Annotated in this window: 29 protein-coding genes (1 of these 29 only partly in view); 13 read left to right on the top strand and 16 right to left on the bottom strand. The window is 75.6% G+C overall.

Annotated elements, in window-relative coordinates; genetic code table 11:
* The 4 genes from AC07BF_RS01220 to AC07BF_RS01205 all read left to right on the top strand — a co-directional run.
* Positions 1-8,374, top strand: the final stretch of a protein-coding gene (locus AC07BF_RS01220) for a non-ribosomal peptide synthetase (protein ID WP_478332721.1). Its footprint begins 10,676 nt before the window's first position; 8,374 of the gene's 19,050 nt are visible here — the last part of the coding sequence; its start codon lies off the left edge, out of view; its stop codon occupies positions 8,372-8,374.
* Between the two features lie 23 nt (positions 8,375-8,397).
* Entirely contained in the window at positions 8,398-28,533 is a 20,136-nt protein-coding gene (locus tag AC07BF_RS01215) for a non-ribosomal peptide synthase/polyketide synthase (RefSeq protein ID WP_478332720.1), read from the top strand.
* Between the two features lie 130 nt (positions 28,534-28,663).
* Positions 28,664-28,867, top strand: coding sequence for an MbtH family protein (locus AC07BF_RS01210; protein ID WP_363586612.1), 204 nt, complete (start codon positions 28,664-28,666; stop codon positions 28,865-28,867).
* A gap of 45 nt (positions 28,868-28,912) precedes the next feature.
* Positions 28,913-29,425: a GNAT family N-acetyltransferase gene (locus AC07BF_RS01205; protein WP_363586611.1), complete on the top strand. Its 513-nt coding sequence runs from the start codon at positions 28,913-28,915 to the stop codon at positions 29,423-29,425.
* 73 nt (positions 29,426-29,498) lie between these two features.
* Here the strand turns inward: AC07BF_RS01205 and AC07BF_RS01200 are convergent, their stop codons facing one another.
* Positions 29,499-31,004 (bottom strand): FAD/NAD(P)-binding protein, encoded by a 1,506-nt coding sequence (locus AC07BF_RS01200; protein WP_478332719.1) that lies wholly within the window; start codon positions 31,002-31,004, stop codon positions 29,499-29,501.
* A gap of 358 nt (positions 31,005-31,362) precedes the next feature.
* Between AC07BF_RS01200 and AC07BF_RS01195 the strand changes: the two genes are divergently transcribed.
* A complete protein-coding gene (locus tag AC07BF_RS01195; protein WP_478332718.1) occupies positions 31,363-32,016 on the top strand; it encodes an SRPBCC family protein in 654 nt (217 codons plus the stop codon).
* Positions 32,017-32,076: 60 nt separating this feature from the next.
* Here AC07BF_RS01195 and AC07BF_RS01190 read toward each other — a convergent pair whose 3' ends face one another.
* The 11 genes from AC07BF_RS01190 to AC07BF_RS01140 form a co-directional block, all read right to left on the bottom strand.
* A complete protein-coding gene (locus tag AC07BF_RS01190; RefSeq protein ID WP_478332717.1) occupies positions 32,077-33,660 on the bottom strand; it encodes a phytoene desaturase family protein in 1,584 nt (527 codons plus the stop codon).
* Positions 33,661-33,776: 116 nt separating this feature from the next.
* Positions 33,777-36,437, bottom strand: coding sequence for a glycoside hydrolase family 31 protein (locus tag AC07BF_RS01185; RefSeq protein WP_478332716.1), 2,661 nt, complete (start codon positions 36,435-36,437; stop codon positions 33,777-33,779).
* A 146-nt stretch (positions 36,438-36,583) separates the two neighbouring features.
* Positions 36,584-37,375: a carbohydrate ABC transporter permease gene (locus tag AC07BF_RS01180; RefSeq protein WP_363630614.1), complete on the bottom strand. Its 792-nt coding sequence runs from the start codon at positions 37,373-37,375 to the stop codon at positions 36,584-36,586.
* Between the two features lie 44 nt (positions 37,376-37,419).
* The gene (locus tag AC07BF_RS01175; protein WP_350883856.1) at positions 37,420-38,349 is read right to left on the bottom strand and encodes a carbohydrate ABC transporter permease; all 930 of its coding nucleotides are present in this window, start codon (positions 38,347-38,349) and stop codon (positions 37,420-37,422) included.
* Between the two features lie 43 nt (positions 38,350-38,392).
* On the bottom strand, positions 38,393-39,664 hold the full coding sequence (locus tag AC07BF_RS01170) for an extracellular solute-binding protein (protein ID WP_363630597.1): 1,272 nt from the start codon (positions 39,662-39,664) through the stop codon (positions 38,393-38,395).
* Between the two features lie 217 nt (positions 39,665-39,881).
* Entirely contained in the window at positions 39,882-40,640 is a 759-nt protein-coding gene (locus AC07BF_RS01165; protein ID WP_363586604.1) for a DeoR/GlpR family DNA-binding transcription regulator, read from the bottom strand.
* A gap of 116 nt (positions 40,641-40,756) precedes the next feature.
* Positions 40,757-41,644 (bottom strand): SAM-dependent methyltransferase, encoded by an 888-nt coding sequence (locus AC07BF_RS01160; RefSeq protein WP_363586603.1) that lies wholly within the window; start codon positions 41,642-41,644, stop codon positions 40,757-40,759.
* A gap of 210 nt (positions 41,645-41,854) precedes the next feature.
* Complete coding sequence (locus AC07BF_RS01155) at positions 41,855-42,388, bottom strand: EF-hand domain-containing protein (RefSeq protein WP_363586602.1); 534 nt, start codon at positions 42,386-42,388, stop codon at positions 41,855-41,857.
* Positions 42,389-42,544: 156 nt separating this feature from the next.
* Entirely contained in the window at positions 42,545-43,342 is a 798-nt protein-coding gene (locus AC07BF_RS01150; protein WP_478332726.1) for an FAD:protein FMN transferase, read from the bottom strand.
* A 30-nt stretch (positions 43,343-43,372) separates the two neighbouring features.
* A complete protein-coding gene (locus tag AC07BF_RS01145; RefSeq protein WP_478332715.1) occupies positions 43,373-43,921 on the bottom strand; it encodes an FMN-binding protein in 549 nt (182 codons plus the stop codon).
* Positions 43,922-43,999: 78 nt separating this feature from the next.
* Entirely contained in the window at positions 44,000-45,355 is a 1,356-nt protein-coding gene (locus AC07BF_RS01140; RefSeq protein ID WP_478332714.1) for a ferredoxin reductase family protein, read from the bottom strand.
* 230 nt (positions 45,356-45,585) lie between these two features.
* Here AC07BF_RS01140 and AC07BF_RS01135 point away from each other — a divergent pair, with 230 nt between their 5' ends.
* Positions 45,586-46,314 (top strand): response regulator transcription factor, encoded by a 729-nt coding sequence (locus AC07BF_RS01135; protein WP_363586599.1) that lies wholly within the window; start codon positions 45,586-45,588, stop codon positions 46,312-46,314.
* A 41-nt stretch (positions 46,315-46,355) separates the two neighbouring features.
* On the top strand, positions 46,356-47,828 hold the full coding sequence (locus AC07BF_RS01130; protein WP_363630611.1) for a sensor histidine kinase: 1,473 nt from the start codon (positions 46,356-46,358) through the stop codon (positions 47,826-47,828).
* On the opposite strand, the gene AC07BF_RS01125 is transcribed toward AC07BF_RS01130, so the two are convergent.
* Positions 47,806-48,840, bottom strand: coding sequence for a GlxA family transcriptional regulator (locus tag AC07BF_RS01125; protein ID WP_363630594.1), 1,035 nt, complete (start codon positions 48,838-48,840; stop codon positions 47,806-47,808). The two genes, AC07BF_RS01130 and AC07BF_RS01125, sit on opposite strands and share 23 nt — an antisense overlap.
* Before the next feature lie 165 nt (positions 48,841-49,005).
* Here AC07BF_RS01125 and AC07BF_RS01120 point away from each other — a divergent pair, with 165 nt between their 5' ends.
* A complete protein-coding gene (locus AC07BF_RS01120; protein WP_063350466.1) occupies positions 49,006-49,596 on the top strand; it encodes an isochorismatase family protein in 591 nt (196 codons plus the stop codon).
* A gap of 51 nt (positions 49,597-49,647) precedes the next feature.
* Here the strand turns inward: AC07BF_RS01120 and AC07BF_RS01115 are convergent, their stop codons facing one another.
* Complete coding sequence (locus AC07BF_RS01115; protein WP_478332713.1) at positions 49,648-51,600, bottom strand: glycoside hydrolase family 5 protein; 1,953 nt, start codon at positions 51,598-51,600, stop codon at positions 49,648-49,650.
* A 145-nt stretch (positions 51,601-51,745) separates the two neighbouring features.
* Here AC07BF_RS01115 and AC07BF_RS01110 point away from each other — a divergent pair, with 145 nt between their 5' ends.
* Genes AC07BF_RS01110 through AC07BF_RS01100 form a run of 3 tightly spaced genes read left to right on the top strand, consistent with a single transcriptional unit; the run spans position 51,746 to position 53,989 of the window.
* The gene (locus AC07BF_RS01110; RefSeq protein ID WP_478317564.1) at positions 51,746-52,270 is read left to right on the top strand and encodes a MarR family winged helix-turn-helix transcriptional regulator; all 525 of its coding nucleotides are present in this window, start codon (positions 51,746-51,748) and stop codon (positions 52,268-52,270) included.
* Positions 52,267-53,136 (top strand): ABC transporter ATP-binding protein, encoded by an 870-nt coding sequence (locus AC07BF_RS01105; protein WP_363630592.1) that lies wholly within the window; start codon positions 52,267-52,269, stop codon positions 53,134-53,136. Before AC07BF_RS01110 ends, AC07BF_RS01105 begins: the two co-directional genes overlap by 4 nt.
* Entirely contained in the window at positions 53,096-53,989 is an 894-nt protein-coding gene (locus tag AC07BF_RS01100) for an ABC transporter permease (protein ID WP_478332712.1), read from the top strand. Before AC07BF_RS01105 ends, AC07BF_RS01100 begins: the two co-directional genes overlap by 41 nt.
* 36 nt (positions 53,990-54,025) lie before the next feature.
* Here the strand turns inward: AC07BF_RS01100 and AC07BF_RS01095 are convergent, their stop codons facing one another.
* Positions 54,026-54,784, bottom strand: a complete 759-nt coding sequence (locus AC07BF_RS01095; protein WP_363617573.1) for an alpha/beta hydrolase — start codon at positions 54,782-54,784, stop codon at positions 54,026-54,028.
* 200 nt (positions 54,785-54,984) lie between these two features.
* Here AC07BF_RS01095 and AC07BF_RS01090 point away from each other — a divergent pair, with 200 nt between their 5' ends.
* On the top strand, positions 54,985-55,806 hold the full coding sequence (locus AC07BF_RS01090) for a mechanosensitive ion channel family protein (RefSeq protein WP_478332711.1): 822 nt from the start codon (positions 54,985-54,987) through the stop codon (positions 55,804-55,806).
* Between the two features lie 184 nt (positions 55,807-55,990).
* Here the strand turns inward: AC07BF_RS01090 and AC07BF_RS01085 are convergent, their stop codons facing one another.
* A complete protein-coding gene (locus AC07BF_RS01085; RefSeq protein WP_363588504.1) occupies positions 55,991-56,344 on the bottom strand; it encodes a DUF6401 family natural product biosynthesis protein in 354 nt (117 codons plus the stop codon).
* Positions 56,345-56,486: 142 nt separating this feature from the next.
* Here AC07BF_RS01085 and AC07BF_RS01080 point away from each other — a divergent pair, with 142 nt between their 5' ends.
* On the top strand, positions 56,487-57,413 hold the full coding sequence (locus AC07BF_RS01080; protein ID WP_363588502.1) for an LLM class F420-dependent oxidoreductase: 927 nt from the start codon (positions 56,487-56,489) through the stop codon (positions 57,411-57,413).
* The last annotated feature ends 258 nt before the right edge of the window (positions 57,414-57,671 follow it).

The raw sequence follows: 57,671 nt of genomic DNA, 5'->3' as shown, positions 1-57,671 counted from the left end.
CCGCACCCGGATCGACGACGTCCTGCTCACCGCCCTGGGCCGGGTGCTCGCCGAGTGGACCGGACGGCGCACCGTCGCGATCGGCCTGGAGGGGCACGGCCGCGAGGACCAGCTGTTCGAGGACATCGACCTGTCCCGCACGGTCGGCTGGTTCACCTCGCTCTTCCCCGTCGCCCTCGACGTCCCGGACGGGGACTGGGGCACCGCGCTGAAGGCCGTCAAGGAGCAGCTGCGGGCGGTGCCGGAGCGCGGCCTCGGCTACGGCGCGCTGCGCCACCTCGCCCGGGACGAGCAGCTCGCCGACGCCCCGGCCCCCGGGATCAGCTTCAACTACCTGGGCCGCTTCGACTGGTCCGCCGACGGCGCCGCCCTGGTCCGCGCCGTCCCCGGCGGCCTCGGCGGCGCGGAGGCGCCCGGCACCGAGCGCCCGCACCTGCTGGACGTCGTCGCCCGGGTCGAGGACGACCGGCTGGAGATCGGCTGGTACTACAGCGCGGGCCGGCACCACGAACGGACCGTCACCGCGCTCGCGGACGCCATGCTGCGCGCCCTGAAGGACCTCGTCGCCCACTGCGCCGAGCCCGGCGCCGGCGGCCGCACCCCCGCCGACTTCCCGCTGGCCCGGCTGGACCAGGCGGCGGTGGACCGGATCGCCGGGGACGGCCGCCGCGTCGCGGACGTGTACCCGCTGACGGCGATGCAGGCGGGCATGCTCTTCCACAGCCTGCTGGACCCGGACGCCCACACCTACGTCAACCAGGTCCAGCTGGTCCTCTCCGGGGTCACCGACCCGCACGCCCTGGCCGCCGCCTGGCAGCAGACCGTGGACGCCAACGCGGTGCTGCGCACCCGGCTCGCCTGGCAGGACACCGCCGAACCGCTCCAGGTCGTCCAGCACCGGGCCGCCGTCCCGGTGACCCACCACGACTGGACCGGCCGGCCGGCCGACCGGATCGAGCGGGACACCGCCCGGCTGCTCGCCGAGGACCGGGCGGCCGGCCTCGACCTGGCCGCCGCACCGCTGATGCGGCTGACCCTGGTCCGGCTGTCGCCGACCCGGGTGCGGGTGGTGTGGACCTTCCACCACGTCCTGCTCGACGGGTGGAGCGCGGCCCAGGTCTTCGACGAGGTGTGCGAGCGGTACGCCGCCCTGGCCGCCGGGCGCCGGCCGAACCCGGTCGCGCGCGCCCCCTTCGCCGACTACCTGCGCTGGCTGTCCGGGCAGGACCCGGCGCGGGTCGAGCGGTACTGGCGCGACACGCTGGCCGGGTTCCCCGCCCCCACCGAACTGCCCCGCGACCGGCGCCCGGCCGAGGCGCACCGCGCGTCGTCCTCGGCATCGGTGCGGGTGACCCTCGACAACGACCTGTCGGAGCGGCTGCGGACCACCGCCCGGCAGGCCGGGCTGACCGTCAACACCGTGCTCCAGGGCGCCTGGGCGCTGCTGCTCTCCCGCTACGGCGGTGGGGACGACGTGGTCTTCGGCACGATCGTCTCCGGCCGGCCCGCCGAACTCCCGGGCGTCACCTCGATGGTCGGGCTGTTCATCAACGCGCTGCCCACCCGGGTGCGGATCGACGCCGGCCGCTCGCTGCTGGAGTGGCTGCGGGAGCTCCAGGACGCCCAGTCGGAGGCCCGCCGCTACGACGCCGTCTCCCTGGCGCAGCTCCAGAACTGGAGCGAACTGCCGGGCGGCACGGCCCTGTTCGACAGCATCGTGGTCTTCGAGAACTACCCGTTCGACGCGCAGGCGCTGACCCGGCACGGCCTGGGCGTCGAGACCGAGCACGTCCTGGAGCCGACCAACTACCCGCTCGGCGTGGTGGTCGCCCCCGGCGACGCCATCGCGGTCAGCCTCGACCACGACCCGGCCGTCTTCGACACCGCCACCGTCGAGGCGCTCGGGGCGGGCCTGTGCACCCTGCTGACGGCGATGGCGGACGGCCTCGACCGGCCGGCGGCGCACCTGCCGCTGCTCGACCCGCCGCGGGGGCGCGAACTCGTCGACCGCTTCGGCGGGGCGGCGGTCGAGGCACCGCAGGACACCGTGCCCGAGGCCTTCGCCCGGCAGGCCGCCCGCACGCCCGACGCCCCGGCCGTCCGCTGCGGCGACGTGCAGCTGACCTACCGGGAGCTCGACGAACGGGCCAACCGGCTGGCCCGGCTGCTGATCGCGGCCGGCGCCGGGCCCGAGCGGTTCGTCGCGCTCGCGCTGCCCCGCACCGCCGACCTGGCCGTGGCGCTGCTGGCGGTGCTCAAGAGCGGCGCCGCCTACCTGCCGGTCGACCCCGGGTACCCGGCCGAGCGGATCGCGTTCCTCTTCGCGGACGTCCGGCCCGACGCCGTGGTCACCGACGCGGAGACCGGAGGGCGGCTGCCGGCGGGCCCGTTCACCCGGATCGTGCTCGACGACCCCGGGTGCGCCGAACGGCTCGCCGCCGCCCGCCCCGACGCCGTGCGCGACGACGAACGGCTCGGCGCCCTGCTGCCGCAGCACCCCGCGTACGTCATCCACACCTCCGGCTCGACCGGCCGCCCCAAGGGCGTCGTGGTCGCCCACGCCTCGGTCCTGGCCCTGACCGACTGGGCCGCCGCCGAGTTCGCCGACCACGGCCTGGCCCACGTGGTGGCCGCCACCTCGCTCAACTTCGACGTGTCGGTGTTCGAGATCTTCTCGCCCCTGCTCGCCGGCGGCTGCGTGGAACTCGTTCGGGACCTGCTGGCCCTGGCCGAGCGCCCCGGGCCGTGGCGGGCCGGCCTGCTCAGCGCGGTGCCCTCCGCCCTGGGCGGCCTCCTCGCGGAGGACGCCGTGCACCTCGGCGCGGACACCGTCGTCCTGGCCGGCGAGGCCCTGCCCGCCCGCACCGTGCGCCGGCTGCGCGAGGCCGTCCCCGGCTGCCGGGTGCTGAACATCTACGGCCCCACCGAGGCCACCGTCTACGCCACCGCCTTCGCCTGCGACCCCGCCGACCCCGACCGCGACCCGCCGATCGGCCGCCCGGTCGGCGGCGCCCGGGCCTACGTCCTGGACGACCGGCTGCGCCCGGTGCCCGTCGGCGCGCCGGGGGAGCTGTACCTGGCCGGCACCGGCGTCGCCCGCGGCTACCTGCGCCGCCCGGGCCTGACCGCCGCCCGGTTCCTGCCCGACCCCTTCGGCCCGCCCGGGCGCCGGATGTACCGCACCGGGGACCTGGTGCGCTGGACGGCCGACGGCGACCTCTGCTACCTCGGCCGCGCGGACGACCAGGTCAAGGTGCGCGGCTTCCGGATCGAACTCGGCGAGGTCGAGGCCGCGATGGCCCGCCACCCGCAGGTGTCGGCCGCCGCCGCCCGGGTCGTCGACCACGACGGCCACCGGCGCCTGGTGGGCTACGCGGTGGCCCGCGACGGCGGGCTGCCGAGCCCCGCCGAGTGGCGCGCCTTCCTCGGGCGCACCCTCCCCGACCACCTGGTGCCCGCACTGGTGGTGCCGCTGGACCGGCTGCCGCTCGGCGCCACCGGCAAACTCGACCGCCGCGCGCTGCCCGCCCCGGTGTGGGCCGCCCCGGCCGCAATCGGCGCCCGGCCTCCGCGCACCGAGGCCGAACGCACCCTCGCCGCGATCTGGCGCGAGGTGCTCGGCGTGCCCGACGTGGGCGCGGACGACAACTACTTCGCGCTCGGCGGCGACTCGATCCTGGGCATCCAGATCGTCTCGGCGGCCCGCCGGGCCGGCCTCGCGCTCACCCCCCGGCACCTGTTCGCCCACCAGACCCTGGCCGAACTCGCCCTCGCCGCCGAGGAGTCGCCGAGCCCGGCGGTCGCCGCCGAGCAGGGCGCCGTGGTCGGCGACGCCCCGCTCACCCCCGTCCAGCACTGGCTGCTGGACACCCTCGGCGGGGACACCGCCCAGTTCACCCAGTCGGTCTCCTTCGCCCTCGCCCCCGGAACCGAGGAGCCCCTGCTGCGGGCCGCGCTCGCCGCCGTCCTGGACCACCACGACGCGCTGCGCCTGCGGTTCGAGCCGCTCGGCGACGGGCGGTGGCGCCAGCACGGCACCGCGCCCGGCGACCTGCCGGAGCTGCGCACCCACGAGCTGCCCGCCGCACCGGCGCAGGAGCGCGAGGCGACGCTGCGCGAGCTGGCCGAGCGCCTGGCCGCGGGCTTCGACCTGGCCGAAGGGCCGCTGCTGCGGGCCGCGCTGTGCCGCTTCGACGGCGAACGGCACCCCGTCCTGCTGCTGGCCGCGCACCACCTGGTGGTCGACGCGGTGTCCTGGCGCGTGCTCCTGGAGGACCTGGACACCGCCCACCGTGCGCTGCGGGCGGGCGAACGCCCCGACCTCGGCCCCAAGAGCACCTCCTTCCGGGCCTGGGCCGAACGGCTCGCCGAGCACACCGCGGCCGGCGGCTTCGACGACGAGCACGCCCACTGGTACGGGCTGGAGCACGGCGCCGCGACCGCCCTGCCGACCGACCTGGACGGCGCCAACACGGCCGCCACCGAGGAGTCGCTGGACCTCGCCCTGGACGCCGAGGACACCCGCCGGCTGCTCCAGGACGTCCCGGAGGTCTACCGCACCCGGGTCAACGACGTCCTGCTCTGCGCCCTGGGCCGGGTGCTGGCCCGCTGGACCGGCCGGGACCGGGTGACGGTCGCCCTGGAGGGCCACGGCCGCGAGGAGCTGTTCGACGGGGTCGACCTCTCCCGGACCGTCGGCTGGTTCACCACGCTGTACCCCGTGGCCCTGGACATGCCCCGGGACGCCGACACCGGCACCGCCCTGAAGACCGTCAAGGAGAACCTGCGCGCCGTACCGCGCGGCGGGCTCGGCTACGGTGCCCTGCGCCACCTGCGGCCCGCCGCCACTGTCGAGCCCCGGCTGCCCGACCTGCCGCAGATCGGCTTCAACTACCTGGGCCGGCAGGACTGGACCCCCGCCCCCGGCGGCCTGCTGCACGCCCCGTCCGGCCCGCTCACCGGCGGCATGGACCGGGCGGCGGCCCGGCCGCACCTGCTGGACGTGCTCGGCCGGGTGAGCGACGGGAGGCTGGCGTTCACCTGGTCGTACTCCCGCGCGGTGCACCACCGCGCGACCGTCGCCCGGCTCGCCGTCGAACTGCTGGACGAGCTGCGGGAGATCGTCCGCCACTGCGCCGAACCCGGCGCGGGCGGCCGCACCCCCGCCGACTACCCGCTGGCCCCCCTGGACCAGGCCGCCGTCGACCGACTGGCCGGCACCGGACGGGACGTGACGGAGATCCAGCCGCTCACCCCCACCCAGACCGGCATGGTGCTGCACGGCCTGGACGAGGCCGAACACGGCCTGTACGTCGAGCAGATCACCTTCGTGCTGGACGGCGCCCGCGACCTGCGGCCGCTGGCCGCCGCCTGGCAGCACGTCGTCGACCGCACCCCCGTGCTGCGTACCGCCGTCGTCCTGCGCGACGTGCCCGTACCCCTCCAGGTGGTCCACCGGGACGTGACGCTGCCGGTCACCGAACACGACTGGAGCGCACTGCCGCAAGCCGAGCGCGAAGCCCGCCTGGAGCGGCTGCTCGCCGACCAGCGGGCCCGCCCGCTGGCCCTGGACCGGGCCCCGCTGCTGCGGCTCGACCTGATCCGGCTCGGGCCGGACGCGGCGCGCGTGGTGTGGACCTTCCACCACGTGCTGCTCGACGGGTGGAGCGTCTTCCACGTCCTGTCCGACGTCCTGGCCGCCCACGCCGCGCTCGCCTGCGGCGACCGGCCGGGCCTGCCCGAGCGCCGGCCCTTCGCGGACTACGTCGGCTGGCTCGCCGCCCGCGACACCGCCGCCGCCACGGAGCACTGGCGCGGCGTCCTGGCCGACCTCACCACCACGGCGCTGCCCTACGACCGCAAGCCCGCCCAGGGCGACACGGCCCGCTCCGGGGCCTGGCTCTCGCACCGCCTGGCCGAGGCCGAGACGGAGCGGCTCCAGGAGTTCGCCCGCCGGCACCGCCTCACCCTCAACACCCTGGTGCAGGGCGCCTGGGCGCTGCTGCTGTCGCGGTGGAGCGGGGAGCGGCGGGTGTGCTTCGGCACCACCGTCTCCGGGCGCCCGGCCGACCTGGCCGGATCCGACGCCATCGTCGGCCTGTTCATCACCACCCTGCCCGCCCGCGTCACCGTCGACGGCTCACAGCCCTGTGCCGCCTGGCTGCGCGCGCTCCAGGAGGAGCAGGCCGAGGACCGCCGCTTCGACCACCTGCCGCTGGCCGCGATGCACGGTCTGAGCGGGCTGGCGCCCGGGACGGCGCTGTTCGACAGCCTGGTGGTCTTCGAGAACTACCCGGTCGGCGACGCGACGGCCGGCGCCCACGGCCTGCTGATCCGCGAACTGGACGCCAGGGAGGCCACCAACTACCCGCTCACCGTGGTCGTCTCGCCCGGCGACCGGCTCGCCGTCGAACTCGGCCACGACCCCCGGTACATCGACCGGGCCACCGCCGAGAAAATGGCCGCCCAACTGCTGCACACCCTCGCCGCGCTGGCCGGCTCGGACGGCACCGCCCGCCTGGACGACCTCGACCTGCTGCCGCCCGGGGAACGCGAGCGGCTGCTGCGCGGCCCGGCCCGCCCGGCGGGCGGCCCGGTGCCCCCGGCGGCCCTGCCCGCCCTGGTCGAGGCCGCCGTGGACCGCCGGCCGCACGCCCCGGCGCTGAGCGCCCCCGGGCTGGAGCTGACCTTCGCCGAGGCCGAGGCGCACGCCAACCGCCTCGCGCACCGGCTCATCGCGCGCGGTGCCGGCCCCGGCGAGGTGGTCGCCCTCCTGCTGCCGCGCTCGGCGGACATGGTGCTCGCCCAGCTGGCGGTGGCGAAGACCGGCGCCGCGTTCCTGCCGGTCGACCCCCACTACCCCGACGAGCGCGTCGAGTTCATGCTGCGCGACGCGGCGCCCGCACTCACCCTGGACGCCAAGGAGGTCGCGGCGCTGCTGGCCGCACCGCCGGACGGCGCCCCCGACCACCGCCCCGCCGACCCCGACCGGATCCGCCCGCTCGACCTGGACGACCCCGCCTACGTCATCTACACCTCCGGCTCCACCGGCACCCCGAAGGGCGTCGTCCTCACCCACCGCGGGCTGGCCGCCTTCGCCGCCGCCGAGGCCGAGCACTACCAAGTCGTGCCGGGTGACCGGGTGTTGGCCTTCGCCACCCCCAGCTTCGACGCCTCCGTGCTCGAACTGTGCATGTCCCTGCCGCACGGCGCCCGGCTGGTGGTGCCCGCGCCCGGACCGCTGCTCGGCGCCCAACTGGCCGAGGTGCTCCGGGCGGAGGCGATCACCCACACCCTGCTTCCGCCGGCCGCCCTCGCCACCCTGCCCGCCGACACCCCCGGCACGCTGCCCGCGCTCAGGACCCTGGTGGTCGGCGCCGAAGCGTGCGGCGCCGACCTGGTGGCCCGCTGGGCCCCGCACCACCGCATGGTCAACTCCTACGGCCCCACCGAGGCCACCGTGGTCGCCGCCTGGTCCGCGCCGCTGGCCCCGGACGGCGCCGCGCCGCCGATCGGCCGCCCGCTGCCCGGCACCGGCGCCTACGTCCTCGACGCCCGGCTCCGGCCGGTGCCCGACGGCGCCACCGGCGAACTGTGGCTGAGCGGACCGGCCCTGGCCCGCGGCTACCTCGGCCGGCCGGGCCTGACCGCCGCCCGCTTCACCGCCGACCCGTACGGGCCGCCCGGCACCCGGATGTACCGCACCGGGGACCTGGTGCGCCGCGACCACCGGGGCGAACTGCACTACCTGGGCCGCACCGACCACCAGCTCAAGCTGCGCGGCCACCGCGTCGAGGCGGGCGAGGTCGAGGCCGTCCTGGCGCGCCACCCGGCCGTGCTGGACGCCGTGGTGACGGTGCGGGAGGACGATCCCGGGCTGCCCCGCCTGGTCGCGCACCTGCTCGCGGCCCCCGGCGCCGAACCGCCGACCGGCGCCGAACTGCGCGCCCTGGCCGCCCGCTCCCTGCCCGGCCACCTCGTCCCCTCGGCCTTCGCGGTCCTCGACCGCTTCCCGCTCACCGCGAGCGGCAAGACCGACCGCGCCGCCCTGCCCGCCCCCGCACCGGAGGAGGAGGAGCAGCGGCCCGGCCGGCTGGCGCCCCGCACGCCCACCGAGGAGGCCGTGGCCGAGATCTGGGCCGAGACCCTGCGGACGGCCGTGGGCGTGACGGACGACTTCTTCCAGCTGGGCGGCGACTCCATGCGGGCCCTGCTGATCGCCTCCCGCGCCAACGATGCCTTCGGCGTCACGCTCACCCCCCGCGACGTCCTGGTCTCCCGCACCGTGGCCGCCCTGGCGGAACTGGTGGAGGACCAGGTGCTGAGCGAACTCGAAGACGCCGCGTCCGGCGGCCCCGACGATGACGAACGATGACGAACGGTGAGGATCCGACGACCATGACGCCTTCGAAGCGAGACCGCGCCGAGGCCCTGCCCGCCGACCTGCGCGAAGCGCTGCGCCTGCGGCTGGCCGGGCGCTCCGGCGGCGCCCGGGCCGCCGCCGACCGGTCCATCCCGCAAGCCGACCGCAGCCGACCGCTGCCGCCCTCCTTCGTCCAGCAGCGCCTGTGGTTCCTGGACCGGCTGCGCCCCGGCGACCCCCGCTACAACAGCGCGGTCGCCGTACGGTTCACCGGCCCGCTGGACCGCGCGGCGCTCGCCGGGGCGCTGGCGGCCGTCGTGGCCCGCCACGAGGGGCTGCGGACCACCTTCGACGAGGCCGACGGCCGCCCGGTGCAGACCGTGCGGCCGGCCGGGCCGGTGCCGCTGCCCGTCCGGGAGCCGGCCGACGGGGAGACCCTCGACGCGATCCTGCTCCAGGAGTACTCCCGCCCCTTCGACCTCCGGCAGGGGCCGCTGCTGCGCGCCCTGCTGGTGCGCGAGTCGGACCGCTCGCACGTCCTGCAACTGACGGCGCACCACATCGTCACCGACGGCTGGTCGATGGGCGTCGTCCTGGACGAACTGTGCACCGGCTACGAGGCCCTGGCCCGCGGCGCCGCCCCGGACCTGCCCCCGGTGGCGGTCCAGTACCCGGACTTCGCGGTGTGGCAGCGCGAACAGCTCTCCGGCGCCCGGCTGGAGGGCCAACTGGCCCACTGGAAGGCGAAACTGGCCGGTGCGGTGCCGCCGGAGCTGCCGCTGGACCACCCGCGGCGCGGCGAGGAGGCCGGCCCCGGCGCCGTCCACGCCTTCACCGTCCCCGCGCCGCTCACCGCCCGGCTGCGCGAGCTCGCGGCCGAGCGGCACGGCACCCTGCACACCGCCCTGGTCGCCGCCACCCAGGCGCTGCTGGCCCGCTGGTCCGGCCAGCAGGACGTCACCGTCGGCTCCCTGACGCCCGGGCGCTCCCGCACCGAGCTGGAACGGGCCGTCGGCTGCTTCGTCAACACCGTCGTCCTGCGCACCCGGGTGGAGCCAGCCGGATCCTTCCGCGACCTGCTCGCGGCCGCCACCGAGACCGGCAACGACGCGCTCGCGCACGGCGACACGCCCTTCGAACGGCTCGTCGAGGCGGTCGGCGCACCCCGCCAGGCGGGCCGCAACCCGCTGTTCGACGTGCTGGTCCTGCTGCACCCCGCGCCGCCCGAGGCCACCACCCCGCTGGGGTCGGCGCTCACCCCGGTCGTCGTGCCCCGGCAGGCCGCCACCTTCGACCTCAGCGTCGAGTTCGTCCCGGACGGCGAGGCGCTCACCGGCCTGCTGGAGTACCGCGCCGACCTCTTCGACGCGCCCACCGCACGCCGGATGGCCGACCAGCTCCTGCTGCTGCTGGACGGCGCCGCCGCCGAGCCCGACCGACCGCTCGGCACCCTGCCGCTGCTCTCGCCCCGGGAGACCCGGCAGGTCACCCGGGACTGGAACGCCACCGCGCTGCCCGTCGAGGACACCAGCTACCCCGAGCTGTTCCGGCGCAGGGCCGCCCTGACCCCGCACGCCCCGGCCCTGGTCGCCGGAGCCGAGCGGCTCGACTACGCGACGCTCGACACCCGCGCCAACCGGCTCGCCCACCAGCTCATCGCCCGCGGCGCCGGCCCCGAACGGCTGGTCGCGCTGCGGCTGCCGCGCACCGCCGACATGATCGTGGCGATCCTCGCCGTCTGGAAGGCCGGCGCCGGCTACCTGCCCCTGGACCCGGCCCTGCCGGCCGAGCGCCTGCGCTACCTGCTCGACGACGCCCGCCCCGCCCTGGTCCTGGACGAACAGGCGCTCCGGGCGCTGCCCGGCACCGGCCCGGACACCGACCCCGGTGACGCCGACCGGACCGCCCCGCTGCACCCCTCCAACACCGCGTACGTGCTCTACACCTCCGGCTCCACCGGCCGCCCCAAGGGCGTCGCCGTCCCGCACCGCGCGGTGGTGAACCTGCTCGCCGCCCACCGGGCGGGCTTCGTCGCCGACGCGGGCGGCGGGCCGCTGCGCGTGGCGCTGACCGCCTCGTTCTCCTTCGACACCTCCCTGGAGGGCGTGCTGCTGATGGCCGACGGCCACCCGCTGCACCTGGTCGACGAGACGACCCGGATGGACCCGGCCGCCCTGGTCGAGTACGTCGTGCGCCACCGCGTCGACTTCCTCGACCTGACCCCCTCCTACCTGCGCCAGCTGCTGCCCGCCGGGCTGCTCGACGACCCGCGCCACCGCCCCCGGGTGCTGATGCTCGGCGGTGAGGCCGTCGGGCCCCGGCTCTGGCGCGAACTCGCCGGGCACCCGGACGTCGCCGCCTACAACTACTACGGCCCCACCGAGTGCACGGTCGACGCGCTCGCCTGCCGCATCGCGGGCGGTGACCGGCCGCTGGTGGGCCGCCCGCTGCCCAACCTGCGCGCCTACGTCCTCGACGACCGGCTCCAGCCGGTGCCGCCCGGGGTGAGCGGCGAACTCCACCTCGCCGGCGAGCAGGTCGCCCGCGGCTACGCCGGCCGGCCGGGGCTGACCGCCGCCCGCTTCACCGCCGACCCGTACGGGCCGCCCGGCGCCCGGATGTACCGCACCGGCGACCTGGCCCGCTGGACGGCCGACGGGAGCCTGGAGTACCTCGGACGCGCCGACGACCAGGTCAAGGTGCGCGGCCACCGGATCGAACCCGGCGAGATCGAGGCGGCGCTGCTCGACCTGCCGCAGGTCGCCGCGGCCGCCGTCGCCGCCGTGCCCGACGCGCGCGGCCACACCCGGCTGGCGGCCTACCTGGTCTTCGCCGACGGCGCGGCCCGCCCGTCCGCCGACCTGCGCGCCGCCCTGCGGCGGGTGCTGCCCGACCACCTGGTGCCGTCCTCGTTCACCGCGCTCGACACCCTGCCGCTCACCACCAGCGGGAAGCTGGACCGCCGAGCGCTGCCCGCCCCCGACCTCGAAGGCGAAGGAAGGGAAGGGGAGTTCGTGGCCCCGCGCACCCCCGAGGAGGAGACCCTCGCCGGGATCTGGGCCGAGGTGCTGGGCGTGGCGCGGGTCGGCGTCACCGACAACTTCTTCGAGCTCGGCGGCGACTCGATCCTGAGCATCCAGGCCGTCTCCCGGGCCCGCGCCGCCGGCCTGCGGATCGGCTCCCAGGACGTCTTCCGCCACCAGACCGTCGCCGACCTGGTCGCCGCCGCCCGCCCGGCCGCCGCCCCGGCCCCCCGGCCGCGCCGCGCGGACGGACCGGCCCCGCTCACCCCCGTCCAGGAGTGGTTCTTCGCCGCCCACGGCCCGCTGCGCCACTTCACCATGTCGATGCTGCTCGACCTGCCGCGCGACCTCGACGAGCCGGCCCTGGACCAGGCGCTGCGGGCGGTCCTGGCGGCCCACCCGGCGCTGCGCACCCGCTTCACCCGCGCCGGGGGCACCTGGCGCCAGGAGCCGGTCGCGGACCCGGGCACCGGGCTGCTGACCAGACTCGACCCGCCCGCCCCCGGCGCCGGCCCCGGCCCTGAAGCCGCCCGGGTCGAGGCCGCCGAGGCCGCCCGCGCCGCCCTGGACCCGGCCACCGGCACCCTGCTGCGCGCCGTCCTGTTCCGGGCCCGCGGCGACGCCCGGCCCCAACTCGTCCTGACCGCCCACCACCTGGCCGTCGACGGCGTCTCCTGGCGGGTGCTGCTCGCCGACCTGGAACAGGCCTACCGGCAGGCGGCGGCCGGGGACGCCCCGCACCTGGAGCCCGAGCCCACCCCGTTCACCGACTGGGCCCACCACCTCGCCGAACGGGTCCGGGCCGGAGGCCTCGACGACGACCTGCCCTACTGGAGCGCCGAGACCAGGGCCCCGGCGGCCCCGCTGCCCGTCGACCACCCCGGCACGCCCACGGCCGCCTCCGTGCGCACCCTGCGCACCCGGCTCGACCGCGCCACCACCGAGGCCCTGCTGCGCAGAGTCCCCGAGGCCTACCGGACCCAGGTCAACGACGTGCTGCTCAGCGCGCTGGGCCGGGCCCTCGCCGACTGGACGGGCACCGAACGGGTGACCATCGCCCTGGAGGGCCACGGCCGCGAGGAACTCTTCGACGGCGTCGACCTCTCCCGGACGGTCGGCTGGTTCACCACCCGGTACCCCGTCACCCTCGCCCCGGCCGGCCCGGCCGGCGCCCCCGACTGGGCCGCCACCCTCAAGCAGGTCAAGGAGCGGCTGCGCGCCGTACCCCGCCGGGGCCTGAGCTACGAGGCCCTGGCCCGGCTCGGCCCGCCCGCCGCCGACGCCCTGAGGGACCGTCCGCTGCCGCAGGTCTGCTTCACCTACCACGGGCAGTGGACCGCCCCCGGGACCGGCGACTTCGCGCCCGCCGGCCAGGCGCCGGGCCGGGAGCTCGCCCCCGACGAACCCCTGGACCACCTGCTCGACGTCTCCGCGGTCGTCGCCGACGGCGAACTGGAACTCACCTGGCACTACAGCGACCAGGCGCACGAGGCGGCCACCGTCCGCGCGCTGGCGCAGGCCACGGCCGCGGCGCTGACCGGCATCGTCGAGCACTGCGCCCGCCCCGACGCCGGCGGCCGCACCCCCTCCGACTACCCGCTGGCCGGACTGGACCAGGCCGGGGTGGACCGGATCGCCGGCGACGGGCGGGACGTCGAGGACCTGCTGCCGCTCACCCCGCTCCAGGAGGGCATGCTCTTCCACCGCTTGGTCGGCGGCCCCGACGACGTCTACGTGGACCAGGCCGGCCTGCTGCTGGAGGGCGTGGGCGACCCGTACGCCTTCGCCCTGGCCTGGCAGCGGGTCGCCGACCGCACGCCCGCGCTGCGCACCTCGGTGGTGTGGGAGGGCGTCCCCGCCCCCCTCCAGGTCGTGCGCCGCGGCGTCCGGCTGCCGGTGACCCACCTGGACCTGCGGGCGGTCGACCCGGGCGAGCGCGCCGACCGGCTGGCCCGGCTGCGCGCGGACGACCTCGCCCACGGGCTGGACCTCGCCACGGCGCCGCTCACCCGGCTCACCCTGGTCCGGCTGCCCGAGGCCCGCCTGCACCTGCTGTGGACCTCCCACCACCTGATCCTGGACGGCTGGAGCCTGGCCCAGGTGCTCACCGACGTGTTCGAGGAGTACGCGGCCCTCACCACCGGGGGCGTGCCGACACCGGCGGTGCGCCGGCCCTTCGCCGACTACGTGCACTGGCTGGCCGGGCAGGACACCGCGGCCGCCCGCGCGCACTGGCGGGGCGTCCTGGACGGCTTCGCCACCGCCACCCCGCTGCCCGCCGACCGCGTCCGGCGCGAGGCCCACCGGGCCCGCTCGGCGCTCGCGCACACCGCCGGCCTGTCGCCGGAGGCCTCCGAGCGGCTGGCCCGCGCCGCCCGGCAGGCCGGGCTCACCCTCGGCACCGTGGTGCAGGGCGCCTGGGCCCTGCTGCTCTCCCGGTACAGCGGCGAGCCGGACGTGCTGTTCGGGACGACCGTCTCCGGACGCCCCGACGAACTGCCCGGCGTCGAGTCGATGATCGGCATGTTCATCAACACCCTGCCCACCAGGGTCCTGGTCGACGGCGACCGCACCGCCGCCGACTGGCTGCGCGACCTCCAGGAGGCCCAGGCCGAGGCCCGGCGCCACGCCGCGGTGTCCCTCGCCGAACTCACCGCCTTCAGCGGCGTGCCGTCCGGCGGCACGCTGTTCGACAGCATCGTCGCCTTCGAGAACTACCCCTTCGACGACGCCCGCACGGCCGGCAGCGGGGTGCGCCTGGTGGAGGTCACCTCCCGGGACGCCACCAACTACCCGCTCGTCCTGCGCGCCTACCAGGGCGGGCACTTCGGCTTCGACCTCGCCTACGACCCGGGGCTGTTCGACGCCGCGACGGTCCGCGCCCTCGCCGAGCGGCTCTGCCTGCTGCTCACCGGACTGGCCGCCGGACTGGACCGGCCGCTGCGCGCCCTGGAGTGGACGACCGCGCAGGAGCGGCGGCTGCTGACCGAGTGGGACGGCACCGTGCGGGGCCGCCCCGACCGGACCCTGGTCGACCTCTTCGAGGCGCAGGCCGCCCGCACCCCGCACGCCGAGGCCGTCACCTGCGGCGACGAGCACCTCGACTACGCCGCCCTGGACGCGCGGGCCGGCCGGCTCGCCCACCGGCTGGCCGGACTCGGCGCCGGGCCCGAGCGGTTCGTGGCCCTCGCGCTGCCCCGCACGGCCGACCTGGTCGTGGCCGTCCTCGCCGTCCTCAAGACCGGCGCGGCCTACCTGCCGCTCGACCCGGGCCTGCCGGCCGAACGCCGCGCCCAACTGCTGGGCGACGCCGCCCCGGTGGCCCTGGTGACCCACGTGCCCGGCGCGCCGCCCGAGAGCTTCGAGCACGGGGTGCCCGTCCTCTCCCTGGCGGACCCGCAGCTGCGCGCCGACCTGGCCCGGGGCCCGGCCGCCCCGCTCGCCGCCGGGCACCGCCCGCTGCCCGACAGCCCCGCCTACGCCATCTTCACCTCCGGCTCCACCGGCCGCCCCAAGGGCGTCGTGGTGCCGCACGCCAACGTGGTGCGGCTGTTCGAGCAGACCGAGGACGTGTTCGGCTTCGGCGCCGAGGACGTCTGGACGCTGTTCCACTCCTACACCTTCGACTTCTCGGTCTGGGAGCTGTGGGGCCCGCTGCTGCACGGCGGCCGGCTCGTCGTCGTGCCCGAGGACACCGCCCGCTCCCCGGAGGACTTCCTGCGGCTGCTCGCCGACGAAGGCGTCACCGTCCTCAACCAGACCCCGTCCGCCTTCCACCCGCTGGCCCGCGCCGACGCCGAACACCCCGAGCTCTCCCGCCGGCTGGCGCTGCGCACGGTGGTCTTCGGCGGCGAGGCGCTGGACGCAGGCCGCCTCGCCGACTGGTACGACCGCCACCCGCAGGACGCGCCGCGCCTGGTGAACATGTACGGCATCACCGAGACGACCGTGCACGTCACCCAGGCCCCGCTGGACCGCACGACCGCGGCGGCCGGCGGCCCCGCACCGATCGGCACCGGCCTCCAGGACCTGCGGCTGTACGTCCTCGACACCGACCTGGCCCCGGTGCCCCCGGGCGCCGTGGGCGAGCTGTACGTGGCGGGGGAGGGGCTGGCCCGCGGCTACCTCGACCGGCCCGGCCTGACCGCCACCCGCTTCCTCGCCGACCCGTTCGGGGCCCCGGGCACCCGGATGTACCGCACCGGCGACCGGGCGCGCCGACAGGCCGACGGCACCCTTCGCTACCTGGGCCGCGCCGACCAGCAGGTCAAGATCCGCGGCTACCGGATCGAACCCGGCGAGATCGAGGCCGCCCTCCAGACCCACCCGGGTGTGGGCGCCGCCACCGTGGGCGTGTACCAGGACGCCTCCGGCACCCGCCGACTGGTCGCCCACGTCGTCGCCGGCCCCGGCGCGGCCCACCCCCCGGCCGCCGCCGACCTGCGCGCCCACCTCGAACGGCTGCTGCCCGCCTACCTGGTGCCCGCCGCGTACGTCCCCCTGGCGGTCCTGCCGCTCACCCCCAACGGCAAGCTCGACCGGCGCGCGCTGCCCGCGCCCGGCCCGGAGGGCTTCGCCGCCGGCCGGCAGCGCACCGCGCCCCGCACCCGCGCCGAGCGGCTGGTCGCCGCGGCCTGGACGGAGGTCCTGGACACCGGGGAGATCGGCGCCGAGGACGACTTCTTCGCCCTGGGCGGCGACTCCATCCTCGCCGTCCGGGTCACCGCCCGGCTGCGCGCGGCCTTCGGGGCGGCGGACCTCTCGCCCCGGCTGCTGTTCAGCCACCCGGTGCTGGCGGACCTGGCCGAGGCCCTCGGCTCGCTCGGCGAGCCGGGCGCGGCGGACGGCCCGTCGGCCCTGGTCATCCCGGCTGCGGACCCGGCGGCCGAGCCGCCGCTGTCGTACGCCCAGCAGCGGCTCTGGTTCCTCGACCGGTTCGAGCCGGGCAGCACCGAGTACACCTCGCTGTCCGTGCTGCGCCTGCGCGGAGCGCTTGACCCGGCCGCGCTGGGCACCGCCCTGGACGCCCTGGTCGCCCGGCACGAGGCGCTGCGGACCACCTTCGCCGAGCGGGACGGCCGCGCCCGGCAGGTGGTGCGCCCGCCGCAGCCGGTCGAGCTGCCGTGCGAGGACCTTGCCGGGGCGCCCCCGGCGGCCCTGGACGCGCTGCTGGAGCGGATCGCCGGCACCCCGTTCGACCTGGCCGCCGGGCCCCTGCTGCGGGCCCGGCTGGTCCGGACGGCCGCGGACGAGCACGTGCTCGCGCTGGCCGTGCACCACATCGCCACCGACGGCTGGTCGATGGGCGTCCTGGGCCGCGACCTGGGCGAGCTGTACGCGGCGGCCCGCGAGGGGCGCCCGCCACGGCTGCCCGCGCTGCCCGTGCGCTACACCGACTACGCGTCCTGGCAGCGCGCGCGCACCGACCTCGCCGAGGCGGACCTCGCCCACTGGCGCCGGGCCCTGGACGGCCTGACCCCGCTGGAGCTGCCCACCGACCGGCCGCGCCCGGCCGTACGCACCCGGGACGGCGCGTTGGTCGCCTTCACCCTGCCCGCCGGGCTGACCGCGCGGTTGCGCGAACGGGGCCGGGAGGTCGACGGCACCCTCTACACCACCCTCCTGGCGGCCTGCCAGGTCCTGCTCGCCCGCTGGTCCGGGCAGCAGGACATCGCGGTCGGCACCGTCACCTCGGGCCGCGAGCAGGGCGAACTCCACGACGTGGTCGGCATGTTCGTCAACACCCTGGTGCTGCGCGGCGCCGTCCGGCCGGAGCTGTCGTTCCGCGAACTGCTGGCCGCCGCCCACGGCACCGTCCTGGAAGCGCTCGCCCACCAGGAGGTGCCCTTCGAGCGGCTGGTGGACGCCCTCCAGCCGGAGCGCGACACCAGCCGCACGCCGCTCTTCCAGGTCATGGTGGCCCTGCACAACCTCGGCGCCGAGGTGCCGAACCTGCCGGGCCTGACGGTGGAGCCGGTCACCCCGCCCGTCCACGGCGCCACCTTCGACCTCTCCTTCGACTTCGTCGAGCGCGACGGAGGCCTGACCGGCTATCTGGAGTACAACACCGGGCTGTTCGACGCGCGGACCGCCGAGCACCTGGCCGGCTGGCTGGGCACCCTGCTGGAGGCCGTGGCCGAGGCGCCGGAGACGGCCGTCGGGGCGCTGCCGCTGATGACGGCCGACGAGCGGCGCCGGGTGCTGCGGCAGGGGCGGGGCACGCCGCTGCCCGCGCCGGACACCACCTTCCCCGCCCTGTTCGAGGCGCAGGCCGCCCGCACCCCGGACGCCACCGCCCTGGTCGCCCGGGACGCCACCCTCGACTTCGCCGCCCTCAACGCGCGGGCCAACCGGCTCGCCCGCCACCTCGCCGCCCTCGGCGCCGGCCCGGAGCAGGTGGTCGCGGTCCGGCTGCCGCGCACCTCGGACCTGCTGGTGGCGCTGTTCGCGGTGCTCAAGGCGGGCGCCGCCCTGCTCTTCGTCGACCCGGACCTGCCCGAGGACCGGGCCGCCCTCCTCCTCGACGACACCCGGCCCCGGGTGGTGCTGACCGGGCAGGCCCTGCGCGAGGTGCCGTGGGACGCGCTGCCCGCCCACGACCTGACCGACGCCGAGCGGACCGCCCCCCTGCTGCCGCAGCACGCCGCCTACCTCGTCCACACCTCCGGCTCGACCGGCCGCCCCAAGGGCGTCGTCGTCGAACACCGCCAGCTGGTCAACCTCTGCCGGGACCACCAGGAGGGCCTGGTCGCGCCGCACACCGCCGACGGAGGGCGGCTGCGGGCCGCGCTCAGCGCCTCCTTCTCCTTCGACACCAGCTGGGAGGGCCCGCTGCTGCTCGCACTGGGCCAGGAGCTCCACCTGATCGACGAGGACGTCCGGCTGGACCCGCAGGCGTTCTGCGCCCAGGTCGTCGACCGCCGCCTGGACCTGGTCAACGTCACCCCCTCCTTCCTGCGCGAACTCACCGCCGCCGGACTGCTCGCCCCCGGCCCGCACCACCCGCGCCTGCTGCTGGTCGGCGGCGAGGCCGTCCCCGCCGCCGTCTGGCGGGAGCTGTGCGCGGCGCACGCGGACCTCGGCGTCACCGCCTACAACATGTACGGGCCCACCGAGTGCACCGTCGACGCCGCCTACGCCCGGTGCGCGGACCACCCCGAGCGCCCCGTCATCGGCCGCCCCGGCCGCAACCTGGGCGCCTACCTGCTCGACGGCGCCCTGCGGCCGGTGCCGCCCGGCATGCCGGGGGAGCTGTACCTGGCGGGGGAGCAGGTGGCCCGCGGCTACCTGAACCGGCCCGGGCTGACGGCCGCCCGCTTCCTCGCCGACCCCTACGGCCCGCCCGGGGCCCGGATGTACCGCACCGGCGACCTGGCCCGCTGGGACGCGAACGGGCAACTGGAGTTCCGGGGCCGGGCCGACGAACAGGTCAAGGTCCGCGGGTTCCGGATCGAGCCCGGGGAGGTGGAGGCCGCCCTGCTCGCCCACCCGGACGTCGCCGACTGCGCGGTCGCCGCGCGCGAGCACGCCGGCCGTACGGTGCTCGTCGGCTACCCGGTGCCCGCCGGTCGCCGCGTGCCGACCGCCGAGGAACTGCGGACCTGGCTGCGGCGGACGCTGCCCGACCACCTGGTGCCCGTCGCGTTCGTCCCGCTGGCCCGAATACCGCGGACCACCGGCGGCAAGACCGACCGGCGCGCGCTGCCCGCCCCGCCCGCCCAGCCCGACCGCACCACCCCGTACGTCGCACCGCGGCCCGGAGCCGAGGAACGGCTCGCCGCGATCTGGGCCGAGGTGCTGGGCGTGGAGCGCGTCGGCACCCGGGACAACTTCTTCGCGCTCGGCGGCGACTCCATCCTCAGCATCCAGATCGTCTCCCGCGCCCGCGCCGCCGGGCTCGCCCTCACCACCAAGGACGTCTTCCGGCACCAGAACATCGCCGAACTCGCCCTGTGTGCAGGAGATCTGACCGATCGCCAGGAAGGCGGCGAAGCCGAGCCCGGCGAGGCGCCGCTCACCCCGATCCAGCACTGGTACCTCGACGGCCGCCGCCCCGGCGACGCCCTGCGCTTCACCATGACCCAGCGCCTGGAACTGGCCCCCGGCACCGATCCGGCGGCCCTGCGCCGGGCGGTGCTGGCCCTGGTGGAGCACCACCCGGCCCTGCGCACCCGCTTCCACCGCACCGAGGCCGGCTGGCGCCAGGAGGTGCTTCCCCAGGGGGCGGACGGCATCTTCACCCGGCACGACGTCAGCCACCCGGACCTCGCCGGCCATGACGCGGAGGCGCAGGTCCAGCGCGCCACCGACGAGGCCCAGCGCTCGCTCGACCCCGTCGACGGCCGGTTGCTGCGGGCCCTGTTCTTCGACCCCGGCCCCCGGCAGCCGGGCCAACTCGTCCTCACCGTGCACCACTTGGCCGTGGACGGCGTCTCCTGGCGCATCCTGCTGGCCGACCTCGAAGCGGCGTACCGCACGGCCCGCGCCGGAGCCCCCGTCGCCCTGCCGCCGACCGGCACGTCCTACGGCCGCTGGGCCACCCGGCTGGAGCGGCACACCCGCGCCGGCGCCCTGGACGGCGACCTCGGCCACTGGACGCGCACCGGCGCGGCCCCGGCCGACCTGCCCGCCGGCCGCCCCGCCCCTGACGCCGGCGCCTCCAACACCCACGCCACCGCCGCCACCGTCCAGGTGACGCTGGACGAGCGGACCACCGAGGCGCTGCTGCGCCGCGTCCCCGAGGTCTACCGCACCCAGGTCAACGACGTCCTGCTCAGCGCCCTGGGCCGCACCCTGGCCCGTTGGTGCGGCCGGGACACCGTGCTGGTCGGAGTGGAGGGGCACGGCCGCGAGGACCTGTTCGAGGACCTGGACCTCTCCCGGACGGTGGGCTGGTTCACCGCCGAGTTCCCGCTCGCCCTGCGCGTCGACCCCGACGCCGGATGGCACGACACCCTGCGCTCGGTCAAGGAGCAACTGCGCGCCGTCCCGCTGCGCGGACTCAGCCACGGCGCGCTGCGCCACCTGCGGCCGGACGGCCCGCTGACCGGCTCGGCGGCGCCGCAGATCGGCTTCAACTACCACGGCCAGTGGGACACCCGCGGCGGCGCCGACGGCCTGGTCCGCGGCGCGCTGCCCCCGGCCGGTCGCGACACCGACCCCGACGAGCCCCGCCCCTACCTGCTGGACATCATCGGCGCGGTCCAGGACGGCCGCCTCGAACTGGCGTGGACCTACCCCGCCGCCGTCTACGACGAGGCCACCGTCCGCGGGCTCGCCGAGGAGATGGGCGCCGCGCTGCGCGAGCTGGCAGCGCACTGCGCCCGCCCGGACGCCGGCGGCCGCACCCCGTCGGACTTCCCGCTCGCCGGCCTCGACCAGGACCGGCTGGACCGGCTCGTCGGCGACGGGCGCGAGACCGACGACGTGCTCCCGCTGACGCCGCTGCAGTCCGGCATGCTCTTCCACGGGCTCGTCGACGCCGACGGCGCCTACGTGGACCGGATCGCGGTGCGCCTGGCCGGCGTGGCCGACCCGCGGGCCTTCGCCGAGGCCTGGCAGCAGGTCGCCGACCGCACCCCGGCACTGCGTTCCAGTGTTCACTGGCGGGGCCTGCCGCACCCCGTCCAGGTGGTCGCGCGGCATGCCGCACTGCCCGTCCGTCGGCTCGACTGGCGCGACCTGACGCCCGGGCAGCGCGCCGACCGGACGGAGCGGCTGCTCGCCGAGGAGCGCGCCGCCGGGATGGACCTCGCCACCGCGCCGCTCACCCGGCTGACCCTGGCCGCGCTGCCCGGTGACGAGGTCCTGCTGCTGTGGTCCACCCACCACCTGATCCTGGACGGCTGGAGCACCGGACAACTGCTCACCGAGGTGTGCGAGGAGTACGCCGCGCTGACCGGCGGCCCGCAGGCGCCCCGGCCGGTCCGGCGGCCGTTCGCGGACTTCCTGGGCTGGCTGCACGAGCGGGACGAGGAGGCGGCCGAGGCCCACTGGCGCGGCCTGCTGGCCGGGTTCACCGGCCGGACCCCGCTGCCGTACGACCGCCCGCCGACGCGGGCCCACCGCGCCCGCTCCAGCGCCGCGGCCCGCCGCGAACTGGACGAGACGCTCTCCCGGCGGCTGCGCGAGAACGCCGCGGCCGCCGGACTGACCGTCAACACCGTGGTGGAGGGCGCCTGGGCGCTGCTGCTGGCCCGCTACAGCGGCGGCGACGACGTGGTCTTCGGCACCACCGTGTCCGGGCGCCCGGCCGAACTGCCCGGCGTCGAGTCGATGATCGGCCTGTTCATCAACACCGTGCCGACCAGGGTCCCGATCCCCTCGGGCGGCGTGCTGCCCTGGCTGCGGGAGCTCCAGGAACGCCAGAGCGACGGCCGCCGCTTCGACCACCTGGCACTACCACGCGTCCAGGCCCTGAGCGACCTGCCTGCCGGGGAGCCGCTGTTCGACAGCATGGCGGTCTTCGAGAACTACCCCGTCGACGAGTCGGCCGCCGACCGGACCGGGGTGCGGGTGGTCGAGGTGCGCGCCGACGACGCCACCACCTTCCCCTGGTGCCTGCGCGCCCACCTGGCCGAGCGGCTCGGCTTCGACCTGGCCTACGACCCCGCGCTCTTCGACCACCGGACGGCCCACGGCGCGGCCGACCGCCTGGTCCTGCTGCTCACCGCCCTCGCCGACGGCCTCGACGGCGACCTCGCCGAGCTGGACCGGCTCACCCCCGCCGACCGGGAGCAGCTGGCCTCCTGGCACGGAACCGCCCGCCCGGTGGCGCCGCGCAGCCCGCTCCAGGTCTTCGCCGAGCAGGTCCGGCGCACCCCCGGCGCGCCCGCCGTGCGCGACGGCGACCGCGAGCTGACCTACCGTCAACTCGACGACTGGTCCGACCGCCTGGCGGCCCGGCTGCTGGCCGACGGCCTGGCCCCCGAAGACCGGGTGGCGCTGCTGATGGACCGCTCCGCCGAACTCGTCGCCGCCCAGCTGGCCGTCCTCAAGGCGGGCGGTGCCTACCTGCCCGTCGACCTCCGGGCCCCCGAGGAGCGCCGCCGCGCCCTGCTCGACCAGGTCGGCGCCGCCCTGCGGCTCACCTCCGAGCAGGTCACCGCCGCGCGCACCGGCGCGGCCGGGCCGGTGGCGGCGGCCCTGCCGCCCGCCGACCCCGACCGGCTGGCGTACGTGATGTTCACCTCGGGCTCCACCGGGGTGCCCAAGGCGGTGGCGGTACGGCACCGCGACGTGGCCTCGCTCGCCACCGACAGCCGCTTCGCCGACGGCCGCTGCGCACGGGTGCTGCTGCACTCGCCGGTCGCCTTCGACGCCGCCACCTTCGAGGTCTGGGCGCCGCTGCTGGGCGGCGGCTGCGTGCTCGTCGCCCCCGACGGGCCGGTGGACGCCGCCCTGCTGCGGCGGCTCGCCGGACCGGACGGGCCGACGGCGCTGTGGCTCACCGCCGGGCTCTTCCGGCTGCTCGCCCAGGACGCGCCGGACTGCGTCGCGGGCCTGCGCACGCTGTGGACCGGCGGGGACGTGGTGCCCGCCGCCGCGGTGCGCCGCGTCCTGGCGGCCTGCCCCGGGCTGACCGTGGTGGACGGCTACGGGCCCACCGAGACCACGACCTTCGCCACCGCCTTCGCCGTCGCGGAGGCGGCGGCGGTGCCCGACACCCTGCCGATCGGCCACCCCCTGGACGACCGCCGCGTCCACGTCCTCGACCGGCGCCTGCGGCCCGTCCCGCCGGGCTGCGCGGGCGAACTGTACGTCGCCGGCGAGGGCGTGGCCCGCGGCTACCTGGGCCGGCCCGGCGAGACCGCGGCCCGCTTCCTCGCCGACCCCTCCGGCCCGCCCGGCGCCCGGATGTACCGCACCGGCGACCTGGCGAGGCGGCGCCCGGACGGCACCGTCGAGTTCCTGGGCCGCGCGGACGACCAGGTGAAGATCCGCGGCTTCCGGGTCGAACCCGGCGAGGTGGAGGCCGCACTCGCCCGCCACCCCCAGGTCACCGACGTCGCCGTGGTCACCCGCGAGGACCGGCCCGGCGCCCGGCGCCTGGTGGCCTACGTGGTCGGCCCGGCGGGCGCCGAACCCGGGGAACTGCGGGCCTTCGCCGCCCGCGCGCTGCCCGACTACCTCGTCCCCGCCGCCTTCGTCCCGCTCGCCGCCCTCCCGCTGAGCCGCAACGGCAAGGTCGACCGGGCGGCCCTCCCGGCGCCGGACGAGGAGCACGGGAGCGGACGCCGCGCGCGGATCGAGCCGCGCACCGAGGCCGAACGCCGCACCGCCGAGGTCTTCGGGGACGTCCTGGGCATCCGGCCGCCCGGCGTGGAGGACGGCTTCTTCGAGCTGGGCGGCGACTCGATCCTCAGCATCCGGCTCGTCGCCCGCCTGGCCGAGGCCTTCGGCGCCGACCTCACCCCCCGCGCCGTCTTCGACCACCCCACACCGGCCGGCCTGGCCCGCCTGCTCACCGAGGAGCAGGGCCGCCCGGGAAGCCCGGGAAGCCCGGGAAGCCCGGGGCGCCCGCCCGTCCTCCCGGTCGCCCGCGACGGCGCCGCGCCGATGTCCTACGCCCAGCAACGCCTGTGGTTCCTGGAGGAGTTCGCGCCCGGCGGCGCCGAGTACGTCACCGCGCTCGCGCTGCGCCTGCGCGGCGTCCTGGACACCGACGCCCTCGGCGCGGCACTGCGCGCCCTCGCGGCCCGGCACGAGTCGCTGCGCACCACCTTCGACAGCGTCGACGGCCACGGCGTCCAGCTCGTCCACCCGCCGCAGGACGTGCCGCTGCCGCTGCACGACCTGTCCGGCCGGCCGGCGCAGCCGCGGGCGGAGGCCCTGCGCGGCCTGCTCGCCGCCGAGCGGGCCCGCCCCTTCGACCTGCGCCGCGGACCGCTGCTGCGCACCGCCCTGGTGCGGCTGGCCGAGGGCGACCACGTGCTGGCCCTGACCCTGCACCACATCGTCACCGACGGCTGGTCGACCGCCGTCCTGCTCACCGATCTGGCCCACCTCTACCGCGCCGAACTCGGCTCCGGGGAGAGCCGGTTGGCGCCGCTGCCGGTGCAGTACGCCGACTACGCGCACTGGCAGCGCACGGTCGGAGCCGCCGGGGCCGACCAACTCGCCTACTGGAAGGAGCAGTTGGCCGACGTCTCGACGCTGCGCCTGCCCACCGACCGGCCTCGGCCCGCCGTGCGCACCACCAACGGGGCCACCGCCCGCCTGGAGCTGCCCGCCGACACGGCCCGCCGACTGGCCCGGGTCGGCCGGGAGCGCGGCGCCACCCTGTTCACCACCCTGGTCGCCGCCGCGCAGGCCTACCTCGCCCGGCTCGGCGGCGACCAGGACATCGCCGTCGGCACCGTCACCTCAGGCCGCGAGCAGGCGGAGACCCAGAGCCTCGTCGGCTTCTTCGTCAACACCCTGGTGCTGCGCTCGCGGGTGGAACCCGCGCAGCCCTTCGGCGACTTCCTCGGCGCGGTCCGGCAGACCGTCCGGGGCGCCTTCGCCCACCAGGACGTGCCGTTCGAGCGCGTGGTCGACGAGGTGCAGCCGGTGCGCGACACCAGCCGCAGCCCGCTCTTCCAGGCCCTGGTCGTCCTCCAGAACACCCCGGCCGCCGACCTCGACCTCCCGGGCCTGCACGTGACCGACGTCGAGACCGACACCACGCAGGCGGCCTTCGACCTCGCGCTGGAGTTCGCGGAGGCCGACTCCGGCGCGCTGCACGGCCTGATCACCTACAACACCGACCTGTTCGACCCGGCCACGGCCGAGCGGATGGCCGGGCAGCTCGCCACCCTGCTCACCGCCGTCGCCGAGGACCCGGATCGCGCCATCGGCGCGCTGCCGCTCGCCGGTGGCGACCAGCTGGCCGCCGAACTGGACCGGGCGCGCGGCACCTTCCGCCCCGTCCCCGAGGCGACCCTGGCCGAACTCTTCGAGCGCCGGGCCGCCCGCACCCCCGACGCGGTGGCGCTGCTCGACGGCGGCCGCGAGCTGAGCTACGCCGAGGTGGAGCGGGTGGCCAACCGGCTGGCCCACCGGCTCATCCGGCGCGGCGTGGGGCCGGAGCGGCTGGTCGCCCTCGCCCTGCCCCGCTCGGCGGCGGCGGTGGTGGCCCAGCTCGCCGTCGCCAAGGCCGGCGGCGCCTTCCTCCCGGTGGACCCGGACTACCCGGCGCCCAGGCGGGAGTTCATGGTGCGCGACGCGGGTGCCCACCTGGTGCTCGACGACCCGGCCGAGGTGTGGTCCGCCGACGGGCCGCAGACCCCGCCCACCGACGCCGACCGCGCCACCGACCGCGAGACCGCGCCCACCGACGCCGACCGCGCCACCCCGCTCACCCCCGGACACCCGGCCTACGTCATCTACACCTCCGGATCGACCGGCACGCCCAAGGGCGTCCTGGTGACCCACGCCGGACTCGCCGCCTTCGCGGCGGCCGCCGCCGAGCAGTACACCGCCGGCCCCGGGGCCAGGGTGCTCCAGTTCGCCTCGCCCAGCTTCGACGCCTCCGTCCTGGAACTGTGCGTCTCCCTGCTCAGCGGGGCCACCCTGGTCACGGGGGAGGAAGGGCCGCTCGTCGGCGAGCGGCTGGCCGAGGTCCTGGCCGAACGGCGCATCACCCACGCCCTGATCCCCCCGGCGGCCCTGGCCACCGTGGACCCGGCGACGGCCGCGACCCTGCCCGCCCTGCGCACCCTGGTCGTCGGGGCGGAGGCCTGCCCGGCCGATCTGGTCGACACCTGGGCCCCCGGCCGTCGGATGATCAACTCCTACGGCCCCACCGAGGCCACCGTGGTCGCCACCTGGACCGGCCCGCTGTCGCCGGGCACCGGCGCACCGGCGATCGGCCGCCCCGGCGGCGCCGCCCGCAGCTACGTCCTGGACGCCGCCCTGCGGCCGGTGCCGCCCGGCGTGACCGGAGAGCTCTGGCTGGCCGGCCCCGGCCTCGCCCGCGGCTACCTCGGCCGCCCGGGACTGACGGCCGGGCGGTTCCTCGCCGACCCCTTCGGCGCACCGGGCGAGCGGATGTACCGCACCGGCGACCTCGCCCACCGGGACGCCGACGGCGAACTGCGCTTCGCCGGCCGCGTCGACGACCAGATCAAGCTGCGCGGCTTCCGGATCGAACCGGGCGAGATCGAGAGCGCGCTGCGCCGCAGCCCCCTGGTGCGCGACGCCGTCGTCACCGTGCGCGCCGACGCCCCCGGGAGCGGTGCGGGCTCCGGGGCCGGCCGGCTGGTCGCCTACGTCGTCCCGGCGGTCGGGGCCGTAGCGGGCGGTGCCGCACCGGAGGGCGACGACGATGGGGCCACTGCGGGCCTGCCCGCCGCCGAACTGCGCGCCCACCTGGCCGGGTTGCTGCCGCCGCACCTCGTCCCGTCGGTGTTCGTCCCGCTGGAACGGCTGCCGCTCACCCCGAACGGCAAGCTCGACCGGCGGGCCCTGCCCGAACCCGGGCCCGTGCAGGCCGCGGCCGGTCCGCGCCGGGAGCCGGGCACCGACACCGAACGCCGGATCGCCCGGATCTGGGCCGACGTCCTGGGCATCGAGGAGGTCGGCGCCGACGACAACTTCTTCCTGCTCGGCGGCGACTCCATCCTCAGCATGCAGGTGGTGTCCAGGCTGCGCCGGGACGGCCTGTACCTCGCCACCCGGGAGCTCTTCACCCACCAGACGGTGGCCGAACTGGCCACCGTGGTGCGCACCGCCCCCGACCGCGAGGACGACGGCCCGGTCACCGGGGACGTGCCGCTCACCCCCATCCAGGAGTGGTTCCTGGCCACCCCGCGCGCCGCCCACCACCACTTCAACCAGTCGACCCTGCTCGAACTCGGCGCCGACCCCGACCCGCGGGCACTGCGGGCCGCGCTGGACGCCCTGCTCGAACACCACGACGCCCTGCGGCTGCGTTTCACCCACGACGAGACGGGCTGGCACCAGTTCAACCCGCCGCCGGCCCCCGCCGAGGACGTCCTCGTCCGGTACGACCTGACCGGGCAGAGCGCCGAGGTCGCCGACGCGGCCATGGCCAAGGCGGCCGACGAACTGCACGCCGGCTTCGACCTGGCCCGGGGCCCGCTGCTGCGGGCGGCCCTGTTCACCGGCGCCCCGGACCGCCCGGCGCTCCTGCTGCTGGTCGCCCACCACCTGGTCGTCGACGCCGTCTCCTGGCGCCTGCTGCGCGACGACCTGGAGAGCGCCTACCGGCAGGCCGCCCTGGGCACGGCGATCACGCTGGGGGAGCGCGGCACCTCCTACCGGGACTGGGCGCTCCGGCTCGCGGCCCATGTCGCCGACGGCGGCCTCGACCACGAACTGCCCTACTGGGACGAGGCGGTGAGCGCCGCCGAGGCCCTGCCCGGCCGACCCGCCGTGCCCGGTGCCGCTGACCCCGGTGCCGCTGACCCCGGTGCGGCCGAGCCCGGGACCGTCGAACCCGGTGCCGCCGAGACCGCGACGGTCACCGTCGAACTGGACGAGGAGGACACCGAGGCACTGCTGCGCGCGGCCCCGGCGGCCTACCGCACCCGCGTCAACGACGTGCTGCTGACCGCCCTGGCCCTGGCACTGGCCCGCTGGACCGGCCACGAGCGGATCCGGCTGGACCTGGAGGGGCACGGCCGGGAGGACGTCGTGGAGGGCGTGGACCTGTCCCGCACGGTCGGCTGGTTCACCACCATGCACCCGGTCACCTTCCACGTCCCCGACCCCGATGACCTCGGCCCGGACCGCGACTGGCGCGCCCTGGTGAAGTCGGTCCGCCGCCAGCTGCGCGCCGTGCCGGGCAACGGGCTGGGCTTCGGCGCCCTGCGCACCTTCGGCCCGCCCGAGGTCCGCGAGCGCCTCGCCGCCGGCGCGCACGGCCAGGTGGTCTTCAACTACCTCGGCCAGTGGGACGCGCGGCCCGAGACCGCCGGCGACGGCCTGGTCCGCGCCGAGCACGGCTCCTTCGGGCAGGACCACGACCCCCGCGACGGCGGCTCGCATCCGGTGGAGGTGGTGGGCGCGGCGCAGCACGGGCGCCTCGCCTTCACCTGGCACCACCGCCCCGCCCTCCACGACACGGCGACCGTGCGCCGGGCGGCCGAGGAGTTCGCCGTGGCGCTGCGGCACATCGCCCGGCACGCCCGGGGAGGACGGTGACGGCCGCCCACCCACCGACGACCACCCGCCGCTGAACCCCCTGCTGTCAGACCACCGCGCAAGACCACTGCCGCAAGACCACCACCGCAAGACCACCGCTGGAAACCCGACAACGACGAAGGAGCACGACATGGACGAGAACACCCGCTACCAGGTGCTGCGCAACGACGAGGAGCAGTACTCCCTCTGGCCGGTCGACCTCGACGTGCCCGCCGGCTGGCAGCCCGTCGGCCAGGAGGGCACCGAGGCGGAGTGCACCGCCTACGTCGACGAGGTGTGGACCGACATGCGGCCGCGGAGCCTGCGCGAGCGCATGGAGAGCGCCGGATCCTGACCGGTCGCAGCACTTCCGTCCCACGACAACCCCGAGGAGCTGACCGTGACCCCTTCGCTGCGCACCGAACACCTGGAGTTCATCCCCTACCGGGCCGAGGACGAGGACGCCTTCGTCTCCCTCCTCCGCAACGCTGACGTGTGCAGCTGGATGGGCCAGGACCTGGTGCCCGAGCCGCAGATCCGCGCGCTGTTCCGCGCGATCCTGACCGACGTGTACCCGCAGCGGATCTTCGACGTGTGGGGCCTGTGGCTGGACGGGAGGTACGCGGGCCACGCCGAGGTGAAGAAGACCGGGAACGTCGACGGCCACGAGCTGGTCACCGCCCTCGCCCCGGAGTTCTGGGGCCGGGGCCTGGGCACCGAGGTGGTCCGCGGACTGATCCGTTACGCCGCCGACGAGTTGGGGCTCAAGGAGGTCTACGGCATGGTGGGTGCGGAGAACGCCCCGAGCCTGGCGATGTGTCGACGGCTGGGCTTCCGGCACCTGCGCGACGTCCTCGGGGACGACGGCTCGGTGACGAAGGTGGTGGCGCTCTCGACGACCGGCCAGGCCTGACCGGGCCCGGCCGGGTGCGGCCCGGCCCGCGGCGCGTCCGGTCGCGCCGCGGGCCGCTGACGTGCACGCCCGCTCAGCGGGCCGGTACCGCTCCGTTCGGCGCTCCCGGCCCGCTCGGCGTTCCCGCCGCGCTGCGGCCCAGCAGCAGGGCGAGGTCGTCGGCCTGGCAGCGGATCTCCGGGATGGCGGTTGTCTCCAGCAGGTTGCCGCGCCGCAGCGAGCCCAGCGTCCACAGCGGCGCCGGAGCCCGGCCGCCCGCGGGGAGGAGCCGGCCGTCGGCGGCGGTGTCGAAGCCGCCGCCGACGGGGGCGGGGGAGCCGAGGCCGGTGGTGAGCAGGTCGGTGATCAGCGGGTCGTCGACCCGGGTGAGTTCGGCCTCGGAGCCGGTGCAGTTCAGCACCGCCCCCACCCGCAGCGCGCGGCCGTCGTCCAGCCGGACGTCGATGACCTCGCCGACCTCGCCGGGGCCGTCCGCGGTGGTCTTGGCGTCGGCCACGGTGCCCCGGCCGATGCTGACCAGGCCCGCGTCGACGGCGGTGCGCAGGGCCCTGGCGCTGACCGGCGGGATCCGGTGGCGATGGGTCTCCCAGAGCCGGAGGTCCCGGGCCAGCAGCCGGGCCTGGTCGGCGGGTGAGAGCTGCTGCCACAGGGCGCTGGTGAGGGGGCGGAGGCTGTCGACCCCGGCCCGCCAGTCGCCGTGGACGCGGCGGCAGCGGGCGATCTGGCACAGTACCGCCCGGCGCAGCGCGGGCAGCCCCGCACGGGCGTCGAGCTGCGGGGTGGCCGGGGTGGCCGGGGTGGCCGGGGTGGCCGGGGCGGCGGGCGCGGTGAGCGGGGTGGCGGCGTGCGGTCGGGGGACCAGGCCGTGCCGGGACAGGGCGTGGACGACGCGTCCGGGGCGTTGCAGGCTGAGCGCCATGTCGACCATGGTCAGGCCGGTGCCGACGAGCAGGACGTCGCGGTCCTCGGGGACGGCCGCGAGGGCGCCGGGTGCCCAGGGGTCGGCCAGGAACCGCCCGGAGTCGCGCAGCGCCGGCGGTGCCCAGGCTTGGCCGGGTGCGAAGTTGCCCAGGGCCAGCACCGCCGCGTCGACGTCGAGCGGTGGCCCGTCGTGCAGCCACAGGCGCAGCGGCGGGGTGGTCGCCCGGGGCCGGTGGGTGAGGGCGACGACGCGGTCGGGCACTCGGACCAGGTCGGGGGTGCCGGGGCCGGAGGCAGCCGCTGCCAGGCTCTCGGCGAGGTAGCGGCCGAAGAGGCGCCGGGGGACGAAGTCGTGCTCGCCGCCGCGGTCGCCGAGCCAGCGCACGAAGTGGCCGGGGTCGTCCCGGTGGGCGCTCATCCGGCCGGCCGGGACGTTCAGCAGGTGGTGCGGCGCGTCGGTACCGAACGCCAGCCCCGGGCCTGCGGGCCCGGGGTCGATGAGCCAGATCCGGGCCGGTGCGGGTCTCCCGGCGGCCGCGTGGTGGAGCAGGCGCAGCGCCGTGAGGGTGCCGGCGGCGCCTGCGCCCACCACGGCGATCTCGTGCGGGGTCCTGCTCTGGTTCACGGCGGCCGCGTCGGACGCAGCGGGAGACGTCATGCGGCCAACATCGAGCCGATCGCGCCGCCGCGTCCAACGACGGTTCATAGGCCCCTCGCCAAGCAGGACTTATGGCCCGGTGGCGCGGTGGTGCGTCGACCTGGGGCAGGGCGAAGGTCGCGTAGGGTCCCAGGTTCGACACGTTCCGTCCCATAAGGAGAGTTTGGGGCGCTCGGCCGCCCGTCGCCCGGCCTCTGGTTAGAGGGTGTCACGAAAGCTGTTGACCTCTTACGGGGATTCGCGTTATAACTTCTAACGAACGCGCAAACATCTATCGCGTGCGGGGCTGCCGCAGCCTCGCCCGCAGCCCGACAGGCAACGCCCGCCCACCAACTGACACTCGATCAAGGGGAATCCCATGTCCGGCACCCGCAGCACCGGCGTCCGCGCCGCCCTGTTCGCCGTCCCGCTCGTCGTCAGCCTCCTCGGCACCGCGGCCGCGCCCGCCGGGGCCGCCACCTCGCGCCCCGGTCCGTCCCTGACCTGCCGCGGCCAGGGCGTCGATCCCCGGGCCCAGGTCCGCTACCGGACCGAGACGGTGATCCACGCGCCGCTGCGCACCATCTGGAAGCTCCAGACCGACGTGGAGCGCTGGCCGTCCTGGCAGGGCCCCGTCGCGAGCGCGGAGCGCCTCGACCACGGCCGCCTGCGCCCGGGTTCGGCGTTCCGGTGGACGACCCCGCTCCCGCCCAACCCCGCGACCACCGCCACCAGCCTGGACATCACCTCGACCGTCCAGCAGCTCAAGCGGGAGTCCTGCATCCGCTGGACGGGCCCCGCCGTCGCCGAAGGGCTGCACATCGACGGCGTCCACGTGTGGAACTTCACCGAGGTCAAGGGCGGCGTCCGGGTGAGCACCGAGGAGACCCACACCGGGCCCCAGGTCGACGCGGACGTTCCCACCGCGACCGCGATCCTGCGCCAGGGCCTCGACGGGTGGCTGCACGACCTGAAGACCACCGCCGAGGCCATCGCCGGGGCCATCGCCGGGGCCGACGCCGACCGGAGCTGACCGGCGCCGGGGCCGACGCCGACCGGAGCTGACCGGCGCCGGGGCCGACGCCGACCGGGCCTAACCGGACAGGGCTTCGAGGGCGGCCCGGGCGGCGTTGTGGCCGGGGATGCCGCTGACTCCGCCGCCGCGGACGGCGCCCGCGCCGCACAGCAGGACGTTCGGGTGGGCCGTCGCCACGCCCCAGCGGGCGGCGGGGCCGTCCACGGGCCCGGTCGCGAACGGGAAGGAGAGGTCCCGGTGGAAGATGTGGCCGCCGGGCAGGCCGATCTCCCGTTCCAGGTCGAGCGGGGTCCTGGCCTCCACACAGGGCCGGCCGGTGGCGTCCGGCGCGAGGCAGTCGGCGATCGGTTCGGCCAGCACCTCGTCCAGTTGGGCCAGACTGGCCGCCAGGGCGCGCTCCTTGGCGGCCGGGTCGGTGAACAGCCGTGCGGGCATGTGCAGGCCGAACAGGGTCAGCGTCTGGAGGCCCTGGCGGACGGCTTCGGGGCCCAGGATGGTGGGGTCGGTGAGGGTGTGGCAGTAGATCTCCGACGGGGGCGCGGAGGGCATCCGGCCGGCCGCCGCCTCGGCGTAGGCGGTCTCCAACTGCCGGTAGCCCTCGGCGATGTGGAAGGTGCCCGCGAAGGCCTCCCGGGGGTCCGCGCCGGTGTCCCGGAGCCGCGGCAGCCGGCGCAGCACCAGGTTGACCTTCAGCTGGGCGCCCTCGGGCGCCGGCCCGGGTTCCTCGCCGAGGAGGCGGGCCAGGGTGGCCGGGGCGGCGTTGACCAGCACCCGGCGGCCCGCCGCCGTGGCCTCGCCGTTTTGGTGACGGTACGTCACCTCGGCGTCGCCGTGGCCGTCGGTGGCGATGGCGGTGACCTCGCACCCGGTGCGGATCTCCGCGCCGGCGGCCAGGGCCGCCTCGGCCAGCGCGTCCGTCACCGCGCCCATGCCGCCGACCGGGACGTCCCAGTCGCCCGTCCCGTTGCCGATCACGTGGTAGAGGAAGCAGCGGTTCTGCCGGAGCGAGGGGTCGTGGGCGTGGGTGAAGGTACCGATCAGCGCGTCCGTCAGGGCGATCCCGCGGACAAGGTCGTCGCTGAAGGTCCGTTCGATCGTCTCGCCCAGCGGCCGTTCGAACAGGGCGGTCCAGGCGGTGTCGTCGGCGATCCGCCGGCGCAGTTCGGCGCGTGCGGGCAGCGGCTCGGTGAGGGTCGGGAAGACCCGTCGGGCGACCTGTCCGGTCATGCCGTAGAAGCGCTGCCAGGCCTCCCACTCCCGGTCGGTTCCGGTGAGCGCCCGGAACGCCTCCCCTGTCCGGCCGGGGTCGGCGGCGTCCACCAGCAGGCCGGTGGGCTTCCCGTCCCGGACGGTGGGCGTGTACGAGGCGATCCGGCGGCGCCGCAGGTCGAGCCGCAGGCCCAGTTCCTGGACGATCTTCCGCGGCAGCAGGCTGACCAGGTAGGAGTAGCGCGACAGCCGGGCGTCCACGCCGGGGAACGCCCGGGCGGAGACGGCGGCCCCGCCGACCCGGGGCAGCCGTTCGAGCAGCAGGACCCGGCGTCCGGCCCGGGCGAGGTAGGCGGCGGCCACCAGCCCGTTGTGGCCGCCGCCGACGATCACGGCGTCGTACCGGGCGGGGGTGGACGGGTTCGCGTTCACCCCCGCCACGCTACGGGACGGGGGCGGGCCGGGGAATGCCCCGGACACAGCGGCCCCGGAACGCCGCAGCGCCCCCTCGCGGCGGTTCGCGAGGGGGCCCTGCGGCGTCCGGCCGGTCAGTGGCCGCCGTGGATCAGTTCGACGGAGAAGCCGTGGTCGGTGGCGACGGCGGGCGTCCTGACCTGGGTGACCCCGGTCGCGGCGTCGTAGTACCAGCCCGAGGCGGCCGAGTCGAGCGCCGCCGCGGAGTCCAGCCGGGGCAGCGGTCCGCCCTGCGTGACGACCAGGCGCGGGGCGGGCTTGCCGTGCACGGTGAAGCGGTACCCCCGCTCGGCCGGCTTGCCGGTGTAACTCCCCACGCTGGCACCGACCTTGACGACGGTGACCGGCCCGTGGGCGCGGACGTCCACCCGCTGGGTGGCCGAGGCGCCGGCGGCGAAGCCGCGGGTGACGCCGTCGTCCTCGTACAGGGTGTAGGAGGAGTCGCCCTGCAGGTAGAGGTCGTAGTCGAGCCGGGTGCGGTCCCGGTTCTCCCAGGACAGCGTGCCCTCGGGCCACATCGGCACGATCGAGCCGCCCTTGACGAACAGCGGCAGGGTGTCCAGCGGCGCGGAGTACCCGTTGACCGTGGTGGGGCCCTGGTAGGTGCGCCCGGTCCAGTAGTCGGTCCAGGTGCCCTTGGGCAGGTAGATGCCGTCGCGCACCGAGGTGTCCGAGTAGACCGGCGCGACGAGGAAGTCCGGCCCGGCCAGGAACTCGTACTTGGCGTTCGGGCCGAGGGCCGCCGGGTCGTCCGGGTACTCCAGGGCGAGCGGACGCACCGCGCCGACGCCCGTCCTGGTGGCCTCCGCCGACAGCGTGTACATGTACGGCAGCAGCCGCTCCTTCAGCTGGAGGTACTTGCGGTTGATCGAGGTGTAGGGCTCGCCGTCCAGCCAGGGCTGCTGGTCGCGCTGCTCCTTGCCGGCCATGTCCCTGGCCCAGCCGTCCATGGTCATGATGGCCGGGAGGAAGGACTTCCACTGGAGGTCGCGGGTGTACATCTTCGGGTCGCGGCGGTAGATGGAGCCGACGTCGCCGGTGTTGTAGGCGATGCCGGACATGGTGGCGCCGGCGTAGGTGGGGATCTGCCAGCGGATGTAGTCCCAGGACAGGCTCTGGTCGCCGCTCCACAGGACGCCGCAGCGCTGGGCGCCGGCCCAGGAGACGGGCAGCCAGACGAAGCCGCGGGCGTCGCTGCCGTCCTCGATGCCGGCCTTGGCCTGGTCGCAGGCGTTCAGCGCGAAGTCGTAGCCGTTGCCGACCCAGGCGACGTCGAGCTTGCGCACCAGGGCGCCGGCCTTGACCTCGGCGGCCTGGTCGGGCAGGCCGTTCTGGGTCCAGAGTCCGAGCTGGGCGTGGTCCTTGCGCAGGCCCTCGCCGGTCTGGGCGAGGTTCTCGTAGCCGCAGCCGTAGCCGTCGTTGACGAGCATCCAGCCGAGCGGCATCTGGTTCCGCACGTAGCCGTCGGCGACCTTGAGCGCGTCGGTGGTGTGGCGTTCGCCGCGGTTGGCGTTGTGCAGGTAGCAGTCGGAGTCGCCGGGCTCCAGGCCGTAGACGGGCGGCATGAAGGGCTTGCCGACCAGGGTGGTGTACTTGCCGATCACCGACTTGACGTCACCGGTGAAGTAGTAGGCGTCCAGGCGCCGTTCCTGCTGTCCGGTGCGCACGGGCGAGCCGAAGTCGTAGCTGCCCGGGGCGAAGGTGTTGCGGAAGACGCCGTAGCCGGCGGTGGAGATGTAGAACGGCTGCGAGTTGTTGTAGCCGCCCTCGTTCCAGTTGGTGCTGTTGGCGACGTGGACGGTCTTGTCCCGGTGGGAGAAGGAGCCGTTCTGCTCGCCGCCGCCGAAGAACTGCTCGTCGGCGCCGCGGACCAGGCTCTGCCGCAGCCCGCTGGTGGACCAGCGCAGCGGGGCGTCCTCCTGCCAGACGGCGGTGCGGTTGTCGGCCTTGTACAGGCCGAACCTCAGGGGGTGCTTGTAGACCCGCAGCACCTGGTCCTTGGAGCGGATGCCGTAGTAGTCGCCGGCGTCGAACGACGAGGTGCCGCGCTGGAGTTCGGGCTGCTTGCGGATGATCGTGCTGCCGGCCGGGTCGGTGAGCACGCCGTCCGGGGCGGCGCGCAGCCGCAACTGGTCGTCGGCGAGGAAGTCGACCTTGGCCTTGAGGGTGCCGGCGGCGATGTCGTAGCTGCCCTGGCCGCCGGAGAAGGAGGTGAGGTCTCCCGCGTCGGCGGTCTGCGGCAGGTAGGCGCGGCCGGTGAAGGAGCCGCCGTGCACGTCGTAGGGGACGACCAGGACGTGGTACGTGCCCGAGGCCTTCGGGATGACGGTCGCCTCGGGGTTGGCGGTGCCCGCGCTCTCGGCGACCTCCTTGCCGTTGGCGTCGTAGACGTAGAGGTCGAAGTCGTCGGTGGGGTTCTGCCACTGGATCGAGAGCGGGACGCCGCCCTCGGGGTTGTCGTCCCAGTAGCCGGCGGGCGCGTCGACGGTCAGGTCGAAGCGGCCGCAGACCGTGCCGTCCGGGTCCTGGGCGGCGGACGGGCAGGAGGCGGCGCCGCCGAGGGTGCCCTTGGCGTACGTGGGGCTCTGCCAGGTGGTGCTCTGGTGGCCGCCGTCGAGGACGGCGGAGCCGGGGGTGGCGGCGCGGGCCGGCAGGGCGGGCCCGGCCACGGCGGCGATGCTGGTGAGGGCCACGGTGAGGGCGGCCCGGCGGAGGCGAGGTCGTACCAAGCGCACGGTGTGTTCTCCCGTCGGATGAGCAAGAGATGTTCACTTACTGCGCGAAGCTGCTTGAACATGGGGGAATACAAGCAACATTCACAGTTGTGGCCGGTCCATGTCAATGGCGGGGTCACCGTTCCCGACACCCCGGACGGCCGGGGCTACTTGACCGATCCGGCGGTCAGCCCGGAGACCACGTGGCGCTCGATGACGGCGAACAGCACCACGACCGGCACGATCGCGACCACCGATCCGGCGAACAGGTAGTTCCACTCCACGGTGTAGTTGCCGATGAACCCGTTGATGCCGACGGTCAGCGGCTGGCTCTCCGGGGCCGTCGACAGGGTCAGGCCCATCACGAACTCGTTCCAGGCGGAGATGAAGGTGAAGATCACCGCGGTGACCACGCCGGGCATGGCCAGCGGCAGCACCACCCGGCGCAGCGCCCCGAGCCGGCCGAGGCCGTCGAGCAGCGCGGCCTCCTCCAACTCGACCGGGATCGAGCCGATGTAGGCGGTGAGGATCCAGACGGCGAAGGCCAGGTTGAAGGCGGCGTTGCAGAGGATCAGCGTCCAGACCGAGTTGAGCATGTCCAGCTGGTAGAACTCGCGGTAGAGGCCCACCAGCAGCGAGGTCGGCTGGAACATCTGGGTGACCAGGACGAGCAGCAGGAAGAGCTTGCGGCCCCGGTACCTGAACCGCGCGGTGCAGTACGCGGCGGGCAGCGCGACCAGCAGCGCGAGCACGGTGGAGCCCCCGGCGACCAGCAGGGTGACCTTGAGATTGGCGCCGAGCGTCGACTCGCGCCAGACGTCGACGAAGTTGGACCAGGCGGGGTGGCGCGGCAGGTAGCCCGCGTCGCGCAGTTCGTCGGCGGGGCGCAGCGCGGTGACGGCCATCTCCAGGTACGGGAGCAGGAAGACCGCCGCCAGCAGCCAGGCCGCCGCCGCCATGACCAGGGCGCGCGGGCGGATCCGGTGCGCGGGCGGGCGGGCCGTCAACGCTCCTCCCCGTTCCAGCGGCCGACCTTGAGGAAGACCAGCACCATCAGCACCACCAGGGCGAAGTTGACCACCGACATGGCCGCGGACTCGCCGATGTCGGTGTTCTTCAGCTGGTACATGAACACCGTGCTGGTGGCCGTGGCGCTGCCCGGGCCGCCCTGGGTCATGCCCCAGATGACGGGGAAGGAGTTGAAGACGTTGATCAGGTTGATCACGAGGCCGACCAGGAAGGCCGGGCGCAGCAGCGGCAGGGTGATCCTCCGGTAGGCCTGCCAGGGGGAGGCGCCGTCCACCCGGGCCGCCTCGTACAGCTCGCCGGGGACGGTCTGCAGGCCGGCGAGCAGGGTGTAGGTGGTGAACGGCAGCGAGACGAAGACGGCGACGAGGACCATCCAGGGCCAGGCGGTCGACGGGTCGCCGAGCCAGTCCCGGGGGCCGTCGACCAGGCCGAGGTCGGTCAGCGCGGTGTTGAGCACGCCGGCCGTCCGGTCGAGCATCCACCGGAAGCCGATGGCGGTCATCAGGACGGACGCCGCCCAGGGGGCGATCAGGGCCCAGCGGGCGAACCGGCGCCCGGGGAAGCGCTGGTTGAACAGCTGGGCCAGGCCGAGCGAGAGCGCCATCGTCAGGCCGACGACGGCCACCGTCCAGACCACCGTCGAGAGCAGCACCCGGCCGAGGTCGGCCTCGCCGAAGAGCTTGCGGTACTTGTCCAGCCCGGCGGAGCCGCGGACGAACCCGCTGGTGCTGATGCGCAGGAACGAGGTGCGGACCATCTCGTAGACGGGCCACAGGACGACGGCCAGGATCAGCAGGACGGCCGGGGCGATCCACGGCAGCGGTCCGAGCCGACCGGGGCCGGAGCCCGTCCGGGCGGGCCGGCCGGGCCCGGGGGCTCGGGGGGTGGGGGAGTCGAGGGACACGGCGGTGCCTTTCGGACGGGGCGCGGGCCGGGGCGGGCGTGTCCTACTTGTTAGCGACGGCGTCCCGGGCCTTCTTCTGCAGGTCGCCGAGCACCTTGGCCGGGTCCCCGGCGACGGCGGTGCCGATGCTCTTCTTGAGCTCGGCCGAGACCGCGTCCCAGGTGGTGTTGCCGAGCGGGTAGAAGACGGCGTTCGGCAGGAGGGCGAAGAACGGTTCGAGGTCCTTGTGCTTGCCGCTGGCGGTCATCTCGCGCAGGGTGCTCTGGGTGACCGGCATCAGGTTGTAGGTCTCGTCGAAGGCGAGCGTGTTGTCCTTGGAGTACGCGAAGTCGAGGAACTTCCTGATCTGGTCGCGGTGGCCGTTCTTCTTGAAGGCCATCGTCCAGTCCGCGACGCCGAGGGTGGAGGCGAGCGGGCCGGTCCTGCCGGGGATGGGCGCGACGCCGTAGTCGACCTTGCCGTCCTTGGCCATCTGGATCAGCGAGGGGTGGCCGTTGGCCATGGCGGCCTTGCCCGCGGCGAAGTCGGCGAAGGCGGTCTTGCGGTCGGTGGTGGCCGGGTTGGCGTAGGTCAGGCCGGGGTCGACGAGGTTGGCCTTGAGCCAGCGGAAGGTGTCGACGTCGGCCTGGCTGTCGATGGCGTACGTGCCGTCCTTGGCGGTGGGGCCGCCGCCGTTGCCGAGCTCCCAGATCATGCTCTCGCCCTGGGCCTCCTCCGGGCCGAGCGGCAGCGCGTACGGGGTGACCCCGGGCGCCTTGGCCTTGATCAGTTCGGCGTCCTTGCGCACTTCGTCCCAGGTGGCGGGCGGCTGGGTGATGCCGGCCTGCTGGAAGACGGCCTTGTTGTAGAAGAGGGCGCGGGCGGAGGAGACGAACGGGATGCCGTACTGCACGCCGTCGACCCGGCCGGCCTCGGCGAAGCTCGGGATCAGGTCGGCCCGGGTGTCGGCGGACAGGACGTCCTCGGCCTTGTAGAGGAGGTCGTCGGCGACCTTGTCGGCGTAGCCCCCGGTCTGCAGGACGTCGGGGACGTTGCCGCTCTGGATCATCGTCTTGACCTGCTTGTCGATGTCGTTCCAGTTCATCACCTGGACGTCGACCTTGATGCCGGGGTTGGCCGCGGTGAACGCGGTGGCGACGCCGTTCCAGTAGGCCTTGGAGCTGTTGGACTCCTTCTCGCCGTAGTCGGCGGCGACGAGTTTGAGCGTCACGGCGCCGTTCGGGGAGGACCCGCCGCCACTGCTGCCGCCGCACGCCGTGAGGGCGAGCGCGCCGACGGCACAGACCGCCCAGAGGGTACGTACACGTGTGTTCACCGCAGTTACCGCCTTCGTACGCCGCTTGATCCTAGTTGCTTGAAGAGCGCTGGTTCTGAGCAGATTCGAAAGAGCGTGGCGTCGGGCAGTATTCACGAGGCGGACCGGCGGGGTCGAGGTGTCGCCCGGATGTCGTTATCGGACCGTTGCATGACAACTGGCGGTGCGACAGAGAGCCCGGCCGGTTCTCCCCGGCCGGGCACCCCGCGTGAACAGGTCAGACGCGCGCGACCCGCACCCCGCAGGCGGCGATCGCCTTCTCCTGCGCCGCGGTGGCCTCGTCGTCGGTGACGAGGTCGTGCACCTCGGCGAGCGGGCAGATCTTGGCGAAGGTCACCCGGCCGATCTTGGTGCTGTCCGCCAAAACCACCGACCGCGCGCTGGCGTGCAGGAACGCGCGGTCGGTCTGGGCCTCCATCTCGTCGTGCGTCGTGCAGCCGTCCTGCGCGGTCAGGCCGTCCACCCCGATGAACGCGAGGTCCAGGTGGTACTGGGCGAGCATCCGGTCGGCGGCCGGCCCCACCAGCTCGTAACTCGTGGTCCGGGCCAGGCCGCCGACCACCACCAGGCGGACCTCCGGCCGGACGATGAGGTCCGCCGCGATGTTGACCGCGTTGGTCACGATGGTGATCCCGCCGCGCTCGGCCAGCACCCGGGCCAGCTCGCTCGTCGTCGTGCCGCCCGTCAGGCCCACCACGGCGCCGTCCGGCACCAGCCGGTCGGCCGCCAGCGCGATCCGCCGCTTCTCCGCCTGCCGCGTCCCGTGCTTGTGGCGCAGCGGCAGTTCGAGGTTGACGGCACCGGTGACCGCCCCGCCACGGGTGCGGTGCAGCAGGCCCTGGTCGTGCAGTTCCTGGAGGTCCCGGCGGACGGTGGCCGGTGACACCTGGAGGAGGCCGGCCAGCTCGTGCACATCGGCGCTGCCCGCCTCGGTGATGTGGGTGAGGATCCGGGCGGTACGGTCGGCTTTGAGCATGGCCGAAGTCTAGGGCGTGTCCGTTGGATCACGCCGGGCCCGTACGGCGGCGGCCTGTGCGCAGAACCGAACACCGGGCGGGCCGGAGCCGGCCGGGGCAGCCCGGAGCGGGGGCGTCACCGGGTGGCGAAGACCCAGCGGTTGGCGGCGAAGGCGTCGTGGGGTTCGGGCCGGGGGCCGCGGCCGTAGTGGCGGGTGAAGTCGAACGGGCTGTGGACGGTGGTGGACCAGCCGCGCTCGGTGAGATCGGCGGTGGTGTCGGGGCGGGGCCCGGCGTCGAACAGGGCGAGCAGGTCGACGCCGAGTCGCTCGCGAGCGGTCGTGTAGACGGGGTTCTCTCGGACCGCCGCGGACTCCGGTCCGAGCTTGGCCTCGTACGCCAAGGTGCTTCCTGCGGCGCCGAGTCGGTCGACGGCAGCCGCGAGCCGCTGTTCGGCGGCGGCGGGCAGGTAGGGCAGCAGGCCCTCGGCGAGCCAGGCGGTCGGCTCGGCGGGCTGGAAGCCGGCCGCGGTGAGGGCGTCGGCCCAGTCGCCGCGCAGGTCGGCGGCCACCGGTACGCGGCGCGCCGCCGGCCGGGCGTCGACCCGGTCGAGGACGCGCTGCTTGAACGCGAGGACCCCGGGCCGGTCGACCTCGAAGACGGCGAGGTCGGCGGGCCAGTCGAGCCGGAAGGCCCGGGTGTCCAGGCCGGCGCCGAGCAGGACCACCTGGCGGACGCCCAGGTGGGCGGACCACAGCAGCTGGTCGTCCAACGCCCTCGTCCGCAGGGCGAGGTAGCGGCCGAGCCGCCCCCAGAGCGGATCGGCCTCGCCGTCCGGGACGTCCCGGGGGTGCACCGGCCAGTGCGCGGAAGACCGGGCGGCGCGCACGAAGTGCTCGGCGTGGGCGTCCCGGGCGAGGGCGTCGGGGCGGTGGGTCTCGATCGCGCGGGCGGCGGCGACCATCAGGGCGGTCGGTCCGACGCCCTCGTCGACGCCGGCACGGGGGCGGGCGGCGGTGGCCATGATCCCTCCTGGTGTTCGGACTTCGGGAAGCCGCGGCCAGGTCCTGTCCGGCAGGATCGGCCGGACAGGACCTGGCCGGCGGACCGGTCGTGGGTGGTGGCGCGGGCGGCCGTGGGCCCGGTGCGCGAAGCGCGGGACGGCGCCGCCGGGCAGGTGCGGGGCGGCGGCGCCGTCGCTCAGCCGATCCGGGGCGGGCGCGCCCCGGGGAGATCAGGCGGCCGGTTGGCCCACCAGCAGGTCGCCGGGGATGCCGGCCTTGTCCGGGGCGTAGTAGTCGCGGATCCCGGCGGCCCAGACGGCCACCGTGATGCGGTCCTCGGGGGTGGGGCCGAAGGCGTCGAAGAGGGCGTGGATGTTGGCGTGCTCGAAGCCGATCGCGGTCATCAGCGCCACGAACAGCGGGCGCTCGATCAGACCGTCGCCGTCCGGGTCGCCGAGCGCGGCCAGGGCGTCGGCGAACTCGCCGGCGGCGGGGCCGAAGCGCTCAGGCGAGAGGACGAAGCCGCCGAACTCCTCGCGGCTGATCACGCCGTCGCCGTTGGTGTCCAACTCGCTGACCAGGGTGGTCCAGTAGCGCCGGAAGGCGGCGCGGATCGCGGCCTTCGCGGCCTCGTCCGAATCGGCGGCGGCCGCGACCACGCGGGCCGTCATCAGGTTGAAGTCGTCGACCTCGACGACGCCGTTGCGGTTGGCGTCGAACAGGGAGAAGACGAGGTCGATCCGCCGGGTGGCCTCGGTGGGCATGTGTCGCTACCTCTTTCCGTGGGTTCACGCGTGTCCGCGGGTCCACGCGTTCCGGTGGGACCGGATGGTGTGCGTCCGATCGGTCTCCCCACTATCGGCCACCCGGTCCGGGGCGGATGAGTCATGATCGAGTTCTTCACCTGATGGAGTGAACTATCAGCGTTCGAAAGCCAGTTGGCGCGCAAACGGCCCTGCTGGGGCCGCCGGGGCGGCCGGCCGCCAGTCGGCGGGGCCGGTGGGCGGGAGGTGCCGGGGCAGGCCGGGCGTCCAGCGCTTCGTCCCGTCGGGCAGGACGGCGAGGGCCTCGACGCCGGGCTGCCGGGCGGCCCAGACGAGCGCGCGGTCGGGGCCCATCGCGAAGGCGGCGGTGGCCCAGGCGTCGGTGCGGGCGATCCCGGTGCCGGGGGCGCCGACCAGGGTCAGCGAGGCCAGGCCGAGCGCCGGCCGGCCGGTGTGCGGATCGAGGATGTGCGCGCCGCGCTCGGCGGTGCCGGAGGTGGCCACCGCGAGGCCGTCGCCGCCCAGGACGGCGGCCAGCGCGCCCGGCCGCAGCGGGTGGGCGACCCCGATCCGCCACGGCCCGCCGGCGGTCTGCACGTCCCCGCCGCCACTGACGCAGTACTGCCGGGCCCCGGCGGCGCGCAGCAGCCCGGCCGCCTCCTCGACCGCCCACCCCTTGACCCAGCCGCTCGGGTCGAGCCGGCCGCCGGGCCGCTCGGTGAAGAAGCCGTCGGTCTGCGCGGCGACCTCGCGGCAGGCGGCCAGGACGGCGCGGACCTGCGGATCGCAGTCGGCGAGGGCGAGTTCGCCCCGGTCGAGGCGGCTGATGTCGCTGTCCGGCCGGTAGGGCGAGAACACCGCGTCGATCCGGTGCAGCCGGTCGGCGATCCGGCGGAGCGCGGCGGGCGTGGCCGGGCCGGGATCGCGGACGGCGATCGAGAAGACGGTGCCCATGACGGGTTCGGCGTGGCGGAGCACCGTGCCTCACCGCCCGGCGCGGTCGAGCGCGCTCTGCAGGGAGCGGACGTAGCCGTCGCTGGTGAAGGTCGCGCCGCTGACCACGTCGATCCCGGCGCTCTGCGCGGCGATCGCCTCCTGGTTGAGCAGGGGCAGCGCGGAACTGTTGATCTCGCGGTCCCGGCGGTCCTCGGTGGGGTACTTGACGACGTCGACGGCGGTGATCCGGCTGCCGGCGAGGGTGACCTCGACCTGGACGGGACCGTAGCGGGTGTTCACGGCGTCGCCGGCGACCTTCCGGGTGCCGCCGGTGCCGCCGGTGCCGCCAGTGCCACCGGTGCCGCCAGAGCCACCGGCGGCCGGCGCGGTGGGGGAGCCCGACGGCCCGGCGGTGGCGTCGGAGGCCCCGGCGGCGGTACCGGACGAACCGGTGCCGGACGGGCCCGCGGTACCGGACGAGCCCGTGCCGCCGGAGCTGATCACCGGCGCGGGCCCGGTGGCCCCGTGCGGTTTGAGGGAGAGCAGCAGGACGACTCCGGCCGCGGTGGCGGCACTGGTGACGACGGCTCGGCGCATGGGCGGGGCTCCTCGGGGTGTGGCGGAGGTGGCGTGGTGAGACGGGCTCGGCAGGTCCGGCGGGCTCGGCGATCGGGCTCAGAAGTCGAAGGACTCCCGGTGGATGCGCCCCGCCCGCACCCCGGCGGCCCGCAGCGAACGGACGGCCTCCTCGGCCAGCGCGTCCGGCCCGCACAGGTAGACCTCGTGCTCGGCGAGGTCGGGGACGAGCCGGGCGAGCGCGCGGCCGAGGTCGCCGATCCGCGCCCGCGGGCCGACCAGTTCGTGCACCGCGGCGCCCCGCCGCCGGGCCACCTCCGCCAGCTCCGCCCGGAACAGCACGTCCTCCGGGCGTCCGGCCCGCTGGACCAGGGTCAGTTCGCCCGGCAGCGTCTCGAACAGCGCCCGCAGCGGGGTGATCCCCACCCCAGCCCCGAGCAGCAGCACCCGGCGCCGCCGTTGCAGCCGCCCCGTGAACGCCCCGTACGGGCCCTCGGCGCGCACCGGGGTGCCCGGGCGCAGCGCGGCCACCGCGGCGCTGTGCCCGCCGAGGTCCTTGACGGTGAAGCGCAGGAAGTCCGGGCGCGGCGGCGCGGACAGCGAGTACGGGTTGGCGGCCCACCGCAGGCCGGGAGTCTGGAACTGGAGGCGGAAGAACTGGCCCGGCTCGGCCCGGAGTTCGTCCAGCCGCCGACCGGTCAGGAACAGCGACACCACGCCCGGCCCCTCCAGGCGGACCTCCGCCACCCGCAGCCGGTGCCGGCGGTCGAGCCGCCAGGGCCGGGCCAGCCGGTACCAGCCCAGCAGGGCGGCGGTGCCGAGGTAGAGCGCGTACCAGGCGGCGCGGGCCGGGCCGTCGCCGAGGTCGGCGCCGGTGGCCAGCTGGTGGCCGAAGGCGAGCGCCACCGCGAGGTAGGTGGCCAGGTGCAGGTAGTACCAGGCCTCGTACGGGAGGCGGTGCCGGGCGGCCCGGGCGGAGACGGCGCCGGTGCCCAGCATCAGCAGGGTGCCCAGCGCGGCCTTGAGCATCTCGGAGTAGTGGAGGACGATCTCCACGCCCTCGCCGAACAGGCCGCGCCCGTCCGTCAGCGCGTACCCCCAGACGACCGACAGCACGTGCACCGTCACCACGGCGACCAGCCAGCGCCCGCCGAACGCGTGCCAGCGGGCCAGCCGGTCGGCGCCGACCCCGCGCTCCACCGGCGGCAGCCGGGCCATCAGCAGGAGCAGCACCGGCGCCGCGTACCCGGCGAGCAGGCCGGTGATCCGGCCCGCCCCGGTCAGCCAGCCGGCCGCGCCGGCGACCGCCGGGGTGTCGGACCACCACAGCGCGAGGACGCCGAGCGCCCCGGCGGCGATCAGGCCCAGCACCGCGTCCGGCCGGGCGGCGGCCGGGCGGCGCGGGGCCGCCCGGCGGGTGCGGGCGGCGGGTCTCGGCGGGGCGGCGGTGGCCATCGGGGATCCTCCTTCGGGCCCGGCGGGCGAGCACCGCCGGGGCGCACCACGATCGCACCGCAACCTCTGAGCCGGCTCTGAACCGGGGCCGTCGCCCCCGTCGCCTCCGGCGATGTCGCCGCAGGTCAGGGTGGGTGGATCGGGTTTCCCGGGCGACTGCCGGTCTCACGGCTTTCTCATCGCGGTGGGCCAGGATGAAGGCGGCCGACCGCCTGCACCCAGGGAGCACCATGGACGACACCGCCGAGCGTGGCGCCGACCGGCAGGACTGGCGGGTCCTCGTCGTCGACGACGAACCGGACCTGGTGGAGGTGGTCTGCGGCGCGGTCCGCTACGAGGGCTGGCAGGCACGGGGCGAGACCACCGGTCTGGCCGCCGTCCGGGCGGCGGCGCACTGGCGCCCGGACGCCGTGGTGCTCGACATGATGCTCCCCGACCTCGACGGCATGGAGGTGCTGCGCCGCATCCACGCCGAGCGGCCCGAGGTGCGGGTGCTCTTCCTCACCGCCCGGGACGCCGTCGAGGACCGGATCGCGGGCATCGCGGCGGGTGGCGACGACTACGTGACCAAGCCGTTCAGCCTGGCCGAGGTGGTGGTCCGGCTGCGCGGGCTGCTGCGCCGCGCCACCCCGCCGGGGGCCGCGGGGCAACCGCCCGCGCACGCCCTGGTGCTCGGCGACCTCGTCCTCGACGAGCGGGCCCGCGAGGTCACCCGCGCCGGTGAGGTGGTCGACCTCAGCCCGACCGAGTACGCGCTGCTCGCCCACCTGATGCACCACCCGCGGCAGGTGCTCAGCAAGGCGCAGATCCTGGACGCCGTCTGGTCGTACGACTTCGGCGGGCAGGCGCACGTCGTCGAGCTGTACATCAGCTATCTGCGCAAGAAGCTGGACGCGGGCCGGACGCCGATGATCCACACGGTGCGCGGCGCCGGCTACCTGATCAAGGCGGCCCCGTGACCGGCCGGCCCACGACGGGCGGCCCCGTGACCGGCGGCCCCGTGACGGGCGCCGCCAGGGCACGCCGCCGGGCCGCCCGGCTGGTGCCGCGGACGCTGCGGGCCCGGCTGATCGCCGGCCTGCTGGTGCTGCTGGTGGTGACCTGCGCCGCGGTCGGCCTCGCCACCACGGCGGCGCTGCGCCACTTCCTGGTGGACCGCCTGGACCAGCAGCTCGCCGACGCCGGCGGGCGCTACGCCGCCAGCCTGGAGCACGCCGGCCAGGGCGGCGGCACCGACACCCGGGCGCAGACCCCCGGCACCCTGGGCGCCCGGCTGCTGGACGGCCGGGTCACCGCGGCGGGCGTGGTCGACGGGGACGCCGACGACGCCAACGGCCCCAGCGCCGACGACCGGCTGGTGTTCTCGCCGGCCGAGCAGCGGGCCCTGGCCGCCCTGCCGGTCGGCGGGCCGGCCCGCACCGTCGACCTGGGCCGCGCGCAGGGCCACTACCGGGTGCGCGCGGTGGCCGGCCGGGACGGCGACGTGCTGGTCAGTGGACTGCCGCTGCGCCCGGCCGAGGACACCGTGGACCGGCTGGCGACCCTGGAGCTGACCGTCTTCGCGATCGCCGTCGCCGGGGCGGGCGCGGCCGGGGCGGTCTGGGTCGGCTGGTCGCTGCGTCCGCTGCGGCGGGTGGTGGGCACGGCCGAGCGGGTCGCCGCGCTGCCGCTCGCCAGCGGCGCCGTCACGCTGGCCGAACGCGTCCCGGACGACGATCCGCGGACGGAGGTCGGCCGGGTCGGCGCGGCGCTCAACCGGATGCTCGGGCACGTGGGCGACGCGCTGGCCCGCCGGCACGCGGTGGAGGAGCGGCTGCGGGCGTTCGCGGCCGACGCCAGCCACGAGCTGCGCACCCCCGTGGCGGCGGTTCGCGGCCACGCCGAACTCGCGCTGCGCCACCCGGGCGCGGTGCCCGGGCCGGTCCGGCACTCGCTGGAGCGGATCGACGCCGAAGCGGTGCGGATGGGCGCGATCGTCGAGGACCTGCTGCTGCTCGCCCGGCTGGACGCCGGCCGGCCGCTGGCCGACGCCGAGGTCGACCTGACCCGGATCGCGCTGAACGCGGTGGCCGACGCCCGGGCGGCCGGGCCCGGGCACCGCTGGCGCCTGGCGCTGCCCGAGGAACCGGTGCTGGTGCGCGGGGACGCGGACCGGCTCAGCCAGGTGGTGGTCAACCTGCTGGCGAACGCCCGGACCCACACCCCGCCCGGCACCGAGGTCGAGCTGAGCCTGGAGCCGGCCGGGGCGGGGGTGCGGCTGGCCGTCGCCGACGACGGCCCGGGGATCGCGCCGGAGCTGGCGGGCCGGATGTTCGAGCGGTTCGTCCGGGGGGACCGCGCCCGCTCGCGCTCGACCGGGTCGACGGGGCTCGGCCTGTCGATCGTGCGGGCGGTGGTCCGGGCGCACGGCGGCACGGTGGACGCGGCGAGCCGGCCGGGGCGCACCGTGTTCACGGTCCGGCTGCCGCCCTGACCGGAGGCGGACCCCAGGGCGTGGGCGTGGTGGTGCGGAAGCGGTGGCGGTACTCGGTCGGGGTGGTGTCGAGCCGGCGGCGGAAGGCCCGGACCAGGGTGTCGGTGGTGCCGAACCCGCAGTCGGCGGCGACGCGGTCGAGCGTGGCATCGGTGGATTCGAGCTGGTGGCGGGCGAGTTCGACCCGGGCCGACTCGATGTAGGCGCTGGGCGTGGTGCCCAGTTCGGTCTTGAAGATCCGGGTCAACTGCCTTTCGCTGACGTGGGCGTGGGCGGCGAGATCGGGGACGGTGAGTCGGCCGGTGAGGTTGCGCAGGACGTGGTGGCGCAGCTCCTCGACCCGCCGGGTGGTGGAGACGGGTTCCAGCGGGACACTGAACTGGCTCTGGCCGCCGGGGCGTTTGAGGTACATCACGAGCTGGCGGGCGACCCTCAGCGCGAGCTCCTCGCCGAAGTCCTCGGCGACCAGGGCGAGGGAGAGGTCGAGGCAGGCGCTGATGCCCGCGCCGGTCCAGACGTCGCCCGCGCGGATGAAGATCGGGTCGGCGTCCACCTCGATCTCCGGGTACTCGGCGGCCAGTTGCGCGGCGGTCGACCAGTGGGTGGTGGCGCGTTTGCCGTCGAGGAGCCCGGCGGCGGCGAGCAGGTGCGCGCCGACGCAGACCGAGGCGATGCGGCGTGAGCGCCCGGCGAGGGTGCGCACCCAGTCGACCACGGCCGGGTCGGTGCGCGGGCGGACCCGGCGCGGGCCGTCCACCTCGACGGCGCCGGGCACCAGCAGGGTGTCGATGGCGCTCGCGGCGGCCTCGTCGAAGGTGAGGTCGGGCAGGATCCGCACGCCGGCGGCGGTGGTGACCGGGTCCGTGGTCGCGGCGGCGAGGACGACGCGGTAGCCGGTCGCGTCGCCGGTCTCCCGCCGGACGAGGGAGAACACCTCGGGCGGTCCGGTGACGTCGAGCAGGTCGACGCCCTCGAACAGGACGATGACGATCAGTCGTTGTACGGCGCCCACGGCCCCCACCTTGCTCTCTCGATGCTCTCTCGATGTCGGAATCTGCAGGTTAGACGGCATTGCCGACATCCGGTGGCCGGTCGTAGCGTTCCGGAGGCGGGCCGCCGCGGCCGTCGCAGCCGCCGCCCGCCCTTGCCCGTGTACCGAACCGAAGGTGGTCCCCCCATGCCCACGACGACCCTGCGCGCCCTGAACGGCCTCGACGAGACGCCCGCCACGCTCGCCGCGTCCACGCTGATCCTGATCGACTACCAGAACACCTACGTGCGCGGCGTGATGGAGCTGGAGGGCTGGCGGGAGGCGCTCGACGCGGCCGCGGCCCTGCTCGCCCGGGCGCGCGCGGCGGGCGCCACGGTCATCCACGTGATCAACGACGGCGGCGCGGGCACCCCGTACGACGTCCGTGCCGAGATCGGGCAGATCCACCCCGCCGTGGCGCCGGCCGAGGGCGAGGCCGTGGTCGTCAAGCAGGCCCCGGACGCCTTCGTCGGCACCGGCCTGGGCGCCCTGCTCGACGAGGCCGGCCACCAGGACGTGGTGGTCGCCGGCTTCATGACCCACATGTGCGTGGCCTTCACCACCGCGGGCGCCTTCCTGCGCGGCAACCGGCCGACCGTCGTCGCCGACGCCTGCGCGACCCGCCCGCTCGCCTCGGCGGGTACCCGGGTGACCGCCGCCCAGCTGCACCGCAGCGCCCTGGCGACCATCGGCGACCTGTACGGCGTGGTCGTGGAGTCCCAGGCCGCGCTGAGCTGAACCGTTCCCGCCGGGGCCCGGCCCGCCGGCCGGGCCCCGGCAGCGGCGGTGTCAGGCCAGCGGACGGCAGAGCAGCGCGTCCGGGACGCCGGCGTGCAGCCAGCGCCAGGTGAAGGCGACTCCCGCGACGTACTCGTTCGAGGCGCACTGCCCCTTGTAGGCCCCGGGCGCCCAGTCGCTGGCCGCCGAGTCGGCGCCGGTGGTGACCGGGGGCCGGTTGTCGCCGTGGTCGAACCAGAGCACCCGGTCGGTCGCGGCGGGCGGCGCGGCCGCGGCCGGGGCGCAGAGCAGGGCGGCCATCGCATCGGCGCGGACGCTGTAGCCGACCGCGAACCGGCCGTCCGGGCACTGGAGTTTGTCGTAGCCGGGCGCCCAGTCGCCGCCGGTGACGTAGCGCTCGTCCGTGACGGTCGTCCAGGCGTCGGGCCCGGTGGCGGACTGCCCGGCGTCGGTGCACAGGCCGCGGCCGTCACCGCGGCCGAGGCCGATCAGGCGCTGGCCGTCCGGGCAGTTCCCCTTGCGGTTGCCGCTGCTCCAGTCGGGCAGGGCCAGCATCCGCCGGGAGGCGTTCTGGTCGGCGTGGTCGAGGTCGAGCAGGTTCCAGCGGGCGGGGACCGGGACCGGGCCGGTGTACCCGGGGGCGGCGACCAGTCGGTTCCAGTACGCGGTGCGCCAGTCGCCCGGGTCCTCGACGCTCAGCCGCCGGCCCGCCCGGTCGTAGTGGAGCAGTGCCCAGCTGTCCTGTGGTACGCCGTCGTTGTGCCACCCGACCAGCGGCCAGACGGCGAAGTCGGTGTCGTGATCGGCCAGGATCGCGGTGAAGCGGTCGAACCAGGCCTGCTCCTTGGCGTCGGTCGAGCCCCGCCCGCCCGCACCGAACTCGCTGATCCAGACCGGGGCGGTGAAGTGCTGCCCGGCGCGGGTGACGAAGAGCGCCTCCTCGTCGACCACCGCAGCGAGTTGATCGGGCGTCAGGTCCTGGTAGCGCGGATCGCCGGTGGCGCCCGGCCCGCTGCCCGCGCCGGTGTTGGCCGAGCCGGTGTACCCGTAGAAGTGTGCCGAGTAGACCAGTTTGCCCGAGTCGATCAGGGTGTGGGAGAGCGTGGCCACCGGCTTGAGCATCGGGCGGCCGTGCGGCAGGCCGGCCAGCGGGACGCCCTGCCAGTTGATGCCCTCCATGATGATCAGCAGGTCGGGGGCGGCCTGGAGGATCCGGTTGCCCGCCTCCTCGAAGGCGGCGTACGCGTCGTGGCCGTCGCCCAGGCCCCAGTTGGGGTCGTCCCAGGTGTCGCGGCGGACCTCGTTGCGCAGGTCGGCGCCGACCACGCGCTTGTTGGCCCGGTACCGGTTCACCATGAACAGCCAGTCCTGCTCCCAGGTCTCGGTGGACTGGCCGCTGTTCCACCGCTCGTTGCCGTCCAGGCCGCAGCAGAACCGGTACCCGGTGGTGTGGTTGTTGAGGATCACCGCGAACCCGTCGGCGGTGAGCGCCGCCACCACCGCGTCGTACACCTGGAGCGGGGTGCTGCCGCGCAGCCCGGGGTTGGCGGCGACGGCGGCGTCCGGGACGGCGGCGGTGTCCCGGATCATCGCGTCCGCGAACGGCAGCCGGACGCTGTTCAGCCCGAGGCTGTGGAAGCCCGCCATGATCTCGGACAGCGGCGCCCGGTCGAGGCCGAGCGGCAGGTTGTACGAGACCTGGCCGGCCTGGTTGTTCGCCGGATCGGTGGTCGAGCCGCTGCCCTGCCACGTGCCCTGCGCGCCGGACCAGTTGCCGGACTTCAGCTTGAACCGGTCGCCCGACGCGTCGACGACGTACCGCCCCCGGGTGCTGAGCGGCCCCGCCCAGGAGGCCGCCAACTGCGCGCCGCTGAGCGGCACCGGGGCGGCGGCCCTCGCGGGGGTGGTCGCCGCAGTGCCGGGCGCCGCAGTGGCCGCCGGCACAACGAGCAACGCGGACAGCGCCGTTGCCGCGGACAGCACACGGCGCGCGAGTCTTCTCATGATGGTCCCCAGCGGTGAGGGCGGGTAGGTGTCCGTACACGGTCACCCGGGATCCTGGCACAGCCGCGCCCCGCCCGGCAGTCCTCCGGTCCACCTCGTCCGCCCTCTGGACGAATACCTCTCACTGAGAGCTAAAATCGGAGGTATGAGTGCGACACCGGAAACGCTCGCCCCCGCACCGGCCGCCGACCTCCTGGCGACCCCCGATCCCGACGTGGCCGACGAACTCTCCGCCCTGCTGGTCGGCATCCAGCGCCTGGTCCGCCGCCGGCTGCGGCAGGGACTCACCGAGCCGAGGCTCCGCGGAGCGCAGATCGAACTGCTCCGCCTGGTGATGGACACCCCCGGGCTGCGGGTGTCCGACGCGGCCGAGGAGCTGTGCCTCGCCGGCAACTCGGTCTCCACCCTGGTCAACCAGCTGGTCGCGCTGCGGCTGCTGCGCCGGGAGGTGGACCCGGCCGACCGCCGGGCCGCCCTGCTGTACGCCACCGACGAGGCCGTCGAACGCCTCGCGGTCTGGCGGGCCCGGCGCGCCGCGCTGGTGGGGGAGGTGGTGGCCGGGCTGCCCGCCGACTCCCGGGCGGCCCTGGCCGCCGCGGTGCCCGCGCTGCGCGAGGTGGCGACGGGCCTGCGCACCCGGCCCGGTGAGCCGGGGGAGGAGGAGCGATGACGTTCCCGGAGGACGGCGGTGACGCGGCGGTGGCCTGCCGCGGTCTGGAGTACACCTTCCACCACGGGCGCGGGAAGGGTGCCGGCACCAAGGCCGTCGACGGTGTCGACCTGACGGTGCGCACCGGCGAGGTGTTCGGCCTGCTCGGCCCCAACGGCGCGGGCAAGACCACCACGATCCGGGCGATCACCACCCTGCTGCCGGTCCGCGCCGGCATGGTGCGGGTCTTCGGCCACGACCCCGCCCGGCAGCGGATGGAGGTCCGCCGGCTGCTCGGCTACGTGCCGCAGCAGCTCTCCGCGGACGGCGGGCTGACCGGTCGGGAGAATGTCGCGCTGTTCGCCCGCGTCTTCGACGTGTCGCACGGCGAGCGCCGCGAGCGGGTCGCCCAGGCGCTGGCCGCCGTCGGCCTCGCCGAGGCGGCCGACCGGATGGCCGGCACCTACTCCGGCGGCATGGTCCGCCGGCTGGAGCTCGCCCAGGCCCTGGTCAGCGCCCCGCGCCTGCTGGTGATGGACGAGCCCACCATCGGCCTGGACCCGATCGCCCGCACCGGCGTCTGGGAGTGCGTCGAGGCGGTCCGGCAGGCCACCGGGATGACCGTGCTGGTCACCACCCACTACATGGACGAGGCCGACCGCTACTGCGACCGGATCGCCCTGATGGACCGTGGCCGGATCCGTGCGCTCGGCACCACCGAGGAACTGAAGACCGTGGTCCGCGCGCAGGACCCGCAGCTCGCCGACCCCAGTCTGGACGACGTGTTCCGCCACTTCGCGGGCCGCGAGCTGGCCCCCGGCGAGGCTCCGGAAGGAGAGTTCAGCGATGTCCGCCGTACCCGCCGCACCGCCTCCCGCGTCGGCTGAGCCCCCGGGCCCCGCCTCTGCCGCTGCCGCCGCGACCGCCGCCCGTCCCGACCTCGGCCTGCTGCTGGTCCCCCCGCGCGCCCGCACCGGCTGGCGGCTGGTGCCCGCCCGGACGCTGGCGATGTGCACCGTCGAACTGCAGAAGCTGCGCCACGACCGCACCGAGCTCTACACCCGGGCCGTGCAGCCCGCGCTGTGGCTGCTGATCTTCGGGGAGACCTTCACCCGGCTCAAGGCCATCCCCACCGGCGGCATCCCCTACCTGGACTTCCTGGCCCCCGGGATCATCGCCCAGTCCGCCATGTTCATCGCGATCTTCTACGGCATCATGATCATCTGGGAGCGGGACTCCGGGGTGCTCACCAAACTGCTGGTCACCCCCACCCCGCGCGCCGCGCTGGTGACCGGCAAGGCCTTCGCCGCCGGGGTGAAGGCGGTGATCCAGGCCGTCGTCGTGGTGGTGATCGCCGCTCTGCTCGGAGTCGCGATGACCTGGAACCCGCTGCGGCTGCTCGGGGTCGTGGTCGCCGTGCTGCTCGGCTCGGCGTTCTTCTCCTGCCTCTCGATGACCATCGCCGGCATCGTGCTCACCCGTGACCGCCTGATGGGCATCGGCCAGGCGATCACGATGCCGCTCTTCTTCGGCTCCAACGCCCTCTACCCGGTGGACCTGATGCCGGGCTGGCTCCAGGTGGTCAGCCGGGCCAACCCGCTCAGCTACCAGGTCGACGCCCTGCGCGGCCTGCTGATCGGCACCCGCGCCCACCTCCCGCTCGACTTCGCTGTCCTGACCCTGGCCACCGTGCTCGGCATCACCGCGGCCTCCGCGCTCCTCGGCCGCCTGGCCCGCTGACCCCGCGCCGCTGCGCGCCCGCCGGTCCGCGCCGGGTCAGTCGCGCGGCTGGCGCGGCAGGGCGAGGGTGAGGGCCTCGGGGGAGGCGGGCGGGAGGGCGAGGGCGGAGGCGGTCTCGGCGGGGAGCGGGCGCAGGCCGAGCAGGGCGGTGGCCAGGCGGGTGGTGGCCCGGTGCCAGTCGGGGATGCGCTGGAGCATGGCGTGGCCGCTGCCGGTGACGGTGTAGCCGCAGACGCGGGCGCCGGCGGCCCGGCTGCGGGCGGCGAAGGCCCGGGTCTCGGCGGGCGGGGTGACCTTGTCGCGGTCGCCGTGCAGCAGGAGCACGTCCCGTCCGGCCAGTTGCTCGCACGGGTCCTCGGCCGGGCACCAGGGGGCGAGGGCGACCAGGCCGGTGACGGCCGGGTGGCCGCCGGCCCGCAGGGCCGCGCGCCCGCCCATCGAGTGCCCGATCAGGACGGTCGGCACCTCGCCCAGCTCCCGAGCCAGCTCGTCGAGGGCGGCGAGGGCGTCCAGCGCGGCGTCGGCGCGCTGCCCGTTCCAGCCCCGGTGGCGGTAGCGGACGGTGCCGACGGCCACGTCGGCGCCGGCGGTGTCCTTGGCGAGGGAGCGCAGGAAGCCGTGCATCCGCAGCAGCGGCAGGTTGACCGGACCGGGCCGGGAGAGGTTGTGCTCCTCGCCGCCGTGCAGCACCAGGACGGCGGCGCGCGCCGCCTCGGGCCGCACCCGCCAGCGCAGTGCCGGGTGCCCGGCCGTGCTGCCGGTCGTCGTGCCGCCGTCCACCGTGTCGCTGCTCACACCCGCACCGTCCCGTCCCGTCCCGCCCCCGTCCCGTGCCCTTGAACATCACTTTACGCGGGGCGTCTACGGGCCCGTTTCACCCGGGGGGAGCAGCCCGGGGACCAGGCGCGCGCGGGCCGGGCGGGGTGCTGCTATCCACGAAGGGTGGGGGGCCGCACGCGCCGCTCGTGGCGCCGTGTCACCGAGTGGAGGACTCCGTGGCTCAGCAGCTCGCACTCTCCGTGGACTTCGGATCGGGTTTCACCGACGCCTGGTCCAAGATCGCGAAATTCATCCCGCAGTTCATCGCCTTCCTGGCGATCCTGGTCATCGGCTGGATCGTGGCGAAGGCGATCGCCAAGGTCCTGGACCGTGTGCTGCGCAAGGTCGGCTCGGAGCGGGTCTCCGAGCGGGCCGGGATGGCCCGCCACCTGAGCGGGTCGAACTACGACATGACCGGCATCATCTGCAAGATCGTCTACTACGCGATCCTGCTGATGGTGCTGCAACTGGCGTTCGGTGTCTTCGGCCCGAACCCGATCAGCGTGATGATCCACAGCATCGTCGCCTGGCTGCCCAGGGGCATCGTGGCGGTCGCGATCGTGGTGGTCGCGATGGCCATCGCCAACGGCGTCCGCGACATCGTGCGCAACGCGCTCGCCGGCGCCTCGTACGGCCGGACGGTCGCCACGATCGCCTGGGCATTCATCGTCGCGCTGGGCGTGATCGCGGCGCTCGGCCAGGCCGGGATCGCCACCGCGATCACCGGACCGGTGCTGATCGCGGCGCTCGCCACGATCGCCGGTGTGCTGGTGGTGGGTGTCGGCGGCGGCCTGATCCTGCCGATGCGCCAGCGCTGGGAGCGCTGGCTGGACCACGCCGAGCAGGAGAGCGCCAAACTGCGCGGCAGCGCCTACCAGGCGGGCCGGGCGGACGTGCTCGCCAACCAGCCGGCCCGGCCGACCACCCAGGCCGCTCCGGGCACCACCCCGCCGCCGCCCGGCATCGACCCGGGCCGCCCGGGCGACCGGCCGAGCTAGGGCGTGTTTCATAATTCCCGCCGGGCGCGCGACGCCGGGCATCCCGCCTGGACGCACCGGCGAAACGTCCAAGTACGGCCCAGTACGAGGACGCTTCGCCGGCACGCCCAGCCGGGCGCCCAACGCCGCGCGCTGATCCGACGCGAATTATGAAACACGCCCTAGGCAGCGACCCGCGGCGGGTTCAGGCCCGCAGCAGGCCCTGCTCGCGCACCAGCCAGCAGATCGCGGTCAGCCGGTGCACCGCGTAGTCGTACCCCACCGGCTCCCGCCAGCCGATCTCGGTGAGCGCGTCCAGGAAGCCGAGCGCGTAGTCCGACAGTTCCTCACGGTCCAGGGGCCGGGGCGCCAGCTCCGGCCCCTGTGCGTACAGCAGTTCGCGCAGCATCGCGACGTGCTGGTCGACCATCGCGACGAAGCCGGGCTCGAAGGCGAACTCGGCCAGCCGTGGCGTGAACGCGGCGACGATGCCGGGCAGCGGGCAGCCGGCCGGCTCGTCGGGGGAGCGCCGGAAGGACTCGTCGGGGGTGGCGAACATCCGTCCACGGTAGGCGAGCGGGTCGGCCGGACCGGCGGCTCGTGACGGTTCCGTGCTGAGACCTTGGCCACCTTCGGGAGCTTCGGCGGCTTGGCCGGTTCTCTGCGCCGATCCGCGGGTGGTCTGTACCAGAATGGTCCGCATGGATCTCCGCATCTTCACCGAACCGCAGCAGGGCGCGAGCTACGACACCCTCCTGGCGGTCGCCCGGGCCGCCGAGGACCTGGGCGTCTTCAGTGCCTTCTTCCGCTCCGACCACTACCTGAAGATGGGCGACGTCGACGGCCTGCCCGGGCCGACCGACGCCTGGATCACCCTGGCCGGCCTCGCCCGCGACACCCGCACCATCCGCCTCGGCACCCTGATGACCGCCGCCACCTTCCGCCTGCCCGGCGTCACCGCGATCCAGGTCGCCCAGGTGGACGCGATGAGCGGCGGCCGGGTCGAGTTCGGCCTCGGCGCCGGCTGGTACGAGGCCGAGCACGCCGCCTACGGCATCCCCTTCCCGAAGGAGAAGTTCGGGAGGCTGGAGGAGCAGCTGGCGATCATCACCGGCCTGTGGAACACCAAGCTCGGCGACACCTTCGACTTCGCCGGCGAGTACTACACGCTGACCGGCTCGCCGGCGCTGCCCAAGCCGGCCCAGGACCGGATCCCGGTGTTGGTCGGCGGGCTCGGCCCGAAGCGGACCCCGGCGCTGGCCGCCCGCTTCGCCGACGAGTTCAACCTGCCGTTCGCCTCGGTGGAGGACAGCGCCGCCCAGTTCGGCCGGGTCAAGGCCGCCGTCGAGCAGGCCGGGCGCTCGGTCGGCGACCTGGTGTACTCCAACGCCCTGGTGGCCTGCGTCGGCCGCGACGACGCCGAGGTGGCCCGCCGGGCGGCCGTGATCGGCCGGGACGTGGACGAGCTGAAGGCCAACGGCCTGGCCGGTACCCCGGACGAGGTCGCCGAGAAGATCGGCCGGTACGCGGACGTCGGCAGCGAGCGGGTCTACCTGCAGATCCTGGACCTGGACGACCTCGACCACCTGGAGCTCATCGCCTCCCGGGTCGCCCCCCAGCTCGGCTGACCCGCCCGCACGGCACGCCCTGATCCGGCACCGGCCGGCCGGGCCCGGCGACCACCGCTCTTTACTCGCTCTTGGGAATGCGTAATGCTCCGAGGGAGGGAACGGCGCGGGGAGGACCGGTGACCAGGACGAGAACGGCGGAGGCGGCGGCACCCCGGGTGCCGCCGCCCCCCTGGCGGGGCCTCCTCGTCGGCCGGGCGGGCTTAATGGTGTAGGCCCGGCCTCATGACCTGTGGGTCGGTCCCGCCCCCTTGGTGT

The organism is Kitasatospora sp. NPDC043950 (genome assembly GCF_056435345.1).
The sequence above is the reverse complement of the archived record's forward strand: the minus strand, read 5'-3'. Positions and strand labels throughout refer to the sequence as shown.

Coding starts and splice junctions, on each gene's coding strand:
- AC07BF_RS01215 (WP_478332720.1), top strand. CDS start 8,398: ATGACGCCTTCGAAGCGAGACCGCGCCGAGGCCCTGCCCGCCGACCTG.
- AC07BF_RS01210 (WP_363586612.1), top strand. CDS start 28,664: ATGGACGAGAACACCCGCTACCAGGTGCTGCGCAACGACGAGGAGCAG.
- AC07BF_RS01200 (WP_478332719.1), bottom strand. CDS start 31,004: ATGACGTCTCCCGCTGCGTCCGACGCGGCCGCCGTGAACCAGAGCAGG.
- AC07BF_RS01195 (WP_478332718.1), top strand. CDS start 31,363: ATGTCCGGCACCCGCAGCACCGGCGTCCGCGCCGCCCTGTTCGCCGTC.
- AC07BF_RS01180 (WP_363630614.1), bottom strand. CDS start 37,375: ATGGCGGCGGCGGCCTGGCTGCTGGCGGCGGTCTTCCTGCTCCCGTAC.
- AC07BF_RS01165 (WP_363586604.1), bottom strand. CDS start 40,640: ATGCTCAAAGCCGACCGTACCGCCCGGATCCTCACCCACATCACCGAG.
- AC07BF_RS01160 (WP_363586603.1), bottom strand. CDS start 41,644: ATGGCCACCGCCGCCCGCCCCCGTGCCGGCGTCGACGAGGGCGTCGGA.
- AC07BF_RS01155 (WP_363586602.1), bottom strand. CDS start 42,388: ATGCCCACCGAGGCCACCCGGCGGATCGACCTCGTCTTCTCCCTGTTC.
- AC07BF_RS01150 (WP_478332726.1), bottom strand. CDS start 43,342: ATGGGCACCGTCTTCTCGATCGCCGTCCGCGATCCCGGCCCGGCCACG.
- AC07BF_RS01145 (WP_478332715.1), bottom strand. CDS start 43,921: ATGCGCCGAGCCGTCGTCACCAGTGCCGCCACCGCGGCCGGAGTCGTC.
- AC07BF_RS01140 (WP_478332714.1), bottom strand. CDS start 45,355: ATGGCCACCGCCGCCCCGCCGAGACCCGCCGCCCGCACCCGCCGGGCG.
- AC07BF_RS01135 (WP_363586599.1), top strand. CDS start 45,586: ATGGACGACACCGCCGAGCGTGGCGCCGACCGGCAGGACTGGCGGGTC.
- AC07BF_RS01120 (WP_063350466.1), top strand. CDS start 49,006: ATGCCCACGACGACCCTGCGCGCCCTGAACGGCCTCGACGAGACGCCC.
- AC07BF_RS01115 (WP_478332713.1), bottom strand. CDS start 51,600: ATGAGAAGACTCGCGCGCCGTGTGCTGTCCGCGGCAACGGCGCTGTCC.
- AC07BF_RS01110 (WP_478317564.1), top strand. CDS start 51,746: ATGAGTGCGACACCGGAAACGCTCGCCCCCGCACCGGCCGCCGACCTC.
- AC07BF_RS01105 (WP_363630592.1), top strand. CDS start 52,267: ATGACGTTCCCGGAGGACGGCGGTGACGCGGCGGTGGCCTGCCGCGGT.
- AC07BF_RS01100 (WP_478332712.1), top strand. CDS start 53,096: ATGTCCGCCGTACCCGCCGCACCGCCTCCCGCGTCGGCTGAGCCCCCG.
- AC07BF_RS01085 (WP_363588504.1), bottom strand. CDS start 56,344: ATGTTCGCCACCCCCGACGAGTCCTTCCGGCGCTCCCCCGACGAGCCG.
- AC07BF_RS01080 (WP_363588502.1), top strand. CDS start 56,487: ATGGATCTCCGCATCTTCACCGAACCGCAGCAGGGCGCGAGCTACGAC.